Genomic DNA, 54,833 nt, shown 5'->3' on the forward strand with positions numbered 1-54,833 from the left:
GTGGGAGGACGCGCTGCGCCTCGACCTCTACTACGTCGAGAACTGGTCGTTCATGCAGGACCTGCAGATCCTGGTGCGCACGCTGACGGCTGTCATCGCGCCGGGCCGGACGGCTCACTGAGGCCGACGGGGGAGCGTACCCCGGTGCGCGACACGCCCGGGTTTGCGACACGCCCGGACGGCACGTAGACTGTACAGGTTCCACATTCCTGCGCTCTGCGCGGGATCACTGCCAGGGCAGTGCATAGGCGTGAAGCCTAGGCCGCGGGCAGCAGAACATCACATCCCCACACCCCATTCCGGAAACGGATCTGCACGCATGCGTGCGCGGGGACGGGATGCCGCAGGTAGCCCTGCGGACTGACATCAGAACAGCGGTGCCGATCACCTCGCCTCCGGGCGGGGAGAAGTGCCCGGCGCGTAAGCGCCCCGTGCGTCCAATGCCCCCGAGGTACGACGCGAGAAAGAGAGTGAGCAGACAATGGCGGGACAGAAGATCCGCATTCGCCTGAAGTCGTATGACCACGAGGTCATCGACTCGTCGGCACGCAAAATCGTCGACACCGTGACCCGTGCGGGCGCGACGGTCGTGGGCCCCGTGCCCCTTCCGACCGAGAAGAACGTGATCGCCGTGATCCGTTCGCCGCACAAGTACAAGGACAGCCGCGAGCACTTCGAGATGCGCACCCACAAGCGCCTTATCGACATCATCGACCCGACGCCCAAGGCCGTCGACTCGCTGATGCGTCTCGACCTCCCGGCCGACGTCAACATCGAGATCAAGCTCTGAGGTCGATCATCATGGCTGACATCAACTCCAAGGTTTCCAAGGGCCTGCTGGGCACCAAGCTCGGCATGACCCAGGTCTGGGACGAGAACGGCAAGGTCGTTCCCGTCACCGTCATCGAAGTCGCCCCCAACGTGGTGACCCAGGTGCGCACGCCCGAGCGCGACGGCTACAACGCCGTTCAGATCGCTTACGGCCAGATCGACCCCCGCAAGGTCAACAAGCCCCAGACGGCTCACTTCGACGCCGCTGGTGTGACCCCGCGCCGCCACCTCACCGAGGTGCGCACGGCGGATGCCGCTGACTACTCACTCGGTCAGGAGCTCACCGTCGACGCCACCTTCGAGGCCGGCCAGCTGGTCGACGTCGTCGGCACCAGCAAGGGCAAGGGCTTCGCCGGTGTCATGAAGCGTCACAACTTCAAGGGCGTCTCGGCTTCGCACGGTGCGCACCGCAACCACCGCAAGCCCGGCTCGATCGGCGCATCGTCGACCCCGAGCCGCGTCTTCAAGGGCATGCGCATGGCCGGCCGTATGGGTGGCGAGCGCGTGACCGTCCTCAACCTCACGGTGCACGCCGTCGACGCCGAGAAGGGTCTGCTGCTCGTCAAGGGCGCCGTCCCCGGTGCTCGTGGCCGCATCGTCTACGTCCGCAACGCAGTGAAGGGTGCCTGATCATGGCTGACTCGACTCTCGCGCTCGACGTCGTGAAGGCAGACGGCAAGAAGGCCGGCTCCGTGGAGCTGCCCGCCGCACTGTTCGACGTCAAGACGAACATCCCCCTCATCCACCAGGTCGTCGTCGCGCAGCTCGCGGCGGCTCGCCAGGGCACCCACTCGACCAAGCGTCGCGGTGAGGTCTCGGGCGCCGGCCGCAAGCCCTTCAAGCAGAAGGGCACCGGTAACGCCCGTCAGGGCTCGATCCGCGCGCCGCACATGACCGGTGGTGGCATCGTCCACGGACCGAAGCCGCGCAACTACTCGCAGCGCACCCCCAAGAAGATGGTCGCCGCCGCCCTCCTGGGTGCGCTCAGCGACCGGGCACGCGGTGGTCGTCTGCACGTTGTCGACTCGTTCGGCATCGAAGGCGCTCCCTCGACGAAGGCCGCTGTCGCGGTCCTCGGCCAGCTCGCGCCGACCAAGAACGTCATGGTCGTCATCACCCGTGATGACGAGCTGACCGTCAAGAGCGTCCGCAACCTCGCGTACGTCCACGTGCTGACGTTCGACCAGCTCAACGCCTACGACGTGCTCGTCTCCGACGACATCGTCTTCACCAAGGCCGCCTACGACGCGTTCGTCGCTGCGAAGGCCGGCGCCACCGAGGAGGTCTCGGCATGACCGCCGTCAACAAGGACCCGCGCGACATCATCCTGAAGCCGGTCGTCTCCGAGAAGAGCTACGGGCTCATCGACGAGGGCAAGTACACGTTCCTCGTGGACCCCCGCGCCACCAAGACCGAGATCAAGCTGGCCATCGAGAAGATCTTCGGTGTCAAGGTCGCGTCGGTGAACACGCTCAACCGCCCGGGCAAGGCCCGCCGCACCCGCTTCGGCACCGGTAAGCGCAAGGACACCAAGCGCGCCATCGTGAGCCTGAAGTCGGGCACCATCGACATCTTCACGGCCGTCGGCTGACAGCTGGGATAGAGGACTAGAGACATGGCTATTCGCAAGTACAAGCCCACGACCCCCGGTCGTCGCGGTTCGTCGGTCGCCGACTTCGCTGAGATCACGCGGTCGACGCCCGAGAAGTCGCTCCTTCGCCCGCTGGCGAAGACCGGTGGTCGCAACAACCAGGGCCGCATCACGACCCGTCACATCGGTGGTGGCCACAAGCGCCAGTACCGCGTCATCGACTTCCGTCGTAACGACAAGGACGGCGTCAACGCCAAGGTCGCTCACATCGAGTACGACCCCAACCGCACCGCACGCATCGCGCTGCTGCACTACTTCGACGGTGAGAAGCGTTACATCCTCGCCCCGAACAAGCTGTCGCAGGGTGACATCGTCGAGTCGGGTGCTGGCGCCGACATCAAGCCCGGCAACAACCTGCCGCTGCGCAACATCCCCACCGGTACCGTGATCCACGCGATCGAGCTCCGCCCCGGCGGCGGCGCGAAGATGGCGCGCTCGGCTGGTGCGTCCGTCCGCCTCGTGGCGAAGGACGGCCCCTACGCGCAGCTTCGTCTGCCCTCGGGTGAGATCCGCAACGTCGACGCACGTTGCCGCGCCACCATCGGTGAGGTCGGCAACGCCGAGCAGTCCAACATCAACTGGGGTAAGGCCGGCCGTAACCGCTGGAAGGGCATCCGCCCGACCGTGCGTGGTGTCGCCATGAACCCGGTCGACCACCCGCACGGTGGTGGTGAGGGTAAGACCTCCGGTGGACGTCACCCCGTCACTCCTTGGGGCCAGGCCGAGGGTCGTACCCGGCACCCCAACAAGGAAAGCGACAAGTTGATCGTTCGCCGTCGCAACGCCGGCAAGAAGCGGAAGTAGGAGTAGAGGAAGATGCCTCGCAGCCTTAAGAAGGGCCCCTTCGTCGACGAGCACCTGCTTCGCAAGGTCGTCTCGCAGAACGAAGCCGGTACCAAGAACGTCATCAAGACCTGGTCGCGCCGTTCGATGATCATCCCCGCCATGCTGGGACACACCATCGCCGTGCACGACGGACGCAAGCACATCCCCGTGTTCGTGTCCGAGACCATGGTCGGTCACAAGCTGGGCGAGTTCGCGCCCACCCGCACCTTCCGCGGCCACGAGAAGGACGACAAGAAGGGTCGTCGCCGCTAAGGCGGTGGCGCTCTCAGAGAGAGGAAGAGGAGGAGTAGTAATGGTGGAATCCATCGCACGCGTGAAGCACATCCGCGTGACCCCTCAGAAGGCTCGTCGTGTCGTCGCGCTCATCAAGGGCAAGCAGGCTCAGGAGGCTCTCGCCATCCTGAAGTTCGCTCCCCAGGGTGCCAGCGAGCCCATCTACAAGCTCGTGGCCGCCGCGGTCGCGAATGCTCGTGTGAAGGCCGACAAGGACAACGAGTTCCTGGACGATCAGGATCTGTACGTGAAGAACGCCTACGTGGACGAGGGCACGACGCTGAAGCGTTTCCAGCCCCGCGCCCAGGGTCGCGCGTTCCAGATCAAGAAGCGCACCAGCCACATCACCGTGGTGCTCTCGACCCCCGAGGTCGCTGACACCGCTGCGGCTGACACCAAGAAGGCGAGCAAGTAATGGGACAGAAGGTCAACCCGTACGGCTTCCGCCTCGGCATCACCACCGACCACGTGTCGCGCTGGTTCTCGGACTCCACCAAGCCCGGGCAGCGCTACGCCGACTACGTGGCCGAGGACGTCAAGATCCGTCGTCTCCTGACGACGTCGCTCGACCGTGCCGGCGTGAGCAACATCGAGATCGAGCGCACGCGTGACCGCGTCCGCGTCGACATCCACACCGCCCGTCCGGGCATCGTGATCGGCCGCCGCGGCGCCGAGGCCGAGCGCATCCGCGCCGACCTCGAGAAGCTCACGGGCAAGCAGATCCAGCTGAACATCCTCGAGGTCAAGAACCCCGAGGCCGACGCTCAGCTGGTCGCCCAGGGCATCGCCGAGCAGCTCTCCGCTCGTGTGGCTTTCCGCCGCGCGATGCGCAAGGGTCTGCAGGGCGCGCAGCGTGCCGGTGCCAAGGGTGTCCGCATCCAGGTCTCCGGTCGTCTCGGCGGCGCTGAGATGAGCCGGTCGGAGTTCTACCGCGAAGGCCGTGTGCCCCTGCACACGCTCCGCGCGAACATCGACTACGGCTTCTACGAGGCCAAGACCACCTTCGGCCGCATCGGCGTGAAGGTCTGGATCTACAAGGGCGACCTCACCAACAAGGAGCTCGCTCGCGAGCAGGCCAACGCACCGAAGTCCCGTCGTGATGACCGTGGCGGCGACCGCCGCCGTGGCCCGCGCAACGAGGCCCCCGTCGCAGAAGGAGCGTCAGCCTGATGCTTATTCCCCGCAAGGTCAAGTACCGCAAGCAGCACCACCCGAAGCGCGACGGCGCCGCCACCGGCGGCACCACGGTCAGCTTCGGTGAGTACGGCATCCAGGCGCTGACCCCCGCTTACGTGACGAACCGTCAGATCGAGTCCGCTCGTATCGCCATGACGCGTCACATCAAGCGTGGTGGAAAGGTGTGGATCAACATCTACCCCGACCGTCCGCTCACGAAGAAGCCGGCCGAAACCCGCATGGGTTCCGGTAAGGGTTCGCCCGAGTGGTGGGTCGCCAACGTCAAGCCGGGTCGCGTCCTCTTCGAGGTCGCGGGCGTCAACGAGGAACTCGCTCGTGAGGCCCTGACCCGTGCTATCCACAAGCTGCCGCTCAAGGCACGCATCATCAAGCGCGAGGAGGGCGACGCGTAATGGCTGTCGGCACCAAGACGCTCGCCCCGAGCGAGCTGGACACATTCGAAGACCAGCGCCTCGTGGAGGAGCTGCGCAAGGCCAAGGAAGAGCTGTTCAACCTGCGCTTCCAGTCGGCCACCGGCCAGCTCGAGAGCCACGGCCGCATCCGTGCGGTCAAGCGCGACATCGCGCGGCTCTACACCGTCATCCGCGAGCGGGAGCTCGGCATCCGTGCCACCCCCGCCCCGGTCGAGACGGCCACCAAGGCGAAGAAGAGCAAGGCCAAGAAGGCGGACGAGTCCGCTGAGGCCGCGAAGGAAGAGGCCGAGTGATGGCTAAGAAGGATGCCGCCGAGGCGACCGTGGCCGCTGGTCACGAGTCGTCCGAGCACGACGTCCGCGACGTCAACGCCCGTGGGTACCGCAAGGCCCGCCGTGGCTACGTCGTCAGCGACAAGATGGACAAGACGATCGTCGTCGAGGTCGAGGACCGCGTGAAGCACCCCCTCTACGGCAAGGTCATCCGCCGCACGTCCAAGGTGAAGGCTCACGACGAGCAGAACTCCGCGGGCATCGGTGACCTCGTCCTCATCAACGAGACCCGTCCGCTCAGCGCCACGAAGCGCTGGCGCCTGGTCGAGATTCTCGAGAAGGCGAAGTAACCCATGATCCAGAACGAGTCCCGCCTCAAGGTCGCTGACAACACCGGCGCCAAGGAAATCCTCACGATCCGCGTTCTCGGTGGTTCCAACCGCCGCTACGCCGGCGTGGGCGATGTCATCGTGGCGACCGTCAAGGACGCGATCCCGGGCGGCAACGTCAAGAAGGGCGACGTGGTCAAGGCTGTCGTCGTCCGCACCGTCAAGTCGACCCGTCGGCCCGACGGTTCGTACATCAAGTTCGACGAGAACGCCGCCGTCATCCTGAAGAACGACGGGGAGCCCCGCGGCACCCGCATCTTCGGCCCGGTCGGTCGTGAGCTTCGCGACAAGAAGTTCATGAAGATCGTCTCGCTGGCACCGGAGGTCATCTGATCATGGCGCACATCAAGAAGGGTGACCTGGTTCAGGTCATCAGCGGCCGCAAGCAGGACAAGGGCGGCGACCGCGGCAAGCAGGGCGAGGTCCTCGAGGTCCTCGTCGAGCAGAACCGCGTCGTCGTGCAGGGCGTGAACTACGTCACGAAGCACTCCCGTGTCGGTCAGTCGCAGCGCGGCACCAAGACGGGCGGCATCGAGACGATGGAAGCCCCGATCCACATCTCCAACGTGGCGCTGGTCGACCCGTCGACCAAGAAGCCGACCCGTGTCGGTCACCGCGTCGAGGAGCGGACCAAGGACGGCGTCAAGCGCACCGTCCGCGTCCGTTACGCCAAGAAGAGCGGCAAGGACCTCTGAACATGAGCAACGCAACTGCCGCGGCGGCTGGCAAGATCCAGCCCCGCCTGAAGCAGAAGTACCAGAGCGAGATCAAGAAGGCTCTGCAGGAGGAGTTCGGTTACGCGAACGTCATGCAGATCCCCGGTCTCGTCAAGGTCGTCGTCAACACCGGTGTCGGTGAGGCTGCGCGCGACAGCAAGGTGATCGATGGTGCGGTCGACGACCTCACCAAGATCACCGGCCAGAAGCCGGTCGTCACCAAGGCCCGCAAGTCCATCGCGCAGTTCAAGCTGCGTGAGGGCCAGGCCATCGGTGCCCACGTCACCCTTCGCGGTGACCGCGCGTGGGAGTTCGTCGACCGCCTCGTCAACCTGGCGCTGCCCCGCATCCGCGACTTCCGTGGACTCTCGGCTGCCCAGTTCGACGGCAACGGCAACTACACCTTCGGTCTCCAGGAGCAGTCCGTGTTCCACGAGATCAACCAGGACAAGATCGACCGCGTCCGCGGTTTCGACATCACGATCGTGACGACGGCCAAGACGGATGACGAGGGTCGGGCGCTGCTGAAGCACCTCGGCTTCCCGTTCAAGTCGGCCGACGCTCAGGCGTGATCCGATAAGATCGATCGTTCGGCCTCGGGGCGTGCTCCGGGGCCGAACGACTGCACAACTGAATATTGCTCATTCATAGAAGGTCGGCTGTCGTGTAACGGCAGTCGAAACCTCATGACTAAAGGAACACACTCATGACGATGACAGACCCGGTCGCAGACATGCTGACCCGTCTGCGCAACGCGAACTCCGCGCACCACGACTCCGTCGCGCTGCCGAGCTCGAAGCTCAAGACGCACATCGCCGAGATCCTCCAGCAGGAGGGCTACATCTCCGGCTGGGAGGTCTCCGACGCTCGTGTCGGCCAGACCCTCACCCTCACCCTCAAGTACGGCCCGAACCGCGAGCGGTCGATCGCCGGAATCAAGCGCGTCTCGAAGCCCGGCCTCCGCGTCTACGCGAAGTCGAACGAGCTTCCCAAGGTCCTCGGTGGCCTCGGTGTCGCGATCCTGTCCACCTCCTCTGGCCTCCTCACGGACCGCCAGGCCGAGCAGAAGGGCGTCGGCGGGGAAGTCCTCGCCTACGTGTGGTGATCTGACATGTCGCGTATTGGACGTCTTCCCATCGACATCCCCGCCGGCGTGACCGTTTCGGTCTCCGGCCAGGACGTCGCCGTCAAGGGCCCCAAGGGTGAGCTCAGCCTCACCGTTGCACAGCCCATCGAGGTCAAGGTCGAGGAGAACCAGGTTCTGGTCTCCCGCCCCGATGACGAGCGCGAGTCCCGTGCTCTCCACGGGCTGACCCGTACCCTCATCAACAACAACATCATCGGCGTGACCCAGGGCTACACCAAGGGCCTCGAGGTCGTCGGCACGGGTTACCGCGTCGCTCAGAAGGGCACGGCGGTCGAGTTCGCTCTCGGCTTCTCGCACCCCGTTCTGGTCGAGGCTCCCGCGGGCATCACGCTCACCGTCGAGGGCAACAACAAGGTGACCGTCGCCGGTATCTCGAAGCAGGCCGTCGGCGAGGCAGCTGCCAACATCCGCAAGATCCGCAAGCCCGAGCCGTACAAGGGCAAGGGTGTGCGGTACGCGGGCGAGGTCGTTCGCCGCAAGGCCGGAAAGAGTGGTAAGTAACCATGGCTCTTAAGTCGAAGTCCGACGCACGTTCGCGTCGTCACCTCCGTCTTCGCAAGAAGATCGTGGGCTCCGAGGTGCGTCCGCGCCTCGTCGTGACCCGCTCCGCCCGCCACGTCTTCGTTCAGCTCGTCGACGACAGCAAGGGCACCACGCTGGCCTCCGCCTCGACCCTCGAGTCGGACCTGCGCACGTTCGACGGTGACAAGACCGCCAAGGCCCGCAAGGTCGGCGAACTCGTTGCTGAGCGTGCCAAGGCTGCCGGCATCGAGACGGTCGTGTTCGACCGCGGCGGCAACCGCTACGCGGGCCGCGTCGCTGCGATCGCCGATGGCGCTCGCGAAGGAGGTCTGAAGCTGTGACCGAGAACAAGGAGAACGAAGTGACCGCGACCGAGCAGCCCGCTGCGGCTGCGGCTACGGCCGAGGCTCCCGCCGAGCGTGAGCGCGAGCCGCGCCGCGGTGGCCGCGAGCGCAGCCAGACCCGCGACCGCAACTCGCGCGACCGGGGCGACAACCAGTTCCTCGAGCGCGTCGTCACGATCAACCGTGTGTCCAAGGTCGTCAAGGGTGGTCGTCGCTTCAGCTTCACCGCACTCGTCGTCGTGGGCGACGGCAACGGTCTCGTCGGTGTCGGCTACGGCAAGGCGCGCGAAGTCCCCCTCGCCATCTCCAAGGGTGTCGAAGAGGCCAAGCGCAACTTCTTCCGGGTGCCGCGCGTCGGCTCCAGCATCCCCCACCCCGTCCAGGGTGAGGCTGCTGCCGGTGTCGTGCTGCTCCGTCCGGCTGCTGCCGGTACCGGTGTTATCGCCGGTGGTCCGGTCCGCGCCGTCCTCGAGTGCGCCGGCATCCACGATGTGCTGTCGAAGTCGCTCGGTTCGTCGAACACGATCAACATCGTGCACGCGACCGTTGCGGCGCTGAAGCAGCTCGAAGAGCCGCGCGCCGTCGCCGCTCGTCGTGGTCTCGACTTCGACCAGGTCGCGCCCGCGCGTCTTGTTCGTGCCGAGGCCGACGCCGCCAAGGCTGCAAAGGTGGGTGCATGATGGCTGCTCGTCTGAAGGTGACCCAGGTCAAGTCCAAGGTGAGCGAAAAGCAGAACCAGCGTGACACGCTGCGTTCGCTCGGTCTTAAGCGGATCAACGACTCCGTCGTTCGTCCCGATGACGCGCAGACGCGCGGTTACATCAAGACCGTCGCGCACCTCGTGAAGGTTGAGGAGATCGACTGATGGCTGAGAAGAAGGACGAGACGGTCGAGACCGTCGAGCCCAAGGCCAAGAAGCCGGCAACCCGGAAGGCTGCGGCCAAGCCCGCTGCCGACAAGGCTGCCCCGAAGAAGGATGCGGCACGCCCCGGCGTGCTGAAGGTCCACCACCTGCGTCCGGTCCCCGGATCCAACGTCGCGAAGACCCGTGTCGGTCGCGGTGAGGGCTCCAAGGGTAAGACGTCGGGCCGCGGTACCAAGGGTACGAAGGCTCGTTACCAGGTCAAGGTGGGCTTCGAGGGCGGGCAGATGCCCCTCCACATGCGTACGCCGAAGCTGCGCGGGTTCAAGAACCCGTTCCGCGTCGAGTACCAGGTGGTCAACCTCGACAAGCTCGCGGAGCTGTACCCCAATGGTGGCGACGTCACCATCACGGATCTGGTCGCCAAGGGCGCCGTCCGCAAGAACGAGAAGGTCAAGGTGCTCGGCACCGGCGACATCTCGGTCGCGCTGACGGTCTCCGTCGACAAGGTCTCGGGATCGGCCGAGCAGAAGATCGTCGCCGCTGGCGGTTCGATCAAGTAATCACGTGCCAGGGGCCGGAGGGTAACCTCCGGCCCCTGTTGCCGTATGTTGGAGTGCGGCCCGTCTGGGCGGGCCCGGCATCCCACTGGAGGAAATCCCCTTGTTCAGCGCCATCGCGCGGGTCTTCCGCACCCCGGATCTGCGTCGGAAGATCGGTTTCACGCTCGGCATCATCGCCATCTACCGATTCGGCGCGCACATCCCGGCTCCGTTCGTCGACTTCCCGAACGTGAAGACCTGTCTCGACCAGTCGGGCTCCACCCAGGGCCTCCTGTCGCTGGTCAACCTCTTCTCCGGCGGCGCCCTGCTGCAGCTGTCGATCTTCGCCCTCGGTGTCATGCCGTACATCACGGCGACGATCATCGTTCAGCTCCTGCGCGTCGTCATCCCTCACTTCGAGACGCTGTACAAGGAAGGCCAGGCCGGCCAGGCCAAGCTGACCCAGTACACCCGGTACCTGACGATCGCGCTGGCGCTCCTCCAGTCGACCACCCTCGTCACCGTGGCCCGCTCGGGCCAGCTCTTCGGCATCTCCGGTGTCGCCGAGTGCCAGCAGCTCCTCACCGACGAGGCCTGGTGGGCACAGCTCCTCATGATCGCCACCCTCACCGCGGGGACCGGCCTCATCATGTGGATGGCCGAGCTCGTCACCGAGCGCGGCATCGGCAACGGCATGTCCCTCCTCATCTTCACCTCGATCGCTGCGACGTTCCCGTCCGCGCTGTGGAGCATCGCCGTCGCGCGCAGCTTCGAGATCTTCCTCCTCGTCCTGGCCGTCGGCATCGCCACCGTCGCGCTCGTCGTCTTCGTCGAGCAGTCGCAGCGACGCATCCCGGTCCAGTACGCGAAGCGCATGGTCGGTCGCCGGACGCTCGGCGGCAGCAACACCTACATCCCGATCAAGGTGAACATGGCCGGCGTCGTGCCCGTCATCTTCGCCTCCTCGCTGCTGTACATCCCGGCGCTGATCGCGCAGTTCAACGCCAACCCGGCGGCGGACGGCAGCGTCCCCGGTTGGGTGTCCTGGATCCAGGCGAACTTCGTCAACGGTGACCACCCGCTGTACATGGCGGTGTACTTCCTCCTCATCATCGGGTTCACCTACTTCTACGTCGCGATCACGTTCAACCCCGTCGAGGTCGCCGACAACATGAAGAAGTACGGCGGGTTCATCCCCGGCATCCGTGCGGGTCGTCCCACGGCCGAGTACCTCGACTACGTCCTGACCCGCATCACCCTGCCGGGTTCCATCTACCTGGGCCTCATCGCCCTGCTTCCCCTTCTCGCCCTCGCCACGGTCGGCGCCAACCAGAACTTCCCGTTCGGCGGCGCCTCGATCCTGATCATCGTCGGCGTCGGTCTCGAGACCGTGAAGCAGATCGACGCCCAGCTCCAGCAGCGCCACTACGAAGGACTCCTCCGATGACGCAGACCCCCGCCCGCCTCCTGATCATCGGCCCGCAAGGTTCGGGCAAGGGGACGCAGGGGGCCCGGATCGCCGATCTGCTCGGCATCCCGACCGTCTCCACCGGAGACGTCTTCCGCGCGAACGTCAAGGACGGCACCGAGCTCGGCCTGAAGGTCAAGGCACTGATCGACGCCGGCGACCTGGTTCCGGACGACCTGACGAGTGAGATCGTCCGCGACCGGCTGGAGCAGGAGGATGCCGCAGAGGGCTTCCTCCTCGATGGGTACCCGCGGAACCTCGGCCAGGTCGGTGACCTGGATGCGTTCCTCGACGGGCGAGGTGAGCCGCTCACCGCGGTCATCGAGCTCTCGGTTCCCCGGGACGAGTCGATCGCGCGGCTCTCGCGTCGCGCGGCCGAGCAGGGCCGGTCCGACGACAACGAGGAGTCGATCGCCAAGCGGCTCTCGATCTACGAGTCCGAGACGGCACCCATCCTCGACGTCTACCGCGAGCGCGGCATCGTCGACGAGATCGACGGTGTGGGCTCGCTCGACGAGATCACCGAGCGCATCGCGGCGGCCCTCGCAGCGCGCGGCATCACCGCCTGATGGTGTTCCGCCGCTCCATCTACAAGACTCCCGCGCAGCTGCGCGCGATGGTCGCCCCCGGCCTCATCACGGCGGCTGCGCTGGATGCGGTGCGTCCGGCGGTCCGAGCCGGTGTCACGACGGCCGAGCTCGACGCGATCGCGGAGGCGACGATCGTCGCTCGCGGTGCGGAGTCGAACTTCCAGCTCGTCCGCGGCTACCGCCACACGACCTGCATCTCGGTCAACCAGGAGGTCGTCCACGGCATCCCCGGCGACCGTGTCCTGCAGTCGGGCGACATCGTCTCGATCGACTGCGGTGCGCAGTTCGAGGGGTGGAACGGCGACTCGGCCATCACGATCGTCGTCCCGGATCCGGAGCGGCCTGAGCTCGTCGCGCGTCGGCAGCGACTGTCCGATGTGACCGAGGGGTCGCTGTGGGCCGGCATCGCCGCGTTGGCCTCGGCGTCACGCGTCGGTGAGATCGGCGACGCCGTGCAGACCTACGTCGAGTCGTCGGGGGAGGGCTACGGCATCCTTCGCGACTACGTCGGGCACGGGATCGGACGCAAGATGCACGAGGGGCCGACGGTCTTCAACTACCGCGTCGAAGACCTCGGGCCCGAGGTGCGGCCCGGTCTGTGCGTCGCCATCGAGCCGATGATCGTCGGCGGAGACGAGGCGACCCTGGTCGAGGACGACGACTGGACCGTCAGCACCGTCGACGGTGAGGACGGCTCCCATTGGGAACATAGCGTCGCGGTGCACGATGGAGGCATCTGGGTGCTGACCGCACCCGACGGCGGTGCCGCGGGTCTCGCCGCTTTCGGTGTCACCCCGACCCCCATCTCCTGAGAGGACACGCTCATGGCCACCGCCACGCGCAAGACCAATTGGTTCGCGATCTGGATCAGCGTGGGGGTGGTGGTCGTCCTCGTGGGCCTCGTCGCCGTCGTCGCCGTGTTGAACTCCCGCGCGACCGACCCGGGTCCGGTGCCCGCGGCCAGCGGCATCAACCGGGAGACCGGTGCGATCACCTTCGGCAAGGGGCCCGACAAGGTGTCGACGTACGTCGACTTCATGTGCCCTTACTGCGGTCAGTTCGAAGAGGCAGAGGGCAAGACCATCTCGGGCCTGGTCGACGACGGCAGCATCACCCTCGAGGTGCACCCCGTCACGATCCTCGACCGTCTCTCGCAGGGCACCGAGTACTCGAGCCGTGCGGCATCCGCCATGTACGCCGTCGCCGAGGCCGACCCGGCCAACGCCTACGCGTTCTTCCGGGCCCTGTACGACAACCAGCCCAAGGAGCAGACGCCGGGCCTGACCGACGAAGAGCTGATCTCGCTGGCAAAGGACTCCGGTGTGAAGATGACCGCGAAGCTCGAGAAGGCGATCAAGGACCACGAGTACAAGAGCTTCGCGCAGTCGCAGGAGCTCCCCGAAGGCGCCACGGGCACGCCGACGCTTCTGGTCAACGACCAGATCGTTCCGGTCACCTACGACGCTCAGAAGGACATCGTCGCCAACCTCACGTCGCGTTGACCGGTAGCCCCCGGCGCGTGACGCGCCCGAGTGGCGGGGTGGTCCGATATCACGTACACTAAATCTTTGGTGCGTTGCGCCTGTTTCGGCGTGTCACCACAATCCCCACTCACCGCAGACCGACCGGTCTGCCAACTGTAAGCGAGCGTATGGCCAAGAAAGACGGTGTCATCGAGATCGAGGGCGTGATCTCCGAGGCTTTGCCGAACGCGATGTTCCGCGTCGAGCTCAGCAACGGTCACAAGGTCCTGGCCACGATCTCCGGCAAGATGCGGCAGAACTACATCCGCATCATCCCCGAAGACCGCGTGGTCGTGGAGCTGTCGCCCTACGACCTGACCCGCGGCCGCATCGTCTACCGCTACCGCTAGACCGGTCGAGAAGTAACGCCGCGCTCGTCAGAGCGTCGGCGAAGACAGCGAATCAGGAACATCATGAAGGTCAACCCCTCCGTCAAGCCCATCTGCGACCACTGCAAGGTCATCCGCCGCCACGGCCGCGTCATGGTCATCTGCAAGTCGAACCCGCGTCACAAGCAGCGCCAGGGCTGATGGGATGCCGCGCCTCGCGCGGCCCGCAGGCTCACAACTGAATACATCTCGGCAGGATCAGAACCCGCTCAGCGGGGGACACCTCGGGTCGGAGGCCCGGGCACCGATCCTGCTCCACACCTCCACCGACTCCTAGGAGACATCGCATGGCACGTCTTGCCGGCGTTGACATCCCGCGCGACAAGCGCGTGGTGATCGCCCTCACCTACATCTACGGCATCGGCCGTACCCGCTCCGTCGAGATCCTCACCTCGACCGGTATCGACGAGTCGATCCGCGTCAAGGACCTCAGTGACGAGCAGCTGGTCGCTCTCCGCGACCACATCGAAGGCACCTACAAGGTGGAAGGTGACCTCCGCCGTGAGGTCGCCGCTGACATCCGCCGCAAGGTCGAGATCGGCTCGTACGAGGGCATCCGCCACCGTCGCGGCCTGCCTGTGCGCGGCCAGCGCACGAAGACCAACGCGCGTACCCGCAAGGGTCCCAAGCGCACCGTCGCCGGCAAGAAGAAGGCGCGCTAAAGCGCCGCCGCCACAGGTTTAGGAGAACACTCACATGGCACAGGCCAAGTCCGCAGCGCGCAAGCCGCGCCGCAAGGAGAAGAAGAACATCGCGTTGGGCCAGGCCCACATCAAGTCGACGTTCAACAACACGATCGTCTCGATCACCGACCCCTCGGGTGCGGTCATCAGCTGGGCCTCCTCGGGTGGCGTCGGCTTCAAGGGTTCGCGCAAGTCGACCCCGTACGCCGCCGGCATGGCCGCCGAGTCCGCTGCGCGTCAGGCGCAGGAGCACGGCGTCAAGAAGGTCGACGTCTTCGTCAAGGGTCCCGGCTCGGGCCGCGAGACCGCGATCCGTTCGCTGACCGCTGCCGGCCTCGAGGTCGGTTCGATCCAGGACGTCACGCCCCAGGCCCACAACGGCTGCCGTCCCCCGAAGCGCCGCCGCGTCTGATCCTCGACGGATGCCGGGGGTGGCGACGCGAGTCGCGCCCCGGCATCCCGGACACAACTCAACACTTCACCAATTGCACGTGTCATATAGCGGTCACGTGATTGAAAGGAACACATAGTGCTCATTGCACAGCGTCCCACTCTGACCGAGGAGAAGGTCGGCGACTTCCGTAGCCGATTCGTCATCGAGCCCCTGGAGCCCGGCTTCGGCTACACGATCGGCAACGCGCTGCGTCGCAGCCTGCTGTCGTCGATCCCCGGTGCCGCGGTCACCAGCATCCGCATCGACGGCGTGCTGCACGAGTTCAGCACGGTCCCCGGTGTGAAGGAAGATGTCACCGAGATCATCCTGAACATCAAGCAGCTCGTGGTGTCGAGCGAGCGCGACGAGCCCATCACGGCGTACCTGCGCAAGACGGGTGCCGGCGAGGTCACGGCCGCAGACATCTCCGCTCCGGCGGGTGTCGAGGTCCACAACCCCGACCTGGTCATCGCGACGCTCAACGACTCGGCGAAGTTCGAGCTCGAGCTGACGATCGAGCGTGGCCGCGGCTACGTCTCGGCCACGCAGAACCGCAACGAGTACGCCGAGGCTGGTCAGATCCCGATCGACTCGATCTACTCGCCCGTCCTCAAGGTCAGCTACCGCGTCGACGCCACCCGTGCCGGTGAGCGCACCGACTTCGACAAGCTCGTCCTGGACGTCGAGACCAAGTCGTCGATCAGCCCCCGCGACGCCGTCGCATCGGCCGGTCGCACGCTGGTCGAGCTGTTCGGTCTCGCCCGCGAGCTGAACGTCGAGGCCGAGGGCATCGAGATCGGCCCCGCGCCGGTCGCCGAGGTCCTGACCAACGAGCTCTCGATGCCGATCGAGGACCTCGACCTGTCGGTCCGGTCGTACAACTGCCTCAAGCGCGAAGGCATCAACACGGTGTCCGAGCTCGTCGCCCTCTCGGAGACGCAGCTCATGAACATCCGCAACTTCGGTCAGAAGTCGGTCGACGAGGTCAAGGACAAGCTTGTCTCGCTCGGTCTGTCGCTGAAGGACTCGGTCCCCGGGTTCGACGGCTCGCACTTCTACGGCGGCTACGACGACGAGACCGTCTGATCGGATCTCGGTTCGCCGGGTCCTTTTGACTGACTTTCATTCCCAGGAGTAATTGACATGCCCAAGCCCACGAAGGGTGCCCGCCTCGGAGGCGGCCCCGCACACGAGCGTCTGATGCTGGCGAACCTCGCCGCTTCGCTGTTTACGCACAAGTCGATCACGACGACCGAGACCAAGGCCAAGCGCCTGCGTCCGTTCGCCGAGCGTCTCGTAACGTTCGCCAAGCGCGGCGACCTGCACGCCCGCCGCCGCGTCCTCGCGGTCATCGGCGACAAGAGCGTCGTGCACGAGCTGTTCGCCGAGATCGCCCCGCTGGTCGCCGAGCGTGAGGGCGGCTACACCCGTATCACGAAGGTCGGCAACCGCAAGGGTGACAACGCCCCCATGGCCGTGATCGAGCTCGTCCTCGAGCCCGTCACCCCGAAGGCGAAGTCCACCAAGAAGGCTGCTCCGGCCGCTGCCGCTCCGGCTGCTGCCGAGGAGCCCGCGGTCGAGGAGACCGAGGTCGAGACGCCCGCTGAGGACGCCGCTGCCGGTGCCGAGTCGCCCGAGGAGGGCGCTGCTGCCGAAGCCACCGCCGAGGACGCCGTCGCGTCTGAGGACGAGAAGGCCGACGAGGCCAAGTAAGGCTCCCTCTTCGGAGGGAATCCGAGGGCCCGCCCCCGTTTCGGGGCGGGCCCTTTCTCGTACCCTGCGCCGTGCACGTGTCATGACAGGGCGAGCGGATGCCGGGGCTGCGGCGTCAGCGCGGGTGCGGTCAGCGCGCGCGGTGGAAGGTGTCGCCGACGGCCCACTGGGCGAGCTCGAGCCGGTACTGCAGTTGTGCGCGGCCGTTCTCGACACCGTCGACGCTGGAGGCGACCGCGGCGGCGTAGCGCGCACCTCCGCTGGCGCCGGGGTGGATGCCGTCGCCCGCCAGCAGGTCTTCGTGGCCGGTGATCGCGCCCGACCAGTCGGCGACGGCGACGCCCGGCGTCCGGGCGGCGAAGTCCCGCAGCTCGTCGTTGACGCCGGGGATCCAGTCCCGCGGCGCATGCGCCGTGACGAGGACGAGCGTGCGGTCGGCGCCGACATCCTTCTTCAGCCGTGCCAGGTCATCGGGGTCGACCGGCCCGTTGGTGCCGAGTCCCACGACGACGAAGTCGCGCAACTCGCCACGGGCGGCGAGACGGTCGACGATGGCGACGCCGGCGCTCATCGACCGTGAGACCTTGGCGTCGATGGCGACACCGGGCATCCGGTCGAGCAGTCCTCGGGCAGAGGCGAGCATGACGGAGTCGCCGACGGCGGTGACGCGGGTTCCGGCGACACGGGCGGGCGCCGGGGGAGCGGGGCGGCCGTCGGGGGCGACGCAGAATCCGTCGTCGTCGGCGAGGTGCGCCGAGGGGCATTCGGGGCGCAGCATCGGATCGTCGGTCTGGATCGCGGCGCCGGGGAGGGTCGCGTGCTGCGAATCTGCGGAGTCCGCGTCGAGCGCCGCCTGACCGTCCTGCACGACCGCCTCGCTCGAGGCCATGGGTGGAGCGTCGGCGACGGCGGCGGTGGTCCCCGCCACCACGAGCAGGCCCGCAGCGACCGCGGTGGTGGCGGCGAGGCGCCGGATCGGTCCGCCGCGGAACGCTCGGGCCAGCGACCGCAGCGCGGCGCGGAAGCCGAGGCGCCGGACGGGCTGCTCGACGAAGCGGTACGACACCTCGGCCGCGAGCACCGTCAGGGCGAGGGTCAGGAGTGCGACCTCGACCGGCACCGCGACGTCGGGGGAGGTGCGGGTCGTGGCGACGGTGAGGAGGACGACGAGCGGCCAGTGCCACAGATAGATCCCGAACGAGCGTTCTCCGACCCAGCGCAGGGGCGGGGTGTCGAGCAGTCGCCCCAGCGTCGAGGCGGGACGCACCGCCGCCGCGATGGCCACTGCTGTCAGAACGGATGCCGCCACGAGAAGCCCGGGGAACGTCTCCACGCCCGTTCCGGGGCTCACGAAGGCGAGCCCGACGACTCCGACGACTGCCGCCCCGCCCACGACGCCGGGGACGCCGCGGGAGCGCTCGGAGGGGCGCAGGAAGGCGAGGGCCACGCCGAGGAGCAGCCCGAAGGCGTGCGTGTCGGTGCCGTAGTAGACGCGCGTGGCGTCACCGCTCGCCAGGGCGACGGCTGTCAGAGCGGATGCCGCGGCCAGAGCGACCGCGATCGCGACCCGGCCCCGTCGCAGCAGCATGACGAACGGCAGGACGAGCGGCCAGAGCAGGTAGAACTGCTCCTCCACGGCGAGGGACCAGAGATTCCGGAGCAGTTCGGGGGTGGAGGCATCGAATCCCCCGCCGAAGTAGGAGGACCCGGCAGCCACCGCGACCCAGTTGTAGGCGAAGGTCGCCGCACCCGCGAGCTGTCCGCCGAGCCCGAGGAGGACGTCGCCGCCGACCATCCAGGCGAGGGAGGCGCAGACGAGGACCATGACCCCGATCGCGGGGAGCAGGCGCCGAGCCCGGCGGCGCCAGAAGTCCCACAGGCGGAGCCGGCCGTGCTCCTCGTGCTCGCGGACGAGGAGGGTGGTGATGAGGAATCCGGAGATCACGAAGAAGACGTCGACGCCGAGGAACCCCGCCGGAAGCGCGGGGAAGAGGTGGTAGACGACGACGAGCAGGACGGCGACGGCGCGGAGTCCGTCGAGTCCTGACAGGCGCGCGGAAGGGGTTCGGTTCATGTCGGGGGCAGACATCGGGGGAGGGCGATCACGGGCCGGGGGCGAAGGGCGGCATCCAGTCTAAAGAGCCATGCTGAGGACCGAACCTCTCTTCCGGCGCGGCGCCTTCGCGGATAGGTTGGCAGCACCGAGACACGGACGAGCGCCGCAGACGTCACCGCGATCCGGCTGGCGCCTCGTTCCCAGGAAGGGACGGCCATCATGGCGGGGAACATCATCGTCGGAGTCACGGGCGCGGCGGTGTCGCGTCGGGCAGTGGACTGGGCGATCGAACGGGCGGCGCGGCGACGGCAGTCCATCGAGCTCCTCGCGGTCGTCGGCGGAGCCATCGGCGCCATCGGCGAGGCGGAGGTCCTCGGGGCGGCGCAGACCGCGACGCAGCAGCTGCTCGATGCAGAGGCGCGGCGCGTGACGGATGCCGGTGTCCCGGTGTCCACGCGGGTGGAGTCGGGAAACCCCGTCACGAAGCTCGTCGAGGCGTCGTCGGGAGCGGCGATGCTCGTGATCGGCAGCGACTACCGCGGCCCCGGCACCGGCCCGGCGCGCGGGGTCCACGGCATCCGGATCGCAGCCGGCGCGGCGTGCCCCGTCGTCGTGATCCCCGACCGGGACCTCGGCGAGGGGATGGGCGTGGTGGTCGGCGTCGACGGGTCGGACGTCTCGGAGCACGCGATCGAGTTCGCGGCATCCGAGGCCGACCGTCTCGGCGAACCCCTCATCACGGTCAGCGTCTGGACTCCGGTGCACACACCGCGGAACGCGATGGAGGTCTACCCCGACCTCTACCTCGCGAACATGCAGTCCACGACCGAGGAGATCCTGGCGTTGTCGCTCGCCGGGCTCTCGGCGCGCTACCCGGACCTGCGCATCATCCGCCGGGTGGAGCGGGGACACCCCTCGCACGTGCTCGCCGGTATCGCGGCGGATGCGCGCATGGTCGTCGTCGGCACTCACGGTCGGGGCGCGCTCGCTCGCTTCCTGCTCGGTTCGATCAGCCAGGAGCTGCTCTCGCACCTTCCGACGGTGACCGCCGTCGTCCGGTGACGCGCGGCGGCGGGGGACGTGCGAAAGTGAGGGCATGACCCACGCGACCTCCGTCCTCGTCATCGGCGAGGCCCTGATCGACATCGTCGAGCGCGACGGCGGCGACGTCGAGTTCGTCGGCGGCAGCCCCGCCAACGTCGCCGTCGGCATCGCGCGACAGGGGGTGGCCGCGAGCCTCCTGACGCGCCTCGGGCGCGACGACCGCGGCCGCCGCATCGCCGCGCAGGTGACGGCGTCGGGCGCGGCGATCGAAGACGCGTCGTGGACGGATGCCCCGACCTCCACCGCGAAGGCGCGGCTGCGCCCCGACGGGTCGGCGGAGTACGAGTTCGACATCGTCTGGGCCCTCGATGCCGAGGCGGCTGAGGCGGCGGCAGAGGCGGCATCCGTCGTACATGCGGGGTCGATCGCGCTGTTCCTCCAGCCCGGGGGAGAGGTCGCGCTCGCGACCCTTGAGACCGCGCGACGTGACGGCAGGATCGTGACGGTCGACCCGAACGTCCGCCCCGCGCTCGTGGGCGACGACCCGCGGCCGATCGCCGAGCGCGCGTTCGCGGCCGCGAGCCTGGTGAAGCTCAGCGACGAGGATGCCGAGGCGCTCTACCCCGGCATGCCCGCCGACCGGGTGCTGGAGACGATCGCGGCTCTCGGCCCGGGCGTCGTCGTGATGACCCGCGGCGGGGAGGGGGCCCTCGCCCTCGGTCCGTCGGGGTCGTCGGAGGTCCCTCCGATGGCGGTCGAGGTGGCCGACACGATCGGGGCCGGGGACGCGTTCATGGCGAGCCTCATCACGAGCCTCGTCGACGACCCGGACCTGCTGGCCGGAGACCCCGCGGCACTCGACCTGGCGCTCCGCCGCGCTGCCCTCACGGCGGGCATCACGGTGTCGCGCGAGGGCGCGAACCCGCCCACGCGGGCCGAGGTCGACGCGGCGCTCTGACGGCCGCGGATAGGCTGGCAGCGTGCGCCTGCGGATCGACCTCGCCTACGACGGCACCGACTTCCGGGGTTGGGCGCGCCAGCCGAACCTCCGCACGGTGCAGGGCACCCTCGAGGCGGCGATCGCGCGCATCCTCGGCGGCGATCCCCGCCTGGTCGTCGCAGGACGAACGGATGCCGGGGTGCACGCGTCGGCGCAGGTCGCCCATCTCGACCTCACCGAGGGGCAGGAGCGACGGCTGCTGTCGGGACGACGTCCCGAGCCGGCCGCCCTGGCGGGACGCATCAACGGCGTGCTGGGGCCGTACCCCGACGTCGCGGTCCATCGCGTCGACGTCGCTCCCGAGGGGTTCGACGCGCGGTTCTCCGCCGTCTGGCGCCGATACGCCTACCGCGTCGCCGACCGCGTCACGGGCTACGATCCGCTCGAGCGGGGCCGCACGACGTGGGTCGCGGCCGAGCTCGACGTCGACGCGATGGATGCCGCCGCCCGCAGCCTCCGCGGACTCCACGACTTCGCCGCCTACTGCAAGCCGCGCGAGGAGGCCACGACGATCCGGACGCTCCTCGAGTACGGGTGGCACCGCGACGCATCGGGCATCCTGATCGCCTCGGTGAAAGCCGACGCGTTCTGCCACAGCATGGTGCGGGCGCTCGTGGGGGCGTGCGTCGCCGTCGGTGAGGGGCGGATCGAGATCGGCCGGGTCGCGGAGATCCGCGACGAGCTCGAGCGCACGAACGAGGTCAAGGTGCTCGCCGCACGCGGACTGACCCTGACGGAGGTCGGGTACCCGGCGGACGATCTGCTCGCTGCGCGTGCCGAGCAGACGCGGGCGCGTCGGGAGCTCGGATCGCCTGACGCGTGATCGTCGCCTCTCGGGCAAAAAAGGAACTCCCCTCGGGCCGTGACCCGGGGGGAGTTCCTTTTGCGTTGGTTCGCGAGAGCCTTATGCCCGACGAGCGCGGCGCACCGACGTGGCGACCGCGATGCTCGCGCCGGCGAGGACGAGCACGCCGCCGCCGACCCAGAGGCCGAGGAGAGCGTCACCGTCGAAGCCGGTGTTCTGGAGGACGCCGCCGCCGCCTTCGCCACCTGCACCGCTACCGGTCGCCGCGACCTGGATGGTCGTCGACGCGGTGGCGCCGCTTTCTTGTCCAGACGCTGCGAGCGTGTAGGAGCCGGACGCGTTGGCGGGGAGGGTCACGTCGACGGAAGCGACACCGTCTGCGTTGGCCTCCTTGGTGACCGACTTCGTCTCGACCGCGAAGGCGACGAAGGCGAGCGTTGCGCCCGAAGCGTTCTCACCCGTGAGGGTGAACTCGACGCCCTCGTTCGCGGCGAAGCCGCTGAACGGAACAGTGGCGGTGCCACCGGGAGCGATGATGGGGGCGACCGCGGGCGGGTCGGGAGTGTAGGCGTTCGCGACGGCCGGTGCCGCGAAGACCGCCGCGACGGCGATGGCGAGAGCCGCCGATGCCTTGCTGATCTTGTTCTTCATGGTGACTGCTTTCGGTCGTCGAGAGTTCGAGGCTCGGACGGCAAGAAAAAATCCAACCGACCGCCCCTCGTTGGTTGGACATAGCCAGTATCCAGGAACTACTCAGAATCAGCAAGGTAATCGGGTTTCGGTCTGGTAAACAGTGCCTCACTTCGTCACATGCCCCGCGGCGGGGAATCCGGCGATGCGCGCATAGACTGACGGGACCGCGGGGAGGGGTCATGATGCGGATGAGAACCATGCGTCTGGCCGCAGCCACCGCGATCGTCGGTGCCGCCGTCGCCCTGTCCGGCTGCGGACCGTCGCCCTGGGCCCTGCAGAGCCCGACCCCGTCCGCGCCCGCGCCGTCGTCCTCGGCTCCCGTCGTCGTCGCCCCGCCCGTCGAGAACGACCTCTCGAGCGGCTCGACGCAGCGCGACCTCACGGCCGGCGCCGTGAAGGCAGCCGTCAACTACTGGTCCGATCTGCGGATGGACCGGTGGACGCCGAACGCCGTCAAGCCGGTCAGCCTGTCGCTCGTGACGACCATCACGCCGAACGACGGCCAGAAGGTCTACCTGCAGAAGGCGACCATGCTCGCCGTCCCCGCCAACGCCACGGAGACGTTCCCGGCGCTCGACCCGCAGACCGACGAGGCGACCGTCAAGAACGGCTACCTGGTGCTCAAGCCCTACAGCTATTCGCAGACGTTCAACGTCGGTCAGGTCCCCGAGAGCGCGACCTACGTGACCCTGCAGTTCACGTTCGACTTCCTCGTGCAGACCAAGCCGAAGTCCGACGAGTACGCCAAGCAGACGGCCACCGACACGGTGACGGTCGCGATCGCAGCACAGGCGGCATCCGGAACCGACGGCTGAGCCGGCGGATGCCGGGGCCAGCCCGGCCCCGCAACCTCAAGAACCTCAAGATCAGGTAAAGGCCGCCACGAGGCTTCGCGAAGTCCGCTGTCTGCGGGCTGCCGCGCCCGTACGGTGAGGACGTGGCACTGGCGGCGGTGACCCGAACCCCGCCGCCGGTGCCCTCCATCCCTTCACTCGAACGAGGTTCGCGCATGCCCATCCGTCCCCACGCCCGCCGCCGGCTGGCCGTCGTCGTGCTGGCTGCTGCGGTAGCGGCCTCGCTCTCGGGCTGCGCTCAGATCGTCGAGGCGTTCAACTCCGTCTCGGGTTCCAGCGGTGATGCGGCGGCGACGCCCGCACCGAACGCGACGCCCGCGGTCGGAACGACCGACATGCCGTTCGACTCGCAGTTCAGCTACGACGGCTCGGTGCAGATGACGTACGAGGTCGCGGACGGCCTGCAGATCGTCCTCGACTTCTGGGCCGTCGATTCCAAGCGCACCCAGGAGTGGCATCCCGACAACCCGAAGACGTTCGGCTTCGCCGTCAACGTCAAGGACACCCGGGTCGATGAGAAGGCCGTCCTCAAGCAGAAGCGTCGCGTCTTCCTGTCGAACGTCACGATCAGCTCGCAGACGGCGCAGACGTCCAATCAGGTGAGCTCGCCGTTCCAGTTCAGTGCGGACCCTCGCACGCTCGTGCCGACCGACACCCTCCGCTCCGCGCGCGGCCTGCTCATCAACAGCTACCAGGGCGGTCTGCTCGTCCCCCAGACGACGATCAACCAGCTGCCGCAGGACACCTACGGGATCACGCTGCAGTTCGCGCTCGACATCTGGGTCGAGGGCACCGCCAACGACGACAAGTCGTTCGCGCAGCAGACGGTCTACCCGGTCATCCCCATTGCGATCTATCCTCGTGAGACAGGAACCGACGGATCCACGGGGGGATCGTCCGACGGAACGTCGTCGAACGACACCACTCAGGGAACCACGGGTACCGACGGTTGGACTTCGACCGGCGGCACCGGCGGTCCCACCACTCCGTGAATCCAGTTCGAGGAACCGACGTGACCAGTCCGTACATCCCCGGCCCTCAGGGCTGGCAGCCCGCGCAGCCGCCTGTCGGCGCGTGGCCCGGTCAGAACGCTCCGGAGGGGTCCCCGTGGCAGCAGCAGGCGTGGCCCGCCGCACAGGGGCAGCAGCAGCCCGCGGCGCCGCACCAGCCGGCCGCGCAGCAGCAGCCCGCTGTCCAGCAATGGCAGCCGGCTCAGCAGTGGTCGCAGCCGGCTGAGCAGCAGTGGCAGCAGCCTGCGGGAGCGTGGCAGGATGCCGCGCCGCAGGGTTCGTGGCAGGCGGCTCCCGAGCACGCCGGCTTCGGGGGTGCTCCGAGCGGTCCGGGCGAGATCGTCCCCGTCGACGAGTTCGCCGACGACTTCTCCTCCGTGCTCGAGAACTCCTCTGTCCACCGCTCGACGATCGGATGCATCGTCCCGGCGTACAACGAGGCCGAGTCGATCGCCGACGTCATCCGCTCCCTCCTCGAGCAGAGCCGTGTGCCCGACGTCATCCACATCGTCGTCAACAACACCTCGGATGACACAGTGAAGATCGCGTCCGAGTTCTCGGGACCGCACGAGGTCGAGACCGAGCTCGGGCTGCAGTTCACCGAGGTGTTCGTCCACGACATCGGCAAGAACCCCGACAAGAAGGTCGGCGCGCTCAACTACGGCTACGCGCTCGTCGAGGGCTACGACTACCTGCTCGGTGTCGACGGCGACACGACCGCCGACCGCCGCGCCGTCGAGTACCTCGAGAACGAGGCCGTGGCCGACTCCCGCATCGGCGGGATCTCCGCGATCTACACGATCGACGACCGGCCCATCAAGGGATTCATCGCCAAGTGGCTGATCGCCGGTCAGCGCACGCAGTTCGCCGCGTTCAACATGCAGAACCTGCTGCGCGGTCGCAACATGGCCGTGCTCGGCGGACAGTTCTCGATCTTCTCGACCACCGCGCTCCGCGACATCATGAAGGAGAACCACCAGAACTCCCCGTGGGTCAAGGACTCCGAGGTCGAGGACTCGCTGCTCTCGCTGCAGATCAAGTCGGCCGGCTACCTCACGAAGATCAGCCCGTTCGCCCGGGCGGATGTCGGCGGCATGACCACGCTCAAGGGCTACGACGCCCAGCAGGTCAAGTGGACTTACGGTGCGATCGAGCTCATGTGGCCCGGCCAGCGCGGTGACACGAAGGGTCAGCCCTTCCACCCGAACCTGCGCCTGCGCTGGTTCGAGCAGTTCTCGATGCTGACGAACTTCTTCGTGCGCGTCGCGTTCATCACGCTGCTCATCGCGTCGCTGTCGATCAACGCCTTCGTTTTCTCGCCGTGGTGGCTGCTCCCGCCGCTCGTGGCCGCCGGGCTGAACTTCCGCATGGCCCGGTCGATGCAGAAGGCCAACGGACGCGACATCGCGTTCGCGGTACTGCTGTTCCCGGCCGAGATCTTCATGTGGATCCGCATCAGCCACTTCATCCGATCGTGGACCCGCTTCCTCTCGAAGAAGAAGGTCGACAACTGGGCCCTGCAGGCGCGAGCCGAGAAGGGCGGCGTGAGCTTCGGCCACTGGACGCCGTTCATCATCTTCGGCATCGTTGCGATCGCGATCGCCGTCATCTGGAACCTGCTCGACCCGGTGACGCAGTCGGCGATCCTGTGGGTCGGCTGGCCGATCGTCGGCGTCGTCACGGTCCTCCAGACCCTCACCATGGCGATCAAGCTGTTCCAGCGTCACCAGGGCTTCAAGGTCTGACCCCTCGCTCGCGGGTGTTCGCGGATGCAATGCTTTCGCGGCGACACGCCGGTGACGGGCGTGAGGATGCCGGGTGTCGCCCGGCATCCATTGCATCCGTGAATAGCGCGCACGGGGTTGGCGCGGAGCCGGTGTGCTCGCGGCATCCGCCCGTCCGTCGTGTGGTGACCCGGCGCGGGGCCGGAGGCTCGCGCGGGCGTGTTCACGGATGCAAGGGATCTGCGGCGACGCGCCGGGGATGGGCCCGCGGATGCGGGGTGTCGTGCGGGATCTATTGCATCCGCACACGCGCCGCACGGTGCGCCGGCGGTGAGGTGCGCGGTCTCGCGCGCGCCGGGTGTTCGCGGATGCAAGGGATCGGCGGCGACACGCTGGGGGTCGGCCTCTGGATGCGGCGTGTCGCGCGGGATCTATTGCATCCGCCTACGCGCACCCACGCGCCCGGCCCGGGTCAGGCGCTGGCGACGGTTTCGGAGGTGAGGCGGTAGCCGACCCCGCGGACGGTCTCGATGTAGCGGGGGTTGTTCGGGTTGTCGCCGAGCTTGCGGCGCAGGTTCGTCATGTGCGCCTCGATCGCGCGCTTGTCGGCCTCGCCGACGAAGTAGCTCGTGACGTAGGACTCCCCGCGCAGAACGAGGGTCAGGTCGGCCTTGCTGCGGACGCGGCGCTTGGATTCCATGAGCGTCGACAGCAGGTCGAACTCGGTGCGCGTGAGGGTGAGCTCTCGGCCGGCGACGAGGACCATGCGATGCTCGGCGTGCACGGCCAGGTCGCGGTGCACGGTCCACCCCGGCCCTCCCACAGGAGGGGTGGCGGATGCCGGGGCCACCGCGGTGCCCGGGTGACCGCCCTGCGGCGGCATGCCCTGGGGCGGCATCCCCTGCTGCGGGGCGCCGTACGGGGGCGCACCGTACTGGGGGCCGTTCGTCTGCGGGACGACGACGGCGGCACCCGGCTGGGGCTGCTGCGGGTCGGTGTAGACGGGCGTCATGATGCGCTCGTCGAAGACGGGCGAGGTCGGGGCGGCGTCGAACTGCGGCTGCGCGGCGGGGCGTGCTCCGGGGAAGGAGGGGCCGGCGGCATCCTGTCGGGGAGCGGCGGCAGCCGACGAGCCGGTCGCGCGGGGACGTCGCAGCAGCGACTCGACGCGGGCGCGCAGCTCGCGCGGACGGAAGGGCTTCACGACGTACTCGTCGGCGCCGGCGCCGAGACCGAGGACGACGTCGGCCTCTTCTTCGAGGCCGGTGATCATGATGATGTAGGTGTCGCTCTGCGCACGGATGCGGCGGGCCGCCTCGAACCCGTCGATGCCGGGCATGTTCACGTCGAGCGTCGTGATGAGCGGCTGGTACGACAGCACGGCGCGCACGCCGTCGATGCCGTTGCCGACCGAGACGGTCGAGAAACCGGCGGCTTCGAGGACCTCCACGATGAGGTGGCGGATGTCGGGGTCGTCCTCGACGATGACCGCTGTCTTATGCATAGACATCGAATCGCTCATCGTTCTCTGCCCCCCGTCCCGGTGTGAAAGTCGGTCCTCATGCTACACAGGGCGCGGACCCGCGATCGGGACTCACCGCACGCCGTCGGTCAGCTCGACGCCCGCCTGCGGCCAGTACACGCCGGCGGCGGGCCCGCCGTTGCACTCGCCGTCGCTCTCGCCGGCCGGCTTGATCCAGAGGTTTGTGTCGACCACGCCGTCATGGAACGTGCCGCCCGGTTCGCCGACCCGCTGGCCCGGCGGGTTGCACCACTCGCCGTCCGACGTCGCCTCGCCGTTGCGCGAGGTGTCGACGATCGCGTGCGCGCCGCCGAGGAGGGCCGACAGCGATCCGGCGTAGGCGAACTCGTCAGCGGATGCCTGATAGTTCGACACGTTCGTCGCGAACCCGCGCACCCGGTCGATCACACCGGTCTGGCGGATCAGGTCGGCCATCTCCTGCGGCGGAAGCCAGTTGCTGTGCCCGCCGTCGATGTAGATCCAGGTGCCCGCCGAGGTGATCTCGTCGACAGCGGTGCTCAGCTGGCGGGCGCGTTCGGCGATGTTGCCGCACTCCTCCGCAAGGGCGATGCTGTCGGGTTCGAGCACAACGATCTTCTGCACCTCGGGAGCCGTGTCGAGCGCCGCGCCGATCTCCCGCAGCCACACCGGGTAGTCCTGTTCCGACAGTCCGCCGGCGGAGTGGTTGCCGCAGTCCCGGCCGGGCAGGCCGTAGACCACCAGGGCGACGGAGCGACCCTGGTCGCGTGCCTGCGAGATGAGGTCGAGCACGGTGCCGCCGGCGGTGCCGATCGGGTCCTGCTCGGGGGTCAGCCAGTAGGCGGTGGGCTGCGCGGCCAGGTAGTCGGCGGCATCCTTCTCGTCACCGGCCAGGTCGCGCGCGGCCGCGGCGGCTTTCGCCTGCGACGGCGCGATGACGGTCGTCCCCAGGTGGGGAGGTTGAGCGGTGAGGGCGTGGATGCCTCGGGTCACCGCGCCTCCGATCACTCCGATGAGAACCAGAACCAGGACGAGGACCACGATGATCGCCACGGGGACGAGTACGCGGGCCGGCGGCATCCGCAGCTTCCTGGGAGCCACTCTTGAACTCTAGTCATAGGCTGAACATCGATGATCACCGTCGTCTCTTACAACCTGCGCAAGCACGCCGCCGCGGGCGAACTCACCGAGCTGGTGGGCCGCTACGACGTCGACGTGCTGTGCCTGCAGGAGGTGGACACGACCGACATGCCCGAGCGCATCGGCGGTCTCGTCCTCGCCGACGCCACGAGGTCGAACCGACTGGGCTTGGCGATCTACTACCGCGAGAACGGCTTCCGCGCGGGTGCGAGCAAGACCTTCTCGCTCAAGAAGTCGCTGCACGACATCGTCTTGAAGCCGGCGGACGAGCGGATGCTGGGGCTCAACCTGCACGACATCGATTCCGGCACCGACTTCATCGTCTCGTCGTTCCACGCGGCTCCGCTGACGGCGCTGAACTCGCTGCGCCGGCATCAGATCCGCGCGGCGCTGAAGGAGCTGTCGACGCTCGGCAAGGGCGCGCCGATCCTCATGGTCGGGGATTTCAACTACCCCGTGTTCAAGGAGAACCTGAGCCAAGTGATCCGTGAGAGCGGCTACGAGTTGAGCCTCAGCGACGCGCGCACCTACACGCGCTACAAGTTCTTCAAGGGGTACTACGACTTCGCGACCTCGAGCGGTTTCGAGATCGAGCAGGTGCGGACGCTCCCGCAGGGCGCGAGCGATCACCTTCCGATCCTGGTGACGGCGAAGCCGATCCAGCCGAAGAAGCCGAACGCCGCCTGACTCAGTCGTCGGTGCGGTTGCGGTGACGGCGGACGGCCGCCGCGACGAGCACGACGGCTCCGGCGGCGATGAGCGCGCCGGCTCCGATCCACAGGCCCATGAGCTGGTTGCCGTCGAACCCGGCGCGCACGAGCGGGTCGCTGCTGTCGCTCGTGTCGATGACGGCGCTCGAGGTGCCGCCGGCGGAGGTCGCTGAGACGGCGGCGATGTTGTAGACGCCGCGCGCATCGGAGGGCAGGGTGATGCGGATCGCGGGCAGAGCCCCCGACGCGTCGGAGGTGAACTGCGCGCTCGCCGTCGAGACGGCGGTGCGAACGAGTGCGAAGGTCGCTGCGGCGCCGTTCTCACCGGTCACGGTGACGGTGACGGTCTCGTTCGCGCCGAAGGTGGTCGAGTCGCACTCGAAGGTGATGGTGTCGCCCGCGCCGGCACCGGCGGCATCCGACGAACAGGCGTCGACCGGCGGGTAGATGGTCGACGCATTCGCGACGGCGGGCGCGCCGAAAGCCATCGTGACGATGAAGAGGACGGTCAGAAGGGCGCGGGGGGAACGGCGCATGGGGTGCTGCTTTCGGGCCGGGTACTCACCCGAGTGTAACTGAGGCGTTCCGACCTGGGGTTTCTGCCCGATGACGTTTGCGCAACTCCCGGCTCAGCGGAGGCTGAGGTCAGACCCGGTCGGGTCGCACGACGCGTCGACGATCGGCGACCGCGACGCGTCGGCCGTCGGGGTGACCCACGCCTCAGCCTCTCGGATGTCGGTGTCGGCGACGACGTCGATGCTCACGGACTCGGTCTCGCCCGGCTTGAGGTCGAACGTGTACGAGAGCACCTGGCGGCCGTCGATCATGGCACCGCCGAAGCCGGCGCCCGTCGAGGTGGTGGAGGGTCCGATCGCGAAGCCCGCGGGCAGGTAGACCTCGCCGACGACGCGGGCGATGCCTTCGGGGACTCCGTATGAACCTGCACCGGTGATGTACTCGGGCAGTGATGTCGCCGCGTCGGCGGGAACGGTGTTGGTCAGCGTGACCTGCAGCGAGAGCGTCCGCGGGGTCGAGCCGGTGCCGCAGCCCGACCAGCTCAGCTGCACGTCGGGTGTCACGTAGTAGTCCATCTTCGAGCCCGTGCCGTCGTTGAAGTAGACGCCCATGCGCGCCGTGTCGGCGGTGCTCTGCACCGGCTCGCCCGCCAGCGTCGTGCCGGCGAGGACCGTCTCGTCCGCCTTCTTCGCGCTCCACAGGTAGAGGCGGTGCTCGGAGCCCGCACGGCCCAGCGCGGTGATGAGGGCGCCGGGGTTCACATCGCCCTTCGTGAGGGCGGTGAAGACGGCGCCCGCGGCGGCCGAGAACACCAGGTCCTGCTGGTCGGCATCCGGGTAGCGGATGTACACCTCGTTGAGGAGGAAACCCGCCGCGTTCTCACTCGTGAGCACGTCGCCCGTCGGGAGGGTCACCGGTCCCGTGGCCTTCAGCAGATACGACAGCGCCACGGGGTCGATGGACATGACGCCGTCGGCCGTCACACCGTTGCGTTTCGCGAACTCCGTCGCGAGCTGGGACGTCAGGCGGAAGTCGGGTACCTGTGTGATGTTCTGAAGGAAGCGGCCGGGCTTGGCGTTGTAGATCGTGCGGTAGTCGCCGAGATCGAGCACGGAGTCCGGGTAGGACGGGATGCCGCGGGCCTGGATCTGCTCGCCCAGGGCGAGCGCTCCGTCCTTCGCGACAATGGGGGTCATCGACCCGACGATCCCGCCGAGCGTCCGCCATTCGGAGTTGTTCTGCACGAGCAGCAGGTGGGTGCGGGGGCCATCCGCGCCGAGCATCGACGGCAGCAGGGCGCTGGCGCGCGCGAGGGCGTCGGTCCCCGAGGCGACCTCCGACAGCAGCCCGCCGAGCTTGTCGACGGCATCCGCGATGGGGGTGACGAGGGGAGTGCGGTCGATCGATGCGACGTCGTCGCGAGCGGATGCCGCGACCTTCGCCGCCTTTGCTGCGGGGTCGGCGAGCGCCGAGAAGACGGCTGTGTCGATGCGTCCGTCGACGGGGACGAACGCTGTCACGCCGAAGCCGCCGGCCACCGAGGCGATCGGACGCGCTGTGCCGTTCACGACCTCGTCCACCGCCTCAGCGACATCGGCGACGGCGGCCAGCTGCGGCCCGATCCACGGCACTCCCTCGGCTCCCTGCCAGATGGGGTCGGACGTCAGCGACCGGGCGTTCGACGTGTCTTCGGCGAGGTCGTCGAGTGCGGCTTGCGCGGCGCTCAGGTTGTCGATGTCCTTGGCGATCGCGGGCGCCTTCTGCTGCGCGGCCGAGAGGTGCCAGTAGGCGAGGTAGCCGCGCACCCCGAGCCATCCGATCGCGAAGACGAGCAGCAGCAGCGCGAGCCCGAGGACCCAGACGACGACGCGGCCGGCGGTGCGGGCGGCGGGAGGGAGGAAAGTCTCGGGCATCGGCATGATCCTACGGTGACGCCGTGACGGACAGGTGTGGGGGATCGGAGATCAGGGCGCGAACACCGCGCGCTCCCACCTGTCGCCACCCGAGACCTGCGCGTGCGCGGCGGCGTCGGCCGCCGCGGCGCAGAGCTTGTCGAGGTCGTAGTCGGCGAGCGGTGCTGCCGCGACCCCGATGCTCGCAGAGAGGCGGATGGGGACGGACGACTGGTCGGTGAGCGTGCCGATCTGCTCGAGCAGCCGGGACAGGTAACCCCGCACGGCCGTGTCGGGGCGCGGCAGGAGGACGAGGACCTGCGTCGGCGACACGACATGGACGTCGGCCTCGGGCGGCATGACGTCACGGATGTCGCTCATGAAGCGCGCGGAGATCCGCTGGAAGGCCCGGCCGCTCGAGGCCTCGAGGAGTTCGGTCGGGTCGTCGAGGCGCACATCGATCAGCGACCACCAACGGTCGTCGGCCTTCTTCGCCCGGGAGAGGCGGTCGCGCGCGATGCTGAAGAAGTCGACCGTCTGCTGGTGCTCGGGCTTCGATGCGCCGCGGCGCACGAGGTAGAGCAGCGTGACGAGCGCGCAGACGAAGTAGAGCAGGGCGACGAGTTCGTTGAGGTCGTAGAGGTCCCTCATGTCGGACTCGGTCTGGCCGATCGTCCCCCGAGCGAGCCGCATGACGCCGTCGACCGCGACGACGACGGCCAGGCCCACGAAGCCGAAAGAGACGACGAGCAGAGGCAGTGCCATCTCCCTCTCGGCCTTGCGAAGCCTCAGCAGCTCCCACGCGGTCAACCCTCCGGTCACGGCCGCCATGAAGAAGGCGAGGCGGAAGAGGGGACCGTAGACGGGGGTCTCCGCGGCGAGTCCCAAGGCGATGGTGAAGGCGCTGAACACGACGATCGTCGGGATCAGCATGATCGGCTCGCGCCCGCGTCGCGCCCGCAGGCCGACCCATGTGTAGGCGGCGGCGCACAGGATCGGCCCGTGTGCCGCTCCCCGCAGCGGCTCGGAACCGATCTGGTCGGCCGCGACGAGCAGGTAGCAACTGAGCATCGCCAGCGCGAAGCCCGCCGACCAGATGGATGCCGCGCGCCCGGGGAACGGCAGGAAGCCGAGGCCGATCATCATGATCGTGCAGGTGGTGGCGATCGCGACGAGGACGATCGTCACATCGATGTGGGTCATCGCTCGTCCCCCTCTTCGCGGCCGGCGGCGGGCAGACGGACCGTGACGGTCGTCCCGTGTCCGAGAGCGCTCTCCACCGTGATGCTACCCCCGTGGCTTTCGACGATCTCGCGCGCGATGCCCATGCCGAGCCCGGTGCCCGGCACGCCGCCTTCCTGCACGGTCTGCGCGCGGAAGTACGGGGTGAACACCCGCTCGACGTCGTCGGGCGACATGCCGATGCCCTCGTCGGCGACGGTCACGGCGCCCCAGCCGTCCTCGTCGACCGCGGCCACGACGCGGAGCGTTCCCCGGTCGCTGTACTTGATCGCATTGCTGATGATGTTGTCGATGACCTGCCGCAGGCGGAACTCGTCGCCGTCGACCTCGATCGGGCCCGCCACGACGGCATCGATCGTCAGGGCGGAGGCGGATGCCGCCGGCTCGAACGCCTCGATCGATGCGGTGACCAGCTGGGCGACATCGAAGCGGGCGCGGGGGTCGTCGGCATCCGTCGACTGCGCCAGCAGGCCTTGGATGAGGGTGAGCATGCGCTCGCTCGCGGACTCGATGACGTCGACGTGGTCGCGCTGCGCGGGGGTCAGCGGGTCGCCTTCGAGAAGAAGGTCGGCGTGCCCGAGGATCGCGGTCAGCGGGTTGCGCAGCTCGTGGGCGACGACCCGGGTGACGTGGGGGCGCTCGCGCTGCGCGTCGGCGACCGCTGTGAGGTCTTCCAGCTCGACGACGAAGGTCTCCTCTCCCAGGGAGTTGGCGCCGGCGGGGCGGATCGAGAGCCCGAGGGCGCGCCAGGTGCCGGTGCGGTCGAAGAGCCACAGTCGCTCGCCCGAGACGGTCTCGCCGCGACCGGCGCGGGCGATCGCGGTCTCGGAGGGGGCCAGGGCGCGACCGCGGTAGCCGGTGTACTCGACGGCGCCGCCGACCGGGAAGCGCAGATCCTGGGTGTCGAGGGAGTACAGCGATCGGTAGGCGGCATTCGCCGAGACGATCTCTCCCCCGGGGGCGACCCGTGCGAGCGCGACGGAGATGGAGTCGAAGACCGCGTTCACGCGCTGTTCGGCCGACTGGACGCGGTGGACCGTGGTGGACAGACGGCGGGCCTGATTGCGCGCGAGGTCGCGGAACGCGCGGGTGCGCTGGGAGCCGACCGAGATGGTGATCGCGAGGAACGCCAGCGCCAGCAGGATGATCAGCAGGTCGACGAGCACAGCAGCCGAGAAGTCCCAGTGGGACGGGTCGGTGAGGTTCATGAGTGCGACGGCGCTCAGCGAGGTGACGATCTCGACGGTGCCGTAATACGTCGCGATCCACGCGATCGGGAACACCCACAGGTAGCCGAGGCTCGGCTGGCTGAGGCTCAGGAATCCGATGGCGACGATGTCGACGAGTGGCAGCACGAAGGCGGAGTGCTTCGAGGTGCGCGCCCACGGCGTGACGAGGGTCGTGATCGAGGCGATCACGATGACGAGGATGCCGACGAGGTATCCCGGCGTCGCGAGGAGGCTGACGTCGAGGACGCCCACGGCGACGGTGATGGCCACCACACTGAACGTGAAGATCAGCTGCCACTGCCACACCGAACGCACACGGGTGCCGATCAGTTGACTGTCGGCCCAGCGGCTTTCGATCGTCGGCATAAGGGCTCCGCCGCCAGTGTGGCACGGATTGCGCACGGGCGTCAGAAAGCGGTGTCTCCCGGAGCGAGCGCGGCGCGCGCCGTCTTGACGAGGATGACGAAATCGCCGACGAGGGTCCAGTTCTCGACGTACGACAGGTCGAGGCGCACCGATTCCTCCCACGACAGCGACGATCGGCCGCTGACCTGCCAGAGGCCCGTGATGCCGGGCTTCACGAGGAACCGGCGGTGGACGTGGTCCGAGTACAGCTCGACCTCGCGGGGCAGCGGCGGGCGCGGCCCGACGAGCGACATCGATCCGCCGATCACGTTGAACAGCTGGGGGAGCTCGTCGAGGCTGAGCCTGCGCATGATGCGCCCGATGGGGGTGACCCGCGGATCGTTCTTCATCTTGAAGAGGACGGCGTTGCCGGCATCCCGATCCTGCTCCATGAGGGCCGCGAGCCGGTCTTCGGCGTCGGTCACCATCGAGCGGAACTTCAGCATCGTGAACTCGCGGCCGCCGTGGCCGACCCGCGTCTGCCGGAACAGCACGGGGCCGGGGCTCGAGAGGCGGATCGAGATGGCGAGGAAGGCGAGGAGCGGGCTGATGACGGCGACGCCGAGCGAGGCGGCGCTGACGTCCATGACGCGCTTCAAGACGCGCTGTCCGCCGCTGAAGCGCGGCGTCTCGACGTGGAGCAGGGGGAGGCCGGCGACGGGCCGGCTGCTGATGCGGGGGCCGGCGATGTCGGCGATGCCGGGCGCGATGACGAGGTGCTGACGCCCTGCTTCGAGGCTCCAGGAGATCTCCTTGACCTTGTCGGCGGGCAGCTCGTCGGTGCTCGTGATGACGACGGTGTCGGCCGAGGTCGCCGCCATCGCGTCGCCGAGCGCCGAGATCGATCCGATGATCGGGATGTCGGTGCCCTCGATCGTGTCTGCGACGGCGCCGCCGGGTACGCAGGCGCCGACGACGTAGTAGCCCGCGCTCGGCGTCCGCAGCAACTCGTTGGCGATGTCGATGACCGAGCGCCGCGATCCGACGAGGAGCACGCGGGCCGAGAACGCGCCGCTGCGCCGCTGGGCGATGAGCCACTGGCGCCAGAGCCAGCGTTCGAACAGCAGGATGAGGATGCCGAGGGGCAGGCTGATCAGCAGGAAGCCCCGGGCGACCTCGGTCTGGGTGAGGAACGCGACGATCGCGATCACGCCGAAGAGCGTGACGCTGGAACGGGCGGTGCGGGCGTACTCGGCCGAGCCGGCACCGATGACCCGGTGGTCGCGGGTGTCGGCGAGGCTGAGGGTGAGCATCCACAGGAGGATGAGGGCTGTCGAGAAGCCCCAGTACGAGACCTCGCCGGCGACGCGCCCCGCTTGGATCGCGAGGTCGGCTGCGCCGAGGCCGAACCAGGCGAGCTGCGTGCCGTAGACGACCCAGATGAGCACGAGCAGGTCGCTGATCCACAGCCGCCGAGCGTAGGTGCGGCGCCAGCGTTTGACGGGTTCCTCGTGACGCGCCCCCGTCGCCTTCTCGTCACTGCCCGTAGATTTCGATGTCATCGTGATCGCCATCGTTTCGCCACTCCCCGCGAGACGTGAAACTCCCCTTGCGCGGAAACTACCAGCAGCGTGTGACGCTCGTGTGTCCAACCCGTCATGCAGCGCCACCGTCCGTCAGCGCCGGCAGGCGGAGCGCCGCCGAGACGCCGTGGCCCACGTCGGACGAGAGGGTGACGTCGCCGCCGTTGCGGCGGGCGAGGTCGCGGGCACTGCCGAGACCGAGGCCCAGCCCGCCCGCCCCGCGGCCCTCGGCCTCGGGGCCGCGGTAGAACCGGTCGAAGGCGTGCTGCAGAGTCGTGGGCGACATCCCGGGGCCGTCGTCGGTGACGGTGATCAACACGTCGTCGTCGATGCGGGAGGCGGAGATGGCGATGGTGCCGTTCTCGGCGAAGGTGACGGCGTTCGAGACGAGGTAGGTCAGCGCGCGTTCGACGTCGATGGGGGCCGCGCGGGCGACGAGGCCGCTGGCCACCGTGACGATGGACGCGTGGCGGGCGGCGGCATCCGTCGCGAAGACGGCCCTCACCCGCTCCATGAGCGGGTCGACGGCGACCGCGTCGGAGGCGCTCGCCTCCCGCGACTCGATGAGGCCGTCGACAAGGGTCGTGAGGCGATCGGCACCGCGGCGGACCTTCGCGATCCACCCGCGTTGCACGTCGTCGAGGTCGGTGTCGAGCAGCAAGTCGGTGTAGCCGACGATGTTCGTGAGGGGCGTCCGCAGCTCGTGGCTGGTGGTTGTCGCGAAATCCTCGCGCTGGCGCTGCAGCTCGAGCTGTGCGGCGAGGGCCGCGACGCGGGCGCGCTCGGCTTGGGCCACGTCCTCGGCGGCGCGGAGGGCGAGGTTCGCGTTCATGCGGCTTTCGTAGCGCGCGACGGAGACGAGCAGGGTGAACACGCCCACCGTGCTCATGAAGATGACGAGGTCGACGGGGGCGATTCGGGACTCGGCGAGGTCGAAGCCGAAGGAGCCGCCGGCGGTGAGGGCGAGCAGCAGCGCGGCGATGGAGATGACGAGCGACTGCAGGATCGCGGTGCGCAGGGGGAAGCGCAGGCACCCGGCGGCGAGCACAGCAAAGACGAGGAAGCTCAGGTTCGTCGCTCCGCCGGGTCCGAACGTCAAGAGGAGCGTGGGCACTGTGACGGCGGCGTGTGCGGCGAGCTCGCCGGCCTGTGGCGGGCGACCTTCGCGGGGCGGGAGGACCGCGAGTGCGCCGATCAGCATGGTCGCGGAGCTGTGCGAAGCGAAGGCCACGAGGGCGACGGAGGGGAACGACGACCCGACCAGCAGGGAGCCGGCCGCGGCGATCGTCAGTCCCAGCACGGCCGCTCCGATGAGGGATGCCGCGACGAACCGCACGGCACGCGTGAGGGTCGTGAGGCGGAAGCCGCCGTCGTGGCGTCCGATCACCGAGAGGAGGACGGCGACCTCCATCGTGTTGCAGAACCCGTACAGCAGCGCCACCGACAATGGCCTGCCGACGAGGGCGTTGCTGGTCGAGGTGGCGACGAAAGTGGCGAGCAGAGCCCATCGCCGCTCGCCCGGCTTCGCCCGGAGCGCGAACCATGCGCAGGCACCCGCGGCGGGCCACCACCAGGCGATCGGGAGTCCCGGCGCCTGCAGGGTCAGGCCGACCATGCCCAGCGCGACGATGACGACGGGAGTGGCGATCCAGAACGACCAGCGCCGCGACCGTGACGACGCCGGGGAAGGCGCCTTCCCCGCTGCGGTCGGAGTCGTCACGCGTACACCGTACAGCGCGCGTGTGTCGCGTATAGTCACACGCAACGGTCGATGTCTCGATCGACTAGCGAAAACAAGGTGGGTGCTCGATGTCTCGAGTCCTTGTGGTGGAAGACGACGTGGACGTCGCCTCACTCTTGACCCACGTCCTCGCCTCCGTCGGACACGACGTCGAGGTGGCCCACGACGGCGGCGCCGGGCTCGAGCTGGCGTACGAGAAGCATCCCGACATGGTGATCCTCGACTGGATGATGCCCATCAAGACGGGCATCGAGGTGTGCTCGACCCTGCGGTCCGACCCCGAGTTCTCGTCGACGCGCATCATGATGCTGACGGCGCGCTCCTCGCCGCAGGACGTCGCCCAGGCGCAGGCGGCCGGCGTCGACGACTACGTCGTCAAGCCGTTCACGCCGCGGCAGCTGCGCGAGCGCGTGGCGACGCTGCTGCAGGCCGGCTGACTCAGCCCGCTCGCTCGACCGGGACGGCGAACTCGCCTTCGAGGACGACCCGGTCGCCTCTCTGCCGCAGGGTGGTCCGCGCCCCTCGCGTGCCGATGCCCGTCACGTGCTCTCCGCCGGGCGCGCCGGTGAGGCGAAGGATGCCGGGGCTGCCGACGCGCACGCTGAGCTGATCGTCGACGCGCTCGATCGCGACCTCGGCCCACCGGGCGCCGGAGTGCTTGACCGCGTTCACGAGTCCCTCGTTGACGAGGCTGGTGACCGCCTCGCCGACGATCGCGTCGTCGAGGCTCGCGCGGGCGTCGTCGTGGATCGCGAGCGAGACGTCCATGACGACCGACCACGCGCGTACCAGGTCGTGGATGTCCTCGGCGTCGACTGCGGCCGGGGCATCCGCGGTGCTCACCTGGTCGAAGATCTCGTCGGTCTGCGCCCGGAAGGTGGCGAGCATTTGCTCGTCGGCGGGGTTCTCGTCGACGTGCGCGGCGAGGATCACGCACCGCCCCTGCAAGCGGCCGTGCAGCAGGTCGGTGGCGCGGCGCAGGGGGAGCTGCGCGGCATCCACCTCAGCGGCGAGGGTGCGCGCCGAGTCGAGCAGCACGGTCGTGGCGCGCTCCTCCTCGGCGCGGGCGCGGCGGTACGCGTCGACGGACACGCTGATGATGACGGCGACGAGGGGGACCGCGACGAGAGGCACGAGCCCGAGTGAACCGACGCTCGGGATGAGGGCGAACGAGAGCGCCATCACGCCGACGCCCACGGCCAGCCAGGTGGCGACGAAGACGGCGCCGCGCAGGCGTGGACGCAGCCGGCGGGTGGATCGGATGATCGCCGAGGCGACGAGGTCGAGCGCCGCGCACACGAGGATCGCGGTGAGGGCGACCGACGGTCCGCCGTGGGCGAGGCCGAACGGGAGCGTCGCGCCGACGTACGTGAGGCCCACTGTCAGCAGGGGGGTCCTGCCGAGTCGTCCGACGAGCGGGACGCGCTGGGCCTCGCCGACGCTGACGTCAGCGGGCGAGCGGGGTGTGGGGGCGGTGCGCACGGCGTCGAGCGCGTGCGACGCGGCCCGCACCCGGTCGGAGTACTCCCGGACCGCGTCGTAGGTCACCGGACGGCCCAGCAGATCGTCGCGCGATGCGCGCAGCTCGGCGACGAGACGGTCGCGCTCGGCGTCGCCGTCGCGCCGCAGTCGCTGCACCTCGGCGATGGCGGCGCGCATCTGGGCGCCGGCGAGCTGTAGGCGGGTCGTCGTCGCCCGCAGCCGACGCTGGTAGGTGATGGCCACCGCGCACGCCGTGAACAGGGCGACGCACGTGACGAGGTTGGTGGTGATGCGGTTCGGCCAATTGCCGCCGGTGGAGGTGCCGAAGACGAGGGTGCTGATGCCGTCGTTGAGGAAGGGGCGGATGCCGGAGATCAGGACGATCGCTCCAATGATCGTCCACGCCCTCGCCGCCGGCCGCTCGAGGCGCCGCTCGGCCCAGGTCGCCGCGAAGCCGATCGCGATGAGCGGAGGCGAGCCGAGCGCCGCCACGGCGACGCCGCGGAGATAGCCGAGGAACGAGGGGTCGCCGACGCTGGGCACGCTCAGGAGGACTCCGACGGCGAGGGCGAGGAGCAGCGACCAGCGGCTGAAGTACTCACCGCTGACGAACGTCGCGCCCAGCGTCCGCCAGACGCGTCGTGCTCTCCCCATCAGCGTGTCGTGCTGAGGAGCTGATCTCCCACCCACACCCGCACGGTATCGCTCGTGAGGGCCAGGGCGACAGGTCCGGGTGCGGCGGGGGCGTCGGGAGCGAGGCAGTCGATGGGTGCGCTCTCGGGGGTGAGCGTCGCGACCTGTATGCCGTCGCAGTCGGGGCTCGTGGTGGCGCCGACGATGTCGCCGTTGAGCACATCGAGGGCGATCACCCCGGTGCCGATCTCGGTGATCTCGCCATCGGCCACGTCGTAGGCCGTGCCGTCGCAGATGAACGCCGCGGTGCCACTCGAGGTGCGAAGGCCCCACGGCTGCGCGCACGGGGCGTCGACGGTGGTGCCGTCGATGACCAGGCTGTCGCCGGTGATGTAGGCGGATGCCGGCAGCAGGTCGTCGTACGGCGACCAGAACGTGCCTTCGGTGAACGTGCGCAGAGCCTGGGTCTCGCAGTCGTCGCCGAGGTCGGCGACGAGGTCGGCCTGGGTTTCGGCGAACGGCGTCAGGGCGCGGATCTGCGCGATGTCGCGGTAGGTGGGGGTGACGTCGACCCAGGTCTCACCGTCGTCATCCGATCGTTCGACGAGGGGTGCCGGGCCGTCGCACCGGCCCGCGGTGGCGCGCCACATCATGTCGGCGTCGACGGCGAGGAACCGCTCATCGGCGTCGGGCGGTGCGATCGCGGCGGCGCTCGCCGAGGGCGACGGTGAGGACGTCGGGGGAGTGAGACCGACCGTGGGTGCCGGACGCGTCGCCGGGTCGACACCGTCGCCCTGGCCGCGCTGCAGGGCCAGCACGACGAGGGCCGCGACGGCGACCGTCAGCGCGACGACGAGCAGCGCGACGACGATCGAGGGCAGCCCGCGTCGGTCGGGCGAGCGGCGGGCCATGACTCAGCGGGCTGCGGCGTCGCCGGCATCCCGCGCACCGCGACGCGAGTCGACGCCGATCTCGCCGAAGGCGGGCGCCGTGTCGGGGACGACGGCGACGGGCGTCTTGCGCTTGCGGCCGCGGGCGGCCTTGGGCTGCTCCTGCGTGTAGCCGTACCCGCCGTATCCGTACCCGTAGCCATAGCCGTAACCGCTGTAGTACGAGTCGGGTCCGCGCGTGGGCACCATCGACATGACGAAGCCGGCGACCTTCGCACCCACGGTGTGCAGGGCCTCGACGGCACCTTCGAGCTGGTGCCGGGTGACCTTGCCGGCCGAGGCGACGAGGATGGCGCCGCTCGTGCCGCGCGCGAGGATCGCCGCGTCGGTGACGGGCAGCAGGGGCGGGGCGTCGCACAGGACGACGTCGAAGTCGCGCTCGAGCACGTCGAGGAGGGTCGCCATCTGCTTCGAACCGAGCAGCTCGCTCGGGTTGGGCGGGATCTTGCCGGCGGGCAGGACGAACAGGCTGCGCCCACCCCACGGCAGCATGACGTCACCGACGCGGGTGCGGCCGATGAGGACGTCGGTCAGGCCGACGCCGCCCTCGATGCCGAGGTATTCGGCGACCTTGGGCTTGCGCAGGTCGGTGTCGAGCAGCGCGACCTTCTTGCCGGCGTCGGCGAGGGCGATCGCGAGGTTGATGGTCGTGGTCGACTTGCCCTCGCTCGGCACCGAGCTCGTGATGACGAAGCTCGCGCGGCCGCCCATGTCGAGGAACTGCAGGTTCGTGCGCAGCGCGCGGAACGACTCGGCACGCGGGCTGAGCGGGTCGGCGTGCACGATGAGCGGGCGCTCCTTGGCCTTCGTGTCGTACGCGATCGCGCCGAGAGACGGCGAGGAGGTGATCGCCTCGGCATCCCGCGGGGTGCGGACCTTGTTGTCGAGCACGGTCCGCAGGACCGCGATGCCGATGCCCAGGGCCAGGCCGACGAGCAGACCCAGCGCGAGGTTGAGCGGCACGTTGGGGCTCGCCGGCGAGAGGGCCGGCTGTGCATCGCTGACCCGGGTGAGCCGGATCGGGCTGCCGCCTTCTTCGATCTGCGGCTCGATCTCGGGGACCACGGTCGACAGGCTCGCCGCGACCTGATTGGCGAGGTTCGCCGCGACCACCGGGTCGGGGTCGGATGCCGTGATCGTGATGATCGTGGTGTTGAGCGCCGACGACGCGGTGACCTGCTGAGCGAGGCTCTGCGCGGTGACGCCCAGGTCGAGCTCGGCGATCACCGGGTTGAGCACGATCGGGGTCGTCACGAGCCCGACGTACGTGTTGATGCGCGTCTGCGCGAAGTTCGCACCCTGCTGGATGTCGGATGCCGTGCCGCCGGTCTGCGTCGAGACGGCGACGCTGCTCGACGACTCGTACACCGGGGTGCGCGTGAGCGAGTAGGCGGCTGCAGCGCCCAGACCGACCAGCGTCAGGACGACGATGACGAGCCAGTTCTTGCGGAGGACGCGGATGTAGTCGCTGAGCTCCATGGTGCCTCTCGTGCCTACGCCCGGCGGACGTGCGAACAATGCGGCTCAGTCTGCCACAGGGCTGTGTCGGGCAGATGACACGCGGCGCCTCGGATCGAGCAACAGGTCAGGGCGTGTCAAACTGCCGGACTTGAACCTCGTGGCATAGGTCCGATGGAGATCGAGCGTGCGAAATGGACGCGACACATGCGCGTGCTAGCTTGACGGCGAGTTTCGGAGGCTGACGGGGGTAGAAGTGAAGCGAATACTGATAACTGGGAGCGCGGGATTTATTGGGTTCCATCTCGCGCGCCGGATGCTCGATCTTGGGCATGACGTCTTGGGTCTGGACTCACTCAACACCTACTACGACCCTGATTTGAAGGCCCGCCGCCTTAAAATGCTGGCCGGTTACGAGCGGCATCACTTTGTGCAAGGGCGTGTGGAGGACGCCTCCGTCGTGGCGGGCTGTGTCGAAACACACAAGCCTGAGGTAGTCATTCACCTGGCGGCCCAAGCGGGCGTTCGATACAGCCTCGAGAATCCGAGCGCGTACCTAGACTCAAATGTCACCGGCACGCAGGTTCTATTGGATGCGCTGAAAGACCACGCCCCGTCTCATTTGATGATCGCGTCTACATCGTCGGTCTTCGGCGGAAACAGCGAGGTGCCGTTCTCGGAACTTCATCGGACACAGTATCCGATGTCTTTGTACGCGGCGTCAAAGATCGCGACCGAGGCCATGGCGCATTCGTATGCGCACCTTTACGGAATGCCGACATCCGTGTTCCGGTTCTTCACCGTGTACGGCCCGTGGGGGCGGCCAGACATGGCCCTTTTCAAGTTTATCTCGGCAATGGAAGAGGGAGCGTCGATCGACGTCTACGGCCACGGACAGATGAGCCGCGATTTCACCTATATCGATGACCTGATCGACGCCATCGAGCGGCTGTCTTCATGCCCCCCGGCCTTGGGGGAGCCCGTAGCCGAATATGACTCTTTGAGTCCTGTCGCGCCGTATCGAACTGTCAACATCGGAAACGGCTCGCCGACACCCCTCCTGGAGTTCGTCGATGCCGTGGAAGCTGCTTGGGGCGGCGGTCCGGTGTTGCGGAACATGCTGCCGATGCAGCCGGGCGACGTCGTGCGAACTTTCGCAGACAATCGTCTGATGACGAGACTCATCGGGGCGGTCGACCAGACCCACGTCCGCGACGGCGTCGCGAGATTCGTTCAGTGGTACCGCGACTATAACGGGCCATCGGTCTTGTGATGCGATCAACACGTTTTTCCCACGGGGCGCGCGAACGGGTCTTGTTCGTCACCGGTTCGCAAGCCTTCTGGGGGGCCGAAAATAGTCTTCTGGGCCTGGCCGCGATATTTTCCGGCTTGGGTGTGGAGGTTGGACTCCTTACGAGTAACCGAAAACTCGCCGACGCTTGGGAAAAGTCGATCGGCCCAAGTGTGGAAACTCTAGTTGCGCCTCCGTCACGAGTCGCGCGAAATCTTCCATTCATGAGACGACTCCGGCGTGAGGATCGAGGCACGCGGATACTGATATTCGACCTTTATCTGTCACCTCTCCTGATACTTCTTCGCCTTCTCACAATCAGGCAGCCGCGCCTATACCTCGATCTTCACGATTCGCGTCTGCGCAACCCGAAGCGGATTCCGTTCTTCCTCCTCGCCATGCTCGCTAACAACGTTGTGTGTGTCAGTGAATACATCTCAAGGCAGATCCCGCTCGGGAAGGCCGCGGTCGTTTGGCGCGGAATAGAACCAAGGGCCCAAACTCCGCTCCCCAAAAGATTCTGTGTAGGAGTGGTCGGGCAGGTGACTACGACGAAAAGAATCAGGGAGGCGATTGAAGAGGTCGCAATGGTTCCGGGCGATGTCCGGCTGGAAATAAGGGGCTCCGCTCCCGATCCGGAGTACCTGACGATGGTGGCGTCGTTGGGTGACCGCCTACTGGGTGAGCGAATTGTGTTCACCGGGCTGGTTAGGTCATCGGAAGTCTTTGACGATCTGACTCTCTTGCTCGTTATGAACGATGACGAACCTAGTGGGCGGGTTGTGGCCGAGGCGCAGTCTGCCGGAGTGATCGTCATCTGTCCCCACGGTGGGGGAGCTTCGGAGTTTGTCGTGCATGGCGTCACCGGATTCAAGTTTGATTCGAGGATCCCAGGCGACTGTGCCCGCGTGATCAAGCAGCTCATTGAGGCCGATCGTCTCTCAGAGGTGAGGAGGGATGCACGGCGCTTCGCGGACGAGCACTATTCCCTAGAGCTCCAGGGGCGCGAGTACTTGCGGGCGTTGGCGATCGAGAGTGTCGTCAGTGAGTATTTGAGATGAGGCGCTGGCTCCCCGCTCTCAGTCTGGCGACCGGGGCGCTGCCGGGGGTTCTCCTGCCCTTCGCGCTCCCCGGCATGATCGGCCTAGAAGCTTCCGATCGCATCCTGCTTGCGTTCTCCATATCAATGATCATTTCAGGCGTGTTCGCGACCGGCGTGGAAGCTAGTCTGCTCTCTGAAGTAAGCCGGCTTCGGGTCGACGGCCACCTCCCGACGCTAAGGAGTGTCAGCAGGGCTGCGATTCGATGCTTCGCAAGGCTTATTGTTCCGGCGGTAGCGACGTTTTTTCTTCTTAGGGCTGTGTACGCGGTAGTTGACGGAGAAGCGAGCGAGCGGCTCTTCGCGTTGGACATCGACTATCTGTTTTGCCTGTCTGCGGCGTCCGCAATCCTTGCTGCACCTTGGAGTGGCACGCTCGTAGCGCTCGCCAAGCCTGCACCTGTGCTCTTCTCGACGTTCTTCAGAGGTGGGCCGAGCTTAATTGTGCTGCTCCTGACCTCGGAGCCGACATACATCGTGGTATCCCTCGTAGTTGGGGAACTGATGAGGGTCCTCTTCTTGAGGTGGCGGGTTTCGGTCGCGCTTTCTCGAGAAGGTGAAGGAATCGACATTGGCATTCCGGCGCGTCGAGAACTTTTCGCCCAATCGGGCGCTCAGATCTTGAGTCAGCTAGCGCCAGTGCTGGCCCGATTCATATTTGTACTGGGTCCGGTGGGTACCATTTCAGCCGCTGAGATGGCACTCAGGATCTACCAGATCGCGTACCAGATCGTTTACAGCCTTTTCGTTCTTCCTTTGTTGCCGCAATTGGCTGGCATAGCACAGGCGGGATCCCGAGCGACTCGATTGATTCGATCAACTACTAAAAGGCTACTCGCCATTGCGGCCGTAGCCACGATTTTGACGACGATCGGCGTCGTCGGTGCCGCACTACTAAATACCGAACTCAACGTGACGGTCACCACCGTGTCGACTGGCCTTTTGTGGAGCACTGCCCTACTCGCTTCTCTTCCAGCAGCTACGCTCAATGTTTGGGCCGCCCGGGGACTGGTGACAGCGAGGACCGCACGTCTGCTTCCTCTTGTGTCCCTTTCCGCCCTCATTACTTGCGCTCTAGTCGGGTTTGGGGGTCAGCCGCTGATGGGCTCAGTCGCGGGAGTGGTTGGATTATCGGTGTCGCAGGTTGTAGCCGGGGCGCTCGCCCTTCTTCTATTTAAGCGAACGGTCGCTCAATCGAAAGGAGAATGGCCAAAAGATGTCTGAGACTTGGGTCGTAAAGCTGATTCGCGCGCAGAGACGCAAAGGGGTCGGATGGGTCGCTTCTCAGGTTCTCGGATTGTTCGGGATAGAGATTCCAGCATCTGTTCAGATTGGTGACAACCTTCGGGTCGCGCACCGTGCACACGGCACCGTCATCAGTCCTCTGGCAACCCTGGGCAGTAGAGTCACGCTCTACCACCGCGTCACGATCGCACGCGCCGATTCATGGGTGCCGATTGGAGACCGACGCTTTGGAGCAATCATCGTCGAGGACGACGTTGTGCTTTGCCCGGGCGTCGTGATCCTGGGTGGCGAACGTGGGATCGTCATCGCTAACGGCACTGTTGTGGCGGCAAATGCTGTCTTGAACGAGTCGACAGGGGCCAACGAGATCTGGGCGGGAGTGCCTGCTCGGCGGGTGGGTCTGCGCCGGGACCGGTAGCTAATGTGCTTGCTCTCATCCCAGTGGGCTCAGGCGTCCGCGTGAATGCGGTCTTACAGAAAGTTGAGACGCGGCGCCTGCCGCATCAGGCGCCACGCTTAGGCACGGTCTGACGCGTCCTTCTCGCGATCACGGGCAAGCGCAAGGCCTGCAAGGACCCAGAAGCTTGCGAGGAACATCGGATTGCAAGCGACGGCTACGACAGTGAGCAGCGCAATGGCTCCAGCCCGACGCGAAAGGTTGCGGCCGCGCTGGCCCGCGAGAAGGGAAAGAACGGCACCGGCCAAGACAAGGCATCCCACAATTCCTGTGTCGTAGAGGGTCTGAAGGGGGAGATTGCCGAGATAACCCTCGCGAGTATTCGTTGGATCTGTCAAGAGTGTGTGGCGTTGTCCGTAGCTGTTCGTGCCAAGCCCGAAAAGCCAGTTCAGTCCGTAATTGATATCCGTCCAGGCCAGATCCCATGTTGCGTAGCGAAAGGTTGACGTCTGATTGGAGAATGCGAAGTCCGAGAACTTCGAGAAGGTGTCCTCAATTATCGACGGGAATGCTGTTATCGCGGCTGCCAACGAAAAGGCTGTGACGAGGGCTAGGGGCACGAGCCGGCGGAGAACCCGACCATTCGCGAACAGGGCGATAGCTAGCCCGAGACATACGGCCACGATTGCTGCACGCGTCGCTGTCAGCGGGATGACAATCGTGCAACCTGCAATGAGCCACCACTCAGACGTCGAAGGTCTACGTCTCTGCGTGAGGAGAATGTACAGCCAGATTGCGGCGTATCCAGCAAGGATGTTGGCTTCGAAGGATATTCCGGTGGCGCGCAAACCTGACTGAACGTCGACGACCGCTCCCCACGCAGGTCCGCCAAGTTGGAGCGTTGCCCACCCCAAGATTCCGGCGGTCACTGCGAGGCCAGCAACCAGTTTGAGTCTGCGATACAGCTTCTCCCGATCCTCCCCCCAGGCAGTTAAAACGATGAGCAGCGCAAGCAAGTCGAGTAGGTACCAAATCGCGACACTCATGCTGGAGCCAAAATCGGGAGAATTCAGCGCCGTTGAGACGATGTTCAGGGTGATGAAAGCGAGAAGGAGGGTAACCAACGGGTGCGTGAGCCAGCGGGAGAACTCCCTGATCTTCCCGTTAATTATCACGGCAATCAGCGCGATCGGAATCAGTGGTGTCTCCGGGCGCAAGTTCAACCCAGCCACGGGAAGGATGAACGCTGGTGCACTAAAGACGGACGCGACAACTACGAGAGTTGCAATGGTTGACAGTGGCAGGGTCGCAAGTCCAAGTGTCAGTCCAATGCCTACTGCGACTAAGGCCGGGGCAGGAGAACTGCTCGAGAATGCTGCGATGAGGATAGCCGTTCCAGCCAGGGCAGCGCTGATTGTCGTGACGAGAACAGGTCGTGAGAAGCTGCGCCTACCGACACCGTCGAAACTTCGTCGTCCCCTGCTATCGAGCCTACTTACGCGGGCCATCAGCGGGTCGCAGCCTTTATCTTCTCGTTCGGCTTGGTGTCGCGATTGAGCACGACCCCCGCGCCTACGCGGGTTCCCGACGCTAGCGTGATGCGGCCGTAGACGATCGCTGACGGGTAGATGATCACGTTGGTCTCGATCGAGGGATACCCACCGTGTCCGTCACCACCGACCGTCACGTTTTGATAAATGGTTGTGTTTCCATGGAGGTGCACGCCACTTCCTACGACGATCCCCACTGGGTGAGGGAGCTTGAGCGCTCCGTCGATACGAGCGCCCGGGCTGACGTCAATGCCACGCGAAAGAAGACGGCCGCGGGCTATCCGGCCCAGCCATCCGCCTCCAGAAGCCAGCCTCATAAGCATCGCAACTCTAAATGGCGCGTATGCGAGGGCGCGGAGCGCGGGTTTGCGTTTCGAGCCGAGATAGCCAGCATCGAGCGCTATCGCTCTCAGCGCGTTCTTCAGCATGTGAATACCTCGAATGGTTGGCACGTTCCGCGAGCGTGGACGTGTGGGGAGAGTTGCGATAGGTCAACGGTTCGGTTGCAAATCGATGATCGGCGCATCGAGATTGTTATGTGGCGGCCGAGGGCGCAATCGTCTCGCGCAATCTGACAGTGACTTCACGCCACGCTTGTGACGCAAGGATGGGGCCCGGGTCATGTTCTGGGTCTCGTCCAGGCAGCGCGTCGATTGCTGACGCCACCTCGGCTGCGGAGGCAGGCGAGACATATGTTGAATGGATACCCCCGACTTCTCTGAGTACCGCGATATCGGCTAGAATAGACGGAGCTCCAAAGTAGCTGGCCTCGGCGGCGGGAAGCCCGAAACCCTCATCTAATGTGAGGAATAGCAGCCCTCGCGTGTTTCTGTACATCCATTTCAGTTCGCCATCCGAAACGCGACCCAAGAACAGCACGCGACCTTGCTCGACGTGTTGGCGGATGTCCGCAGGAAGTTCCGCCGCGCGACCGGAGTATTCATCGCTTCCGACAACGACAAGCGGCCTGCCTGGCTCGACGGACCGTGACATCACTGCGCCCGCTATCACGGTCGCCAGGTTCTTCCGTGCCGTCAGTCTGCCGACAGCGAGTACGAAGTCCGAGACGTGTTTCAAGGCCGACGGCTTCTCTTCTAACGCCCCGGCAAGGTCGATAGAGATGGACAGGCCGGTGGCCGTCACTGGCGAGACTTTAGGGTGAAGGCGCTCGATTCGCTTAGCTTCCGTTGCTGAAGAGGTGACGACTGAGCGCGCTCTCCTCGCCAATGCACTCATCGGCCAGAAGTAGGCGAGTTCGCGCCGAGTGAACCATTCGGGATGTTCTTCGAACATGAGATCGTGCACGAACACGACCGATTTCCCGAAGGCGGGCGTGTAATTGTGAGCCACGACAATGTCTGCACGGTGACGCCATTGGAGTAGCCCGAGCTCCAAAGCGTTCGAGATCGCTTGGGGTGCCAGCAGTGTCCTGACTGTCTCGATTTCAGGCGGCATGTCTGCCGGGATACCGTGACGCCCCCGCACCGCAACCATAAGCTCGTCGTATGGGTGCTCGGTAGCCCAAGCTTTCACGATGTTCTTCATGACGGAGCGATTTGCGATTGGCCCCTTACTCCACCAGAAACCGTCAAAAAGTACGCGCATCGGACAATCTCTCTAGTTCCGCTTCATAGCGCGAACACACGAGATCCCAGGTGTACTCCTCTGCGCTTCTCTGCTGCGCGTTACTTCGAGCCTCATCGCGGAGTGCCTTCGAAGACATCATCTCGTCGAGTGACCGAACTATCGCGCGAACGTTCGGCTGAACAAATTGTCCCCTCGGACCTAACACTTCGCGGTTGTAAACAGTGTCCCTGGCGACCACGGGGGCACCGCACGCCATCGCTTGCACCAATGCAGGATTGGTCCCGCCGACGCTGTGGCCATGGAAGTAGGCGCCGGCGTGCTCCAGGAGACTGAAGAGAAGGTCGTCATCACTGACATGCCCGAGCCATCGCACGCCCGTCCTGTTTTGCTGGAGCCAGGCGGCTTCGTCGTCAAGCGCGCCTCCGTAGCCCGACGATCCAACGATTACGATTTGATGTCTATTCGAGAGCTCTTTGGCCGCTTCAAGAAAAAGCGGTACCGAATTTTCGGGCACGAAGCGAGCCACGACGAGTATGTACTTTCCGCTCTCGAGATCGAGGGGAGGGTCGGTTGGTTGCTTCGCTTCGCCGCCGTACGGGATGAAGATGCCATCCCGGTGAAACTCAGATCGCCATCGATCACCAATTGCGTGAGCATCGAAAACGAGCTGGTCGGCGAAGCGTGCAGTCATGCGTGCACCTGCCCGGAACATCGCCTTTGCTCCTCGGCCCCATTTCTCTCGATCCCACTCAATCCCATCTACGTTCACGAGCGTCGCGACGCCGCGAGCCTTCAGCAGGGGCAGGTAGAAGCCGTTGGCAACGTTCATCACGAGGGCCACGCTCGGGCGGCTGGCTGCTGCCGCTGCTGAGGCGGTAAGGCCGAAGGTGAGGGTGCTCAGTGACCGCGACTCGATGCCCCGGGTGACAACAGACTGAACCCTTGGGTCGCGTTGAGGATCGTTGGGCTTGGTTGTTCCGGGCCGCCCGTAAACGGTCACGTCCCAGTTTCTCTCGGCGAGGTAAGGAGCTAAGCGGCGGACCGCCGTCTCGAATCCGCCGTAGTAGCTCGGATACCCGCGAGTTCCGATGATCGCCACTGATCGTCTCAAGTCGCGCCTCCTGCCAAGCTGTAGTGTCCGGACGAACCCTAGTCGGCACGTATGACGGGCGTGTGACGGACTAAACCCGACCTGAGTCTGGCGAGCGCAGATCGGTCTAGGTGGCCCAGATGCTATTGTTGCTGTTTGGTGCCTGCGCCCTGCTGGCCTCGCACCGCGAACGTGAGCCCTCCACTGGCGTGTTCGACCGGCATCCCGAGCGAACCACCCCGGAGTGGGATTCACGAACTCCTCCGTTCGAATCAATGAAAGCAGCACTACTGTGACGCGCACGTACACCCCCAAGGCTGGTGAGATCACCCGCGAGTGGGTGGTCATCGACGCATCCGACGTCGTCCTCGGCCGCCTCGCCTCGCACGCTGCCACGCTCCTGCGCGGCAAGCACAAGCCCACGTTCGCGAACCACGTCGACACCGGCGACTTCGTGATCATCATCAACGCCGACAAGGTGGCCCTCACCGGCCAGAAGCTCGAGCAGAAGAAGGCCTACCGCCACTCGGGTTACCCGGGCGGCCTCAAGTCGGTCACCTACGCCGAGCTCCTCGAGAAGAACTCGGTTCGCGCTGTGGAGAAGGCCGTCCGCGGCATGCTCCCCAAGAACAGCCTGGGTCGTCAGCAACTGACGAAGCTGAAGGTCTACCGCGGTGCTGAGCACCCCCACGCTGCCCAGCAGCCCACCACGTACACCTTCGACCAGGTCGCCCAGTAAGCGCCGCCGAGAAGAACAAGGATTATCTGATGGCGAAGATCGCTGACTCCCTCGACCAGACCCCCGAGAACTACTCGACCGAGACCCCGGCCGCCGCTGAGGCTGCCCCGGTCCGTCCCGTCCTCTCCGTCCCCGGTGCCGCTGTCGGCCGCCGCAAGCAGGCCATCGCCCGCGTGCGTCTGGTCCCCGGCTCGGGCACCATCACGGTGAACGGCCGCACGATCGAGGACTACTTCCCCAACAAGCTGCACCAGCAGCTCATCAACGACCCGTTCACGGTCCTCGGCCTCGCCGGTGGCTACGACGTGATCGCCCGCATCTCGGGTGGTGGCCCCTCGGGCCAGGCCGGCGCCCTGCGCCTCGGCATCGCGCGGTCGCTGAACCAGATCGACGAAGAGAACAACCGCCCGACCCTCAAGAAGGCCGGCTTCCTCTCCCGTGACGCTCGCGTCAAGGAGCGCAAGAAGGCTGGTCTCAAGAAGGCGCGTAAGGCTCCTCAGTACTCGAAGCGTTAATCCTTCGATGGCACTGTTCGGGACGGACGGTGTGCGGGGCCTCGCAAACGGCCCCCTCACCGCCGATCTCGCGCTCACCCTGGCCCAGGCGACCGCTGTCGTCCTGGGCCAGGGTCGTATCGCGAACGCACGCAAAGCCGCCGGCAAGCGCCTCACCGCTGTCGTCGCACGCGACCCCCGGGTCTCGGGCCACTTTCTGAGCGCGGCCGTCGCCGCAGGTCTCGCCTCGTCGGGCGTTGACGTCCTCGACGCCGGCGTTCTGCCGACCCCGGCGGCCGCCTTCCTCGTCGGTGACATCGACGCCGACTTCGGCGTCATGATTTCGGCCTCTCACAACCCGGCGCCCGACAACGGCATCAAGATCTTCGCGCGCGGCGGCGTCAAGCTGCCCGACGTCGTGGAACAGCGCATCGAAGAAGCGATGACCGGCCCGAAGCTCGCCCCCACCGGGGGAGCGGTCGGCCGCATCAGCCGCTTCGCCGACGCCGAAGACCGCTACGTCGTGCACCTGCTCGCATCGCTGCGCACCAGCCTGCGCGGGCTGCACGTCGTTCTCGACTGCGCCCACGGCGCCGCATCCGGTGTCTCGCCCGAGACCTTCCGCGATGCCGGAGCCAAGGTCACCGTCATCGGCGCCGACCCCAACGGCCTCAACATCAACGAAGGCCTCGGCTCCACCCACCTCGACGTCCTCGTCGCCGAAGTGCTCCGCACCGGCGCCGACCTCGGCATCGCCCACGACGGCGACGCCGACCGCTGCCTCGCCGTCGATGCCGACGGCCGCATCATCGACGGCGACCAGATTATGGCGATCCTCGCCGTGTCGATGAAACAACGCGGGCTTCTGCACGACGACACCCTCGTCGCGACCGTGATGAGCAACCTCGGGTTGCATCGCGCGATGGCGGCCAACGGCATCCACCTCGAAACCACCGCCGTCGGCGACCGTTACGTTCTCGAGCGCATGAACGAGGGCGGCTACTCGCTCGGCGGTGAGCAGAGCGGCCACGTCATCATGAGCGAGTACGCCACCACCGGTGACGGTGTGCTCACGGGACTGCACCTCGCCGCGGAGGTCGCTCGGCAGCGCAAGCCGCTGTCGGAGCTCGCGAAGGTCATGACCGTCTTCCCGCAGGTGCTCATCAACGTGAAGGGCGTCGAACGTTCGCGCTCGACCGATCCGGATGTGCTCGAAGCCGTTGCGGCCGCTGAGGCAGAGCTCGGCGATTCCGGCCGGGTGTTGCTGCGCCCGTCAGGAACCGAGCCGCTCGTGCGCGTGATGGTTGAAGCCGCTTCCGAGGAAGATGCGGAGCGGGTCGGGGAGCGGCTCGCCGCAGTCGTCCGCGGCTGACCGGCATCCCTAGTTCCAGGTGTGCACCGGCTCGTTCGTGTGCATCGCCTGCTGGTACTCGAGCAGGGTGGCGCGCAGCGCGTCGAAGCGTTCCATGCCTTCGCGGGCGCGCATCTTGCGGGCGAACCATTCCGCACCGTTCGTCTTCGTCACGCATCGCTGCTCGATGATGCCGAGGTAGCGCTCGCGTTCCTCGTCAGAGACCCCCCACGCCGCGAGACCTTCGTGCGCGAGCGGCAGCAGGGTGTCCCGCACCAGCTCGGTCGCCGGCACCCGGCCGACGCCTGGCCACGACAGTCGAGCGTCGATGCCGAGGCGCGCGGCCGACTGGAAGTTCTCCCGCGCGGTACCGAACGACATCTGCGACCACACCGGCCGCTCGCTCTCAGCCAGCGCACGCACGAGACCGAAGTAGAAGGCGGCGTTCGCCACGGTGTCGGCCACCGTTGGACCGGCGGCGAGGATGCGGTTCTCCACGCGCAGGTGCGGCACGCCGTCGGCCACGTCGTAGACGGGACGGTTCCAGCGGTACACCGTCCCGTTGTGCAGCTTCAGCTCGGCCAGCGACGGCACCCCGCCCGATTCGAGCACCTCGAGCGGATCCTCATCGTCGATGATCGGCAGCAGCGCCGGAAAGTACCGCACGTTCTCTTCGAAGAGGTCGAACACCGAGGTGATCCACCGCTCGCCGAACCACACCCGCGGACGCACGCCCTGCGCCTTCAGCTCCTCGCTGCGGGTGTCCGTCGCCTGCTCGAACAGAGCGATGCGCGTCTCGCGCCACAACTCCCGCCCGAGCAGGTACGGCGAGTTCGCCGCCAGCGCGAGCTGCGCGCCGGCGATAGCCTGCGACGCATTCCAATACGCGGCGAACTCCGCGGGCGCCGTCTGCACGTGGAACTGCGTACTCGTGCACGCCGCCTCGGGGACGATCGAATCCGCCGTCGTGTCCAGCTGCTCCTGACCCGCGATCGAGATGACGATGTCCTCACCGCGCGCGTCGAGCACCTGCTCGTTCAGCATGCTGTACCGGGGGTCGGCGCTCAGCGCACTGCGACTCAGGTGCCGATCGGCCAGGGTCGGCAGGATGCCGATCATCATCAGATGGGCGCCCTGCTCCGACGCGCGCTCCTCGGCGTCGTTCAGCTGCTGCCGCATCCCGCTCTCGAACGTGCTCAGGCCGCCGCTGCGCAACCGCGCCGGCGGGACGTTGATCTCGACGTTGAATCGGCCGAGCTCGCTCACGAACGCCGGATCCGGGATCGCACGCAGCACCTGCTCGTTGCGCATCGCCGGGTCGCCGACCTCGTCGACGAGGTTCATTTCGAGCTCGAGACCCGTCATCGGGTCATCCGCCTCGAACTTCGACTCACTCAGCATCCGTTCGAAGACGTCGAGGTTCTGACGGATCTTCTCGCGATGACGGGTGCGATCGGCCCCGGTGATCTCCTGCGACTCGACTGTTTCTCCCACCCCGCCACCCTAGGTCGGCACAGCGAGCGCCCCCGGGGGCGTTGACAAGCCACGCATCGTGCCGAAGGAGCGGCCGCGAGCTAA

At 67.1% G+C, this 54,833-nt stretch carries 63 protein-coding genes (1 of these 63 cut by a window edge); 45 read left to right on the forward strand and 18 right to left on the reverse strand.

The features are described 5' to 3' along the window. The 31 genes from H286_RS0113890 to rplQ form a co-directional block, all read left to right on the forward strand. A protein-coding gene (locus H286_RS0113890; protein ID WP_231370974.1) for a sugar transferase crosses the window boundary here: on the forward strand, positions 1-121 show its end. It extends 1,397 nt beyond the left edge of the window; only the last 121 of its 1,518 coding nucleotides appear in the window; its start codon lies off the left edge, out of view; its stop codon occupies positions 119-121. A gap of 360 nt (positions 122-481) precedes the next feature. Continuing rightward, positions 482-790, forward strand: a complete 309-nt coding sequence (gene rpsJ / locus H286_RS0113895; protein ID WP_018171443.1) for a 30S ribosomal protein S10 — start codon at positions 482-484, stop codon at positions 788-790. 11 nt (positions 791-801) lie between these two features. Then, positions 802-1,461: a 50S ribosomal protein L3 gene (rplC, locus tag H286_RS0113900; protein ID WP_018187352.1), complete on the forward strand. Its 660-nt coding sequence runs from the start codon at positions 802-804 to the stop codon at positions 1,459-1,461. Between the two features lie 2 nt (positions 1,462-1,463). Beyond that, the gene (gene rplD, locus H286_RS0113905) at positions 1,464-2,126 is read left to right on the forward strand and encodes a 50S ribosomal protein L4 (RefSeq protein WP_018187351.1); all 663 of its coding nucleotides are present in this window, start codon (positions 1,464-1,466) and stop codon (positions 2,124-2,126) included. Continuing rightward, positions 2,123-2,422 (forward strand): 50S ribosomal protein L23, encoded by a 300-nt coding sequence (gene rplW, locus H286_RS0113910; protein ID WP_018187350.1) that lies wholly within the window; start codon positions 2,123-2,125, stop codon positions 2,420-2,422. The genes rplD and rplW overlap by 4 nt, the downstream gene beginning before the upstream one ends. 24 nt (positions 2,423-2,446) lie before the next feature. Further along, entirely contained in the window at positions 2,447-3,286 is an 840-nt protein-coding gene (gene rplB, locus H286_RS0113915) for a 50S ribosomal protein L2 (RefSeq protein WP_018187349.1), read from the forward strand. Between the two features lie 12 nt (positions 3,287-3,298). Beyond that, a complete protein-coding gene (rpsS, locus tag H286_RS0113920) occupies positions 3,299-3,580 on the forward strand; it encodes a 30S ribosomal protein S19 (RefSeq protein ID WP_018187348.1) in 282 nt (93 codons plus the stop codon). A gap of 40 nt (positions 3,581-3,620) precedes the next feature. Further along, on the forward strand, positions 3,621-4,016 hold the full coding sequence (gene rplV / locus H286_RS0113925; RefSeq protein WP_018187347.1) for a 50S ribosomal protein L22: 396 nt from the start codon (positions 3,621-3,623) through the stop codon (positions 4,014-4,016). Beyond that, positions 4,016-4,771 carry a 30S ribosomal protein S3 gene (gene rpsC, locus H286_RS0113930; protein ID WP_018187346.1) on the forward strand — a complete coding sequence of 252 codons (756 nt, stop codon included), beginning with the start codon at positions 4,016-4,018 and terminating at the stop codon, positions 4,769-4,771. Before rplV ends, rpsC begins: the two co-directional genes overlap by 1 nt. Further along, complete coding sequence (gene rplP, locus H286_RS0113935) at positions 4,771-5,190, forward strand: 50S ribosomal protein L16 (RefSeq protein ID WP_018187345.1); 420 nt, start codon at positions 4,771-4,773, stop codon at positions 5,188-5,190. Before rpsC ends, rplP begins: the two co-directional genes overlap by 1 nt. Further along, a complete protein-coding gene (rpmC, locus tag H286_RS0113940) occupies positions 5,190-5,504 on the forward strand; it encodes a 50S ribosomal protein L29 (protein WP_018187344.1) in 315 nt (104 codons plus the stop codon). Before rplP ends, rpmC begins: the two co-directional genes overlap by 1 nt. Next, positions 5,504-5,833 carry a 30S ribosomal protein S17 gene (gene rpsQ / locus H286_RS0113945; protein WP_018187343.1) on the forward strand — a complete coding sequence of 110 codons (330 nt, stop codon included), beginning with the start codon at positions 5,504-5,506 and terminating at the stop codon, positions 5,831-5,833. The genes rpmC and rpsQ overlap by 1 nt, the downstream gene beginning before the upstream one ends. A gap of 3 nt (positions 5,834-5,836) precedes the next feature. Then, entirely contained in the window at positions 5,837-6,205 is a 369-nt protein-coding gene (gene rplN / locus H286_RS0113950; RefSeq protein ID WP_018187342.1) for a 50S ribosomal protein L14, read from the forward strand. Positions 6,206-6,207: 2 nt separating this feature from the next. After that, complete coding sequence (gene rplX, locus H286_RS0113955; RefSeq protein ID WP_018187341.1) at positions 6,208-6,567, forward strand: 50S ribosomal protein L24; 360 nt, start codon at positions 6,208-6,210, stop codon at positions 6,565-6,567. 2 nt (positions 6,568-6,569) lie between these two features. After that, positions 6,570-7,160: a 50S ribosomal protein L5 gene (gene rplE, locus H286_RS0113960; protein WP_018187340.1), complete on the forward strand. Its 591-nt coding sequence runs from the start codon at positions 6,570-6,572 to the stop codon at positions 7,158-7,160. A gap of 134 nt (positions 7,161-7,294) precedes the next feature. Beyond that, on the forward strand, positions 7,295-7,693 hold the full coding sequence (gene rpsH, locus H286_RS0113965) for a 30S ribosomal protein S8 (protein WP_018187339.1): 399 nt from the start codon (positions 7,295-7,297) through the stop codon (positions 7,691-7,693). A 6-nt stretch (positions 7,694-7,699) separates the two neighbouring features. Beyond that, positions 7,700-8,236: a 50S ribosomal protein L6 gene (gene rplF, locus H286_RS0113970; RefSeq protein WP_018187338.1), complete on the forward strand. Its 537-nt coding sequence runs from the start codon at positions 7,700-7,702 to the stop codon at positions 8,234-8,236. A gap of 2 nt (positions 8,237-8,238) precedes the next feature. Then, a complete protein-coding gene (gene rplR / locus H286_RS0113975) occupies positions 8,239-8,598 on the forward strand; it encodes a 50S ribosomal protein L18 (protein ID WP_018187337.1) in 360 nt (119 codons plus the stop codon). After that, positions 8,595-9,281, forward strand: coding sequence for a 30S ribosomal protein S5 (rpsE, locus tag H286_RS0113980; RefSeq protein WP_020098643.1), 687 nt, complete (start codon positions 8,595-8,597; stop codon positions 9,279-9,281). Before rplR ends, rpsE begins: the two co-directional genes overlap by 4 nt. Then, complete coding sequence (rpmD, locus tag H286_RS0113985) at positions 9,281-9,466, forward strand: 50S ribosomal protein L30 (RefSeq protein ID WP_020098644.1); 186 nt, start codon at positions 9,281-9,283, stop codon at positions 9,464-9,466. Before rpsE ends, rpmD begins: the two co-directional genes overlap by 1 nt. Beyond that, positions 9,466-10,026 (forward strand): 50S ribosomal protein L15, encoded by a 561-nt coding sequence (gene rplO / locus H286_RS0113990; RefSeq protein ID WP_020098645.1) that lies wholly within the window; start codon positions 9,466-9,468, stop codon positions 10,024-10,026. Before rpmD ends, rplO begins: the two co-directional genes overlap by 1 nt. A gap of 100 nt (positions 10,027-10,126) precedes the next feature. Then, complete coding sequence (gene secY, locus H286_RS0113995; protein ID WP_020098646.1) at positions 10,127-11,452, forward strand: preprotein translocase subunit SecY; 1,326 nt, start codon at positions 10,127-10,129, stop codon at positions 11,450-11,452. After that, complete coding sequence (locus tag H286_RS0114000) at positions 11,449-12,042, forward strand: adenylate kinase (RefSeq protein WP_020098647.1); 594 nt, start codon at positions 11,449-11,451, stop codon at positions 12,040-12,042. The genes secY and H286_RS0114000 overlap by 4 nt, the downstream gene beginning before the upstream one ends. Continuing rightward, a complete protein-coding gene (gene map / locus H286_RS0114005; protein ID WP_020098648.1) occupies positions 12,042-12,875 on the forward strand; it encodes a type I methionyl aminopeptidase in 834 nt (277 codons plus the stop codon). The genes H286_RS0114000 and map overlap by 1 nt, the downstream gene beginning before the upstream one ends. A 12-nt stretch (positions 12,876-12,887) precedes the next feature. After that, positions 12,888-13,565: a DsbA family protein gene (locus H286_RS0114010; RefSeq protein WP_020098649.1), complete on the forward strand. Its 678-nt coding sequence runs from the start codon at positions 12,888-12,890 to the stop codon at positions 13,563-13,565. 149 nt (positions 13,566-13,714) lie between these two features. Further along, complete coding sequence (infA, locus tag H286_RS0114015; RefSeq protein ID WP_017201569.1) at positions 13,715-13,936, forward strand: translation initiation factor IF-1; 222 nt, start codon at positions 13,715-13,717, stop codon at positions 13,934-13,936. Between the two features lie 63 nt (positions 13,937-13,999). Beyond that, entirely contained in the window at positions 14,000-14,116 is a 117-nt protein-coding gene (gene rpmJ / locus H286_RS0114020) for a 50S ribosomal protein L36 (protein ID WP_005050492.1), read from the forward strand. 146 nt (positions 14,117-14,262) lie between these two features. Further along, a complete protein-coding gene (gene rpsM / locus H286_RS0114025) occupies positions 14,263-14,637 on the forward strand; it encodes a 30S ribosomal protein S13 (RefSeq protein ID WP_018187329.1) in 375 nt (124 codons plus the stop codon). A 34-nt stretch (positions 14,638-14,671) separates the two neighbouring features. Next, on the forward strand, positions 14,672-15,070 hold the full coding sequence (gene rpsK / locus H286_RS0114030; protein WP_018171470.1) for a 30S ribosomal protein S11: 399 nt from the start codon (positions 14,672-14,674) through the stop codon (positions 15,068-15,070). A gap of 117 nt (positions 15,071-15,187) precedes the next feature. Then, positions 15,188-16,177: a DNA-directed RNA polymerase subunit alpha gene (locus H286_RS0114035; protein ID WP_018187328.1), complete on the forward strand. Its 990-nt coding sequence runs from the start codon at positions 15,188-15,190 to the stop codon at positions 16,175-16,177. A 57-nt stretch (positions 16,178-16,234) separates the two neighbouring features. Further along, the gene (rplQ, locus tag H286_RS0114040) at positions 16,235-16,804 is read left to right on the forward strand and encodes a 50S ribosomal protein L17 (RefSeq protein ID WP_020098650.1); all 570 of its coding nucleotides are present in this window, start codon (positions 16,235-16,237) and stop codon (positions 16,802-16,804) included. 130 nt (positions 16,805-16,934) lie between these two features. Here rplQ and H286_RS0114045 read toward each other — a convergent pair whose 3' ends face one another. After that, entirely contained in the window at positions 16,935-18,878 is a 1,944-nt protein-coding gene (locus H286_RS0114045) for an acyltransferase family protein (protein ID WP_020098651.1), read from the reverse strand. 201 nt (positions 18,879-19,079) lie between these two features. On the opposite strand from H286_RS0114045, the gene H286_RS0114050 reads away from it, so the two are divergent. The 3 genes from H286_RS0114050 to truA are packed head-to-tail and all read left to right on the forward strand — an operon-like array spanning position 19,080 to position 21,727. Then, a complete protein-coding gene (locus tag H286_RS0114050) occupies positions 19,080-19,922 on the forward strand; it encodes a universal stress protein (RefSeq protein WP_020098652.1) in 843 nt (280 codons plus the stop codon). A 34-nt stretch (positions 19,923-19,956) separates the two neighbouring features. Further along, complete coding sequence (locus H286_RS0114055; protein ID WP_020098653.1) at positions 19,957-20,862, forward strand: PfkB family carbohydrate kinase; 906 nt, start codon at positions 19,957-19,959, stop codon at positions 20,860-20,862. Positions 20,863-20,884: 22 nt separating this feature from the next. Continuing rightward, positions 20,885-21,727, forward strand: coding sequence for a tRNA pseudouridine(38-40) synthase TruA (gene truA / locus H286_RS0114060; protein ID WP_020098654.1), 843 nt, complete (start codon positions 20,885-20,887; stop codon positions 21,725-21,727). Between the two features lie 81 nt (positions 21,728-21,808). On the opposite strand, the gene H286_RS0114065 is transcribed toward truA, so the two are convergent. Further along, positions 21,809-22,360, reverse strand: coding sequence for a hypothetical protein (locus H286_RS0114065; RefSeq protein WP_020098655.1), 552 nt, complete (start codon positions 22,358-22,360; stop codon positions 21,809-21,811). 230 nt (positions 22,361-22,590) lie between these two features. Between H286_RS0114065 and H286_RS0114070 the strand changes: the two genes are divergently transcribed. The 3 genes from H286_RS0114070 to H286_RS0114080 all read left to right on the forward strand — a co-directional run bounded on the left by H286_RS0114070 (position 22,591) and on the right by H286_RS0114080 (position 26,011). Then, complete coding sequence (locus tag H286_RS0114070; protein ID WP_231370975.1) at positions 22,591-23,217, forward strand: hypothetical protein; 627 nt, start codon at positions 22,591-22,593, stop codon at positions 23,215-23,217. 194 nt (positions 23,218-23,411) lie between these two features. Then, on the forward strand, positions 23,412-24,248 hold the full coding sequence (locus H286_RS0114075; RefSeq protein WP_018187320.1) for a hypothetical protein: 837 nt from the start codon (positions 23,412-23,414) through the stop codon (positions 24,246-24,248). A gap of 20 nt (positions 24,249-24,268) precedes the next feature. Continuing rightward, complete coding sequence (locus H286_RS0114080) at positions 24,269-26,011, forward strand: glycosyltransferase family 2 protein (protein ID WP_020098657.1); 1,743 nt, start codon at positions 24,269-24,271, stop codon at positions 26,009-26,011. Positions 26,012-26,462: 451 nt separating this feature from the next. On the opposite strand, the gene H286_RS0114085 is transcribed toward H286_RS0114080, so the two are convergent. Further along, a complete protein-coding gene (locus H286_RS0114085; RefSeq protein ID WP_018187318.1) occupies positions 26,463-27,494 on the reverse strand; it encodes a response regulator transcription factor in 1,032 nt (343 codons plus the stop codon). Between the two features lie 90 nt (positions 27,495-27,584). Continuing rightward, positions 27,585-28,592 carry a glycoside hydrolase family 6 protein gene (locus H286_RS0114090; RefSeq protein ID WP_231370976.1) on the reverse strand — a complete coding sequence of 336 codons (1,008 nt, stop codon included), beginning with the start codon at positions 28,590-28,592 and terminating at the stop codon, positions 27,585-27,587. Positions 28,593-28,622: 30 nt separating this feature from the next. Here H286_RS0114090 and H286_RS0114095 point away from each other — a divergent pair, with 30 nt between their 5' ends. Then, positions 28,623-29,318, forward strand: coding sequence for an endonuclease/exonuclease/phosphatase family protein (locus tag H286_RS0114095; protein WP_018187316.1), 696 nt, complete (start codon positions 28,623-28,625; stop codon positions 29,316-29,318). A 1-nt stretch (position 29,319) separates the two neighbouring features. On the opposite strand, the gene H286_RS0114100 is transcribed toward H286_RS0114095, so the two are convergent. From H286_RS0114100 to H286_RS0114125, 6 genes are all read right to left on the reverse strand, one after another. Next, positions 29,320-29,877 (reverse strand): hypothetical protein, encoded by a 558-nt coding sequence (locus H286_RS0114100; protein WP_020098658.1) that lies wholly within the window; start codon positions 29,875-29,877, stop codon positions 29,320-29,322. A gap of 93 nt (positions 29,878-29,970) precedes the next feature. Continuing rightward, on the reverse strand, positions 29,971-31,770 hold the full coding sequence (locus H286_RS0114105) for a DUF4012 domain-containing protein (protein ID WP_020098659.1): 1,800 nt from the start codon (positions 31,768-31,770) through the stop codon (positions 29,971-29,973). 51 nt (positions 31,771-31,821) lie between these two features. Beyond that, complete coding sequence (locus H286_RS0114110; RefSeq protein ID WP_020098660.1) at positions 31,822-32,952, reverse strand: hypothetical protein; 1,131 nt, start codon at positions 32,950-32,952, stop codon at positions 31,822-31,824. Further along, the gene (locus H286_RS0114115) at positions 32,949-34,586 is read right to left on the reverse strand and encodes a sensor histidine kinase (protein ID WP_020098661.1); all 1,638 of its coding nucleotides are present in this window, start codon (positions 34,584-34,586) and stop codon (positions 32,949-32,951) included. Before H286_RS0114115 ends, H286_RS0114110 begins: the two co-directional genes overlap by 4 nt. A 41-nt stretch (positions 34,587-34,627) precedes the next feature. Continuing rightward, positions 34,628-36,139 carry a sugar transferase gene (locus H286_RS0114120; protein WP_020098662.1) on the reverse strand — a complete coding sequence of 504 codons (1,512 nt, stop codon included), beginning with the start codon at positions 36,137-36,139 and terminating at the stop codon, positions 34,628-34,630. An 82-nt stretch (positions 36,140-36,221) separates the two neighbouring features. Then, positions 36,222-37,868 (reverse strand): sensor histidine kinase, encoded by a 1,647-nt coding sequence (locus H286_RS0114125; RefSeq protein ID WP_020098663.1) that lies wholly within the window; start codon positions 37,866-37,868, stop codon positions 36,222-36,224. 107 nt (positions 37,869-37,975) lie between these two features. Between H286_RS0114125 and H286_RS0114130 the strand changes: the two genes are divergently transcribed. Next, entirely contained in the window at positions 37,976-38,326 is a 351-nt protein-coding gene (locus H286_RS0114130) for a response regulator transcription factor (protein WP_020665451.1), read from the forward strand. A gap of 1 nt (position 38,327) precedes the next feature. Here H286_RS0114130 and H286_RS0114135 read toward each other — a convergent pair whose 3' ends face one another. Genes H286_RS0114135 through H286_RS0114145 form a run of 3 tightly spaced genes read right to left on the reverse strand, consistent with a single transcriptional unit; the run spans position 38,328 to position 42,433 of the window. Further along, complete coding sequence (locus tag H286_RS0114135) at positions 38,328-40,025, reverse strand: hypothetical protein (protein WP_020098665.1); 1,698 nt, start codon at positions 40,023-40,025, stop codon at positions 38,328-38,330. Further along, a complete protein-coding gene (locus tag H286_RS0114140) occupies positions 40,025-40,915 on the reverse strand; it encodes a hypothetical protein (RefSeq protein ID WP_020098666.1) in 891 nt (296 codons plus the stop codon). Before H286_RS0114140 ends, H286_RS0114135 begins: the two co-directional genes overlap by 1 nt. A gap of 3 nt (positions 40,916-40,918) precedes the next feature. Beyond that, positions 40,919-42,433, reverse strand: coding sequence for a polysaccharide biosynthesis tyrosine autokinase (locus tag H286_RS0114145; RefSeq protein ID WP_020098667.1), 1,515 nt, complete (start codon positions 42,431-42,433; stop codon positions 40,919-40,921). A 235-nt stretch (positions 42,434-42,668) separates the two neighbouring features. Between H286_RS0114145 and H286_RS0114150 the strand changes: the two genes are divergently transcribed. The 3 genes from H286_RS0114150 to H286_RS14955 all read left to right on the forward strand — a co-directional run bounded on the left by H286_RS0114150 (position 42,669) and on the right by H286_RS14955 (position 46,026). Next, positions 42,669-43,685: an NAD-dependent epimerase/dehydratase family protein gene (locus tag H286_RS0114150; protein WP_028497539.1), complete on the forward strand. Its 1,017-nt coding sequence runs from the start codon at positions 42,669-42,671 to the stop codon at positions 43,683-43,685. 242 nt (positions 43,686-43,927) lie between these two features. After that, complete coding sequence (locus H286_RS14825; RefSeq protein ID WP_196800642.1) at positions 43,928-44,764, forward strand: glycosyltransferase family 4 protein; 837 nt, start codon at positions 43,928-43,930, stop codon at positions 44,762-44,764. Further along, entirely contained in the window at positions 44,761-46,026 is a 1,266-nt protein-coding gene (locus H286_RS14955) for a hypothetical protein (RefSeq protein WP_155900379.1), read from the forward strand. Before H286_RS14825 ends, H286_RS14955 begins: the two co-directional genes overlap by 4 nt. Positions 46,027-46,563: 537 nt before the next feature. On the opposite strand, the gene H286_RS14830 is transcribed toward H286_RS14955, so the two are convergent. The 4 genes from H286_RS14830 to H286_RS14840 all read right to left on the reverse strand — a co-directional run bounded on the left by H286_RS14830 (position 46,564) and on the right by H286_RS14840 (position 50,680). Beyond that, positions 46,564-47,676 (reverse strand): O-antigen ligase family protein, encoded by a 1,113-nt coding sequence (locus tag H286_RS14830; protein WP_196800643.1) that lies wholly within the window; start codon positions 47,674-47,676, stop codon positions 46,564-46,566. A 275-nt stretch (positions 47,677-47,951) separates the two neighbouring features. Further along, a complete protein-coding gene (locus H286_RS14960; protein WP_155900381.1) occupies positions 47,952-48,422 on the reverse strand; it encodes a hypothetical protein in 471 nt (156 codons plus the stop codon). Between the two features lie 106 nt (positions 48,423-48,528). Then, positions 48,529-49,539 (reverse strand): glycosyltransferase family 4 protein, encoded by a 1,011-nt coding sequence (locus tag H286_RS14835; protein ID WP_196800644.1) that lies wholly within the window; start codon positions 49,537-49,539, stop codon positions 48,529-48,531. Positions 49,540-49,582: 43 nt separating this feature from the next. Beyond that, entirely contained in the window at positions 49,583-50,680 is a 1,098-nt protein-coding gene (locus H286_RS14840; protein WP_231370977.1) for a glycosyltransferase, read from the reverse strand. Between the two features lie 283 nt (positions 50,681-50,963). Between H286_RS14840 and rplM the strand changes: the two genes are divergently transcribed. From rplM to glmM, 3 genes are read left to right on the forward strand one after another with little or no spacing between them, the layout of a single operon-like run. Further along, on the forward strand, positions 50,964-51,410 hold the full coding sequence (rplM, locus tag H286_RS0114165; protein ID WP_018187296.1) for a 50S ribosomal protein L13: 447 nt from the start codon (positions 50,964-50,966) through the stop codon (positions 51,408-51,410). 29 nt (positions 51,411-51,439) lie between these two features. Continuing rightward, positions 51,440-51,925, forward strand: coding sequence for a 30S ribosomal protein S9 (gene rpsI, locus H286_RS0114170; RefSeq protein WP_020098671.1), 486 nt, complete (start codon positions 51,440-51,442; stop codon positions 51,923-51,925). Between the two features lie 7 nt (positions 51,926-51,932). Continuing rightward, on the forward strand, positions 51,933-53,276 hold the full coding sequence (gene glmM, locus H286_RS0114175) for a phosphoglucosamine mutase (RefSeq protein WP_020098672.1): 1,344 nt from the start codon (positions 51,933-51,935) through the stop codon (positions 53,274-53,276). Between the two features lie 9 nt (positions 53,277-53,285). Here the strand turns inward: glmM and H286_RS0114180 are convergent, their stop codons facing one another. Beyond that, on the reverse strand, positions 53,286-54,749 hold the full coding sequence (locus H286_RS0114180) for a glutamate-cysteine ligase family protein (protein WP_020098673.1): 1,464 nt from the start codon (positions 54,747-54,749) through the stop codon (positions 53,286-53,288). Positions 54,750-54,833 lie beyond the last annotated feature (84 nt).

The sequence above is a fragment of the Microbacterium sp. 11MF genome (genome assembly GCF_000383475.1).
Taxonomy (GTDB): Bacteria; Actinomycetota; Actinomycetes; order Actinomycetales; family Microbacteriaceae; genus Microbacterium; species Microbacterium aquilitoris.

Excerpts from the sequence above, each read along its gene's own strand:
- H286_RS0114110 (WP_020098660.1), bottom strand. The coding sequence starts at position 32,952 with ATGACCCACATCGATGTGACGATCGTCCTCGTCGCGATCGCCACCACC.
- H286_RS0114095 (WP_018187316.1), top strand. The coding sequence starts at position 28,623 with ATGATCACCGTCGTCTCTTACAACCTGCGCAAGCACGCCGCCGCGGGC.
- glmM (WP_020098672.1), top strand. The coding sequence starts at position 51,933 with ATGGCACTGTTCGGGACGGACGGTGTGCGGGGCCTCGCAAACGGCCCC.
- H286_RS0114045 (WP_020098651.1), bottom strand. The coding sequence starts at position 18,878 with ATGAACCGAACCCCTTCCGCGCGCCTGTCAGGACTCGACGGACTCCGC.
- rpsJ (WP_018171443.1), top strand. The coding sequence starts at position 482 with ATGGCGGGACAGAAGATCCGCATTCGCCTGAAGTCGTATGACCACGAG.
- rpmD (WP_020098644.1), top strand. The coding sequence starts at position 9,281 with ATGGCTGCTCGTCTGAAGGTGACCCAGGTCAAGTCCAAGGTGAGCGAA.
- H286_RS0114055 (WP_020098653.1), top strand. The coding sequence starts at position 19,957 with ATGACCCACGCGACCTCCGTCCTCGTCATCGGCGAGGCCCTGATCGAC.
- H286_RS0114000 (WP_020098647.1), top strand. The coding sequence starts at position 11,449 with ATGACGCAGACCCCCGCCCGCCTCCTGATCATCGGCCCGCAAGGTTCG.
- H286_RS0114135 (WP_020098665.1), bottom strand. The coding sequence starts at position 40,025 with ATGGGGAGAGCACGACGCGTCTGGCGGACGCTGGGCGCGACGTTCGTC.
- rpsS (WP_018187348.1), top strand. The coding sequence starts at position 3,299 with ATGCCTCGCAGCCTTAAGAAGGGCCCCTTCGTCGACGAGCACCTGCTT.
- rplE (WP_018187340.1), top strand. The coding sequence starts at position 6,570 with ATGAGCAACGCAACTGCCGCGGCGGCTGGCAAGATCCAGCCCCGCCTG.
- rplC (WP_018187352.1), top strand. The coding sequence starts at position 802 with ATGGCTGACATCAACTCCAAGGTTTCCAAGGGCCTGCTGGGCACCAAG.
- H286_RS14825 (WP_196800642.1), top strand. The coding sequence starts at position 43,928 with ATGAGACGACTCCGGCGTGAGGATCGAGGCACGCGGATACTGATATTC.
- rplD (WP_018187351.1), top strand. The coding sequence starts at position 1,464 with ATGGCTGACTCGACTCTCGCGCTCGACGTCGTGAAGGCAGACGGCAAG.
- rpsQ (WP_018187343.1), top strand. The coding sequence starts at position 5,504 with ATGGCTAAGAAGGATGCCGCCGAGGCGACCGTGGCCGCTGGTCACGAG.
- H286_RS0114140 (WP_020098666.1), bottom strand. The coding sequence starts at position 40,915 with ATGGCCCGCCGCTCGCCCGACCGACGCGGGCTGCCCTCGATCGTCGTC.
- rpmC (WP_018187344.1), top strand. The coding sequence starts at position 5,190 with ATGGCTGTCGGCACCAAGACGCTCGCCCCGAGCGAGCTGGACACATTC.
- H286_RS0114115 (WP_020098661.1), bottom strand. The coding sequence starts at position 34,586 with ATGCCGACGATCGAAAGCCGCTGGGCCGACAGTCAACTGATCGGCACC.
- rpsH (WP_018187339.1), top strand. The coding sequence starts at position 7,295 with ATGACGATGACAGACCCGGTCGCAGACATGCTGACCCGTCTGCGCAAC.
- rplO (WP_020098645.1), top strand. The coding sequence starts at position 9,466 with ATGGCTGAGAAGAAGGACGAGACGGTCGAGACCGTCGAGCCCAAGGCC.
- H286_RS0114120 (WP_020098662.1), bottom strand. The coding sequence starts at position 36,139 with ATGGCGATCACGATGACATCGAAATCTACGGGCAGTGACGAGAAGGCG.
- rplP (WP_018187345.1), top strand. The coding sequence starts at position 4,771 with ATGCTTATTCCCCGCAAGGTCAAGTACCGCAAGCAGCACCACCCGAAG.
- rplX (WP_018187341.1), top strand. The coding sequence starts at position 6,208 with ATGGCGCACATCAAGAAGGGTGACCTGGTTCAGGTCATCAGCGGCCGC.
- H286_RS14960 (WP_155900381.1), bottom strand. The coding sequence starts at position 48,422 with ATGCTGAAGAACGCGCTGAGAGCGATAGCGCTCGATGCTGGCTATCTC.
- rplN (WP_018187342.1), top strand. The coding sequence starts at position 5,837 with ATGATCCAGAACGAGTCCCGCCTCAAGGTCGCTGACAACACCGGCGCC.
- rplV (WP_018187347.1), top strand. The coding sequence starts at position 3,621 with ATGGTGGAATCCATCGCACGCGTGAAGCACATCCGCGTGACCCCTCAG.
- H286_RS0114105 (WP_020098659.1), bottom strand. The coding sequence starts at position 31,770 with ATGCCCGAGACTTTCCTCCCTCCCGCCGCCCGCACCGCCGGCCGCGTC.
- rpmJ (WP_005050492.1), top strand. The coding sequence starts at position 14,000 with ATGAAGGTCAACCCCTCCGTCAAGCCCATCTGCGACCACTGCAAGGTC.
- rplW (WP_018187350.1), top strand. The coding sequence starts at position 2,123 with ATGACCGCCGTCAACAAGGACCCGCGCGACATCATCCTGAAGCCGGTC.
- H286_RS0114145 (WP_020098667.1), bottom strand. The coding sequence starts at position 42,433 with ATGGAGCTCAGCGACTACATCCGCGTCCTCCGCAAGAACTGGCTCGTC.
- rpsK (WP_018171470.1), top strand. The coding sequence starts at position 14,672 with ATGGCACAGGCCAAGTCCGCAGCGCGCAAGCCGCGCCGCAAGGAGAAG.
- rpsI (WP_020098671.1), top strand. The coding sequence starts at position 51,440 with ATGGCGAAGATCGCTGACTCCCTCGACCAGACCCCCGAGAACTACTCG.
- H286_RS0114085 (WP_018187318.1), bottom strand. The coding sequence starts at position 27,494 with ATGCATAAGACAGCGGTCATCGTCGAGGACGACCCCGACATCCGCCAC.
- rpsC (WP_018187346.1), top strand. The coding sequence starts at position 4,016 with ATGGGACAGAAGGTCAACCCGTACGGCTTCCGCCTCGGCATCACCACC.
- H286_RS14955 (WP_155900379.1), top strand. The coding sequence starts at position 44,761 with ATGAGGCGCTGGCTCCCCGCTCTCAGTCTGGCGACCGGGGCGCTGCCG.
- rplF (WP_018187338.1), top strand. The coding sequence starts at position 7,700 with ATGTCGCGTATTGGACGTCTTCCCATCGACATCCCCGCCGGCGTGACC.
- map (WP_020098648.1), top strand. The coding sequence starts at position 12,042 with ATGGTGTTCCGCCGCTCCATCTACAAGACTCCCGCGCAGCTGCGCGCG.
- rplR (WP_018187337.1), top strand. The coding sequence starts at position 8,239 with ATGGCTCTTAAGTCGAAGTCCGACGCACGTTCGCGTCGTCACCTCCGT.
- H286_RS0114070 (WP_231370975.1), top strand. The coding sequence starts at position 22,591 with ATGAGAACCATGCGTCTGGCCGCAGCCACCGCGATCGTCGGTGCCGCC.
- H286_RS0114050 (WP_020098652.1), top strand. The coding sequence starts at position 19,080 with ATGGCGGGGAACATCATCGTCGGAGTCACGGGCGCGGCGGTGTCGCGT.
- infA (WP_017201569.1), top strand. The coding sequence starts at position 13,715 with ATGGCCAAGAAAGACGGTGTCATCGAGATCGAGGGCGTGATCTCCGAG.
- H286_RS14835 (WP_196800644.1), bottom strand. The coding sequence starts at position 49,539 with ATGAAGAACATCGTGAAAGCTTGGGCTACCGAGCACCCATACGACGAG.
- rplB (WP_018187349.1), top strand. The coding sequence starts at position 2,447 with ATGGCTATTCGCAAGTACAAGCCCACGACCCCCGGTCGTCGCGGTTCG.
- H286_RS0114010 (WP_020098649.1), top strand. The coding sequence starts at position 12,888 with ATGGCCACCGCCACGCGCAAGACCAATTGGTTCGCGATCTGGATCAGC.
- rpsM (WP_018187329.1), top strand. The coding sequence starts at position 14,263 with ATGGCACGTCTTGCCGGCGTTGACATCCCGCGCGACAAGCGCGTGGTG.
- H286_RS0114100 (WP_020098658.1), bottom strand. The coding sequence starts at position 29,877 with ATGCGCCGTTCCCCCCGCGCCCTTCTGACCGTCCTCTTCATCGTCACG.
- H286_RS0114065 (WP_020098655.1), bottom strand. The coding sequence starts at position 22,360 with ATGAAGAACAAGATCAGCAAGGCATCGGCGGCTCTCGCCATCGCCGTC.
- rplQ (WP_020098650.1), top strand. The coding sequence starts at position 16,235 with ATGCCCAAGCCCACGAAGGGTGCCCGCCTCGGAGGCGGCCCCGCACAC.
- H286_RS0114075 (WP_018187320.1), top strand. The coding sequence starts at position 23,412 with ATGCCCATCCGTCCCCACGCCCGCCGCCGGCTGGCCGTCGTCGTGCTG.